Source organism: Deltaproteobacteria bacterium (assembly GCA_035063765.1).
Lineage (GTDB): Bacteria > Myxococcota_A > UBA9160 > UBA9160 > PR03 > CAADGG01.
In genome coordinates, this window is record JAPSFT010000006.1 from 1 (window position 1) to 57,671 (window position 57,671).

General features: G+C 73.6%; 43 protein-coding genes (1 of these 43 running past the window's edge). 13 read left to right on the forward strand and 30 right to left on the reverse strand.

From position 1 onward, the window contains the following. A partial coding sequence (locus OZ948_05300; GenBank protein ID MEB2344136.1) for an ABC transporter transmembrane domain-containing protein occupies positions 1 to 763 on the reverse strand: 763 nt, incomplete at its 3' end. A gap of 222 nt (positions 764 to 985) precedes the next feature. Here OZ948_05300 and asnB point away from each other — a divergent pair. The 3 genes from asnB to OZ948_05315 are packed head-to-tail and all read left to right on the forward strand — an operon-like array spanning position 986 to position 4,964. Continuing rightward, positions 986 to 2,986, forward strand: coding sequence for an asparagine synthase (glutamine-hydrolyzing) (gene asnB / locus OZ948_05305; protein ID MEB2344137.1), 2,001 nt, complete (start codon positions 986 to 988; stop codon positions 2,984 to 2,986). Further along, positions 2,962 to 4,227 carry a glycosyltransferase gene (locus tag OZ948_05310; GenBank protein MEB2344138.1) on the forward strand — a complete coding sequence of 422 codons (1,266 nt, stop codon included), beginning with the start codon at positions 2,962 to 2,964 and terminating at the stop codon, positions 4,225 to 4,227. The genes asnB and OZ948_05310 overlap by 25 nt, the downstream gene beginning before the upstream one ends. Continuing rightward, complete coding sequence (locus OZ948_05315) at positions 4,224 to 4,964, forward strand: class I SAM-dependent methyltransferase (protein ID MEB2344139.1); 741 nt, start codon at positions 4,224 to 4,226, stop codon at positions 4,962 to 4,964. Before OZ948_05310 ends, OZ948_05315 begins: the two co-directional genes overlap by 4 nt. A 5-nt stretch (positions 4,965 to 4,969) precedes the next feature. Here the strand turns inward: OZ948_05315 and OZ948_05320 are convergent, their stop codons facing one another. Further along, the gene (locus OZ948_05320; GenBank protein ID MEB2344140.1) at positions 4,970 to 5,752 is read right to left on the reverse strand and encodes a class I SAM-dependent methyltransferase; all 783 of its coding nucleotides are present in this window, start codon (positions 5,750 to 5,752) and stop codon (positions 4,970 to 4,972) included. Next, positions 5,749 to 6,663, reverse strand: a complete 915-nt coding sequence (locus OZ948_05325; protein ID MEB2344141.1) for a hypothetical protein — start codon at positions 6,661 to 6,663, stop codon at positions 5,749 to 5,751. The genes OZ948_05320 and OZ948_05325 overlap by 4 nt, the downstream gene beginning before the upstream one ends. A gap of 146 nt (positions 6,664 to 6,809) precedes the next feature. Here OZ948_05325 and OZ948_05330 point away from each other — a divergent pair, with 146 nt between their 5' ends. The 5 genes from OZ948_05330 (at position 6,810) to OZ948_05350 (ending at position 11,867) form a co-directional block, all read left to right on the forward strand. Next, complete coding sequence (locus tag OZ948_05330; GenBank protein ID MEB2344142.1) at positions 6,810 to 7,841, forward strand: ELM1/GtrOC1 family putative glycosyltransferase; 1,032 nt, start codon at positions 6,810 to 6,812, stop codon at positions 7,839 to 7,841. Positions 7,842 to 7,932: 91 nt separating this feature from the next. Next, positions 7,933 to 8,877, forward strand: coding sequence for a sulfotransferase domain-containing protein (locus tag OZ948_05335; GenBank protein ID MEB2344143.1), 945 nt, complete (start codon positions 7,933 to 7,935; stop codon positions 8,875 to 8,877). Next, the gene (locus OZ948_05340; GenBank protein ID MEB2344144.1) at positions 8,874 to 9,773 is read left to right on the forward strand and encodes a hypothetical protein; all 900 of its coding nucleotides are present in this window, start codon (positions 8,874 to 8,876) and stop codon (positions 9,771 to 9,773) included. Before OZ948_05335 ends, OZ948_05340 begins: the two co-directional genes overlap by 4 nt. Before the next feature lie 18 nt (positions 9,774 to 9,791). Then, on the forward strand, positions 9,792 to 11,024 hold the full coding sequence (locus OZ948_05345; protein MEB2344145.1) for a glycosyltransferase: 1,233 nt from the start codon (positions 9,792 to 9,794) through the stop codon (positions 11,022 to 11,024). Positions 11,025 to 11,135: 111 nt separating this feature from the next. Further along, positions 11,136 to 11,867, forward strand: coding sequence for a class I SAM-dependent methyltransferase (locus OZ948_05350; protein MEB2344146.1), 732 nt, complete (start codon positions 11,136 to 11,138; stop codon positions 11,865 to 11,867). A gap of 16 nt (positions 11,868 to 11,883) precedes the next feature. Here OZ948_05350 and OZ948_05355 read toward each other — a convergent pair whose 3' ends face one another. The 5 genes from OZ948_05355 to OZ948_05375 form a co-directional block, all read right to left on the reverse strand. Next, positions 11,884 to 13,083, reverse strand: coding sequence for a mitochondrial fission ELM1 family protein (locus OZ948_05355; protein ID MEB2344147.1), 1,200 nt, complete (start codon positions 13,081 to 13,083; stop codon positions 11,884 to 11,886). A gap of 120 nt (positions 13,084 to 13,203) precedes the next feature. Further along, on the reverse strand, positions 13,204 to 15,387 hold the full coding sequence (locus OZ948_05360) for an LptF/LptG family permease (protein MEB2344148.1): 2,184 nt from the start codon (positions 15,385 to 15,387) through the stop codon (positions 13,204 to 13,206). A 268-nt stretch (positions 15,388 to 15,655) separates the two neighbouring features. Further along, a complete protein-coding gene (locus OZ948_05365) occupies positions 15,656 to 16,621 on the reverse strand; it encodes a hypothetical protein (protein ID MEB2344149.1) in 966 nt (321 codons plus the stop codon). A 10-nt stretch (positions 16,622 to 16,631) separates the two neighbouring features. Then, positions 16,632 to 17,582 (reverse strand): diacylglycerol kinase family protein, encoded by a 951-nt coding sequence (locus tag OZ948_05370; GenBank protein ID MEB2344150.1) that lies wholly within the window; start codon positions 17,580 to 17,582, stop codon positions 16,632 to 16,634. Between the two features lie 2 nt (positions 17,583 to 17,584). Next, positions 17,585 to 18,652, reverse strand: a complete 1,068-nt coding sequence (locus OZ948_05375) for a hypothetical protein (GenBank protein ID MEB2344151.1) — start codon at positions 18,650 to 18,652, stop codon at positions 17,585 to 17,587. A 225-nt stretch (positions 18,653 to 18,877) separates the two neighbouring features. On the opposite strand from OZ948_05375, the gene OZ948_05380 reads away from it, so the two are divergent. Beyond that, a complete protein-coding gene (locus tag OZ948_05380) occupies positions 18,878 to 19,942 on the forward strand; it encodes a metallophosphoesterase (protein ID MEB2344152.1) in 1,065 nt (354 codons plus the stop codon). Between the two features lie 25 nt (positions 19,943 to 19,967). Here the strand turns inward: OZ948_05380 and OZ948_05385 are convergent, their stop codons facing one another. Beyond that, positions 19,968 to 20,768: a nucleotidyltransferase family protein gene (locus tag OZ948_05385; GenBank protein ID MEB2344153.1), complete on the reverse strand. Its 801-nt coding sequence runs from the start codon at positions 20,766 to 20,768 to the stop codon at positions 19,968 to 19,970. A 278-nt stretch (positions 20,769 to 21,046) separates the two neighbouring features. Between OZ948_05385 and OZ948_05390 the strand changes: the two genes are divergently transcribed. Continuing rightward, positions 21,047 to 24,205 (forward strand): error-prone DNA polymerase, encoded by a 3,159-nt coding sequence (locus tag OZ948_05390; GenBank protein MEB2344154.1) that lies wholly within the window; start codon positions 21,047 to 21,049, stop codon positions 24,203 to 24,205. Here the strand turns inward: OZ948_05390 and OZ948_05395 are convergent. Continuing rightward, complete coding sequence (locus OZ948_05395; protein ID MEB2344155.1) at positions 24,188 to 25,027, reverse strand: hypothetical protein; 840 nt, start codon at positions 25,025 to 25,027, stop codon at positions 24,188 to 24,190. The genes OZ948_05390 and OZ948_05395 overlap by 18 nt on opposite strands. Before the next feature lie 201 nt (positions 25,028 to 25,228). After that, a complete protein-coding gene (locus OZ948_05400) occupies positions 25,229 to 25,849 on the reverse strand; it encodes a hypothetical protein (GenBank protein MEB2344156.1) in 621 nt (206 codons plus the stop codon). Between the two features lie 866 nt (positions 25,850 to 26,715). On the opposite strand from OZ948_05400, the gene OZ948_05405 reads away from it, so the two are divergent. Further along, the gene (locus OZ948_05405; GenBank protein ID MEB2344157.1) at positions 26,716 to 27,210 is read left to right on the forward strand and encodes a hypothetical protein; all 495 of its coding nucleotides are present in this window, start codon (positions 26,716 to 26,718) and stop codon (positions 27,208 to 27,210) included. A 63-nt stretch (positions 27,211 to 27,273) separates the two neighbouring features. Here OZ948_05405 and OZ948_05410 read toward each other — a convergent pair whose 3' ends face one another. The 12 genes from OZ948_05410 to OZ948_05465 form a co-directional block, all read right to left on the reverse strand. Beyond that, complete coding sequence (locus OZ948_05410; protein ID MEB2344158.1) at positions 27,274 to 29,352, reverse strand: hypothetical protein; 2,079 nt, start codon at positions 29,350 to 29,352, stop codon at positions 27,274 to 27,276. Between the two features lie 173 nt (positions 29,353 to 29,525). Then, positions 29,526 to 30,686: a hypothetical protein gene (locus OZ948_05415; protein MEB2344159.1), complete on the reverse strand. Its 1,161-nt coding sequence runs from the start codon at positions 30,684 to 30,686 to the stop codon at positions 29,526 to 29,528. Between the two features lie 48 nt (positions 30,687 to 30,734). Next, the gene (locus OZ948_05420) at positions 30,735 to 31,604 is read right to left on the reverse strand and encodes a hypothetical protein (GenBank protein MEB2344160.1); all 870 of its coding nucleotides are present in this window, start codon (positions 31,602 to 31,604) and stop codon (positions 30,735 to 30,737) included. A gap of 66 nt (positions 31,605 to 31,670) precedes the next feature. Then, entirely contained in the window at positions 31,671 to 32,801 is a 1,131-nt protein-coding gene (locus tag OZ948_05425; protein MEB2344161.1) for a hypothetical protein, read from the reverse strand. 353 nt (positions 32,802 to 33,154) lie between these two features. Beyond that, positions 33,155 to 35,302: a hypothetical protein gene (locus OZ948_05430; protein ID MEB2344162.1), complete on the reverse strand. Its 2,148-nt coding sequence runs from the start codon at positions 35,300 to 35,302 to the stop codon at positions 33,155 to 33,157. Positions 35,303 to 35,340: 38 nt separating this feature from the next. Beyond that, positions 35,341 to 36,420 (reverse strand): thioredoxin domain-containing protein, encoded by a 1,080-nt coding sequence (locus OZ948_05435; GenBank protein MEB2344163.1) that lies wholly within the window; start codon positions 36,418 to 36,420, stop codon positions 35,341 to 35,343. A 34-nt stretch (positions 36,421 to 36,454) separates the two neighbouring features. Further along, positions 36,455 to 38,026, reverse strand: a complete 1,572-nt coding sequence (locus OZ948_05440) for a hypothetical protein (GenBank protein ID MEB2344164.1) — start codon at positions 38,024 to 38,026, stop codon at positions 36,455 to 36,457. A 44-nt stretch (positions 38,027 to 38,070) separates the two neighbouring features. Further along, complete coding sequence (locus tag OZ948_05445; GenBank protein ID MEB2344165.1) at positions 38,071 to 39,297, reverse strand: hypothetical protein; 1,227 nt, start codon at positions 39,295 to 39,297, stop codon at positions 38,071 to 38,073. Next, positions 39,294 to 40,508, reverse strand: a complete 1,215-nt coding sequence (locus tag OZ948_05450) for a hypothetical protein (GenBank protein MEB2344166.1) — start codon at positions 40,506 to 40,508, stop codon at positions 39,294 to 39,296. Before OZ948_05450 ends, OZ948_05445 begins: the two co-directional genes overlap by 4 nt. A 9-nt stretch (positions 40,509 to 40,517) precedes the next feature. Continuing rightward, complete coding sequence (locus OZ948_05455; protein MEB2344167.1) at positions 40,518 to 41,903, reverse strand: sigma-54 dependent transcriptional regulator; 1,386 nt, start codon at positions 41,901 to 41,903, stop codon at positions 40,518 to 40,520. After that, positions 41,900 to 43,159, reverse strand: coding sequence for an ATP-binding protein (locus OZ948_05460; protein ID MEB2344168.1), 1,260 nt, complete (start codon positions 43,157 to 43,159; stop codon positions 41,900 to 41,902). The genes OZ948_05455 and OZ948_05460 overlap by 4 nt, the downstream gene beginning before the upstream one ends. A 241-nt stretch (positions 43,160 to 43,400) precedes the next feature. Further along, a complete protein-coding gene (locus OZ948_05465; GenBank protein MEB2344169.1) occupies positions 43,401 to 46,886 on the reverse strand; it encodes a hypothetical protein in 3,486 nt (1,161 codons plus the stop codon). Between the two features lie 288 nt (positions 46,887 to 47,174). On the opposite strand from OZ948_05465, the gene OZ948_05470 reads away from it, so the two are divergent. After that, a complete protein-coding gene (locus OZ948_05470; protein ID MEB2344170.1) occupies positions 47,175 to 49,319 on the forward strand; it encodes a hypothetical protein in 2,145 nt (714 codons plus the stop codon). Between the two features lie 76 nt (positions 49,320 to 49,395). Here OZ948_05470 and OZ948_05475 read toward each other — a convergent pair whose 3' ends face one another. The 6 genes from OZ948_05475 to OZ948_05500 form a co-directional block, all read right to left on the reverse strand. Further along, positions 49,396 to 51,345, reverse strand: a complete 1,950-nt coding sequence (locus OZ948_05475) for a potassium transporter Kup (GenBank protein MEB2344171.1) — start codon at positions 51,343 to 51,345, stop codon at positions 49,396 to 49,398. A gap of 65 nt (positions 51,346 to 51,410) precedes the next feature. Then, complete coding sequence (locus OZ948_05480; protein MEB2344172.1) at positions 51,411 to 52,637, reverse strand: efflux RND transporter periplasmic adaptor subunit; 1,227 nt, start codon at positions 52,635 to 52,637, stop codon at positions 51,411 to 51,413. Further along, positions 52,634 to 53,812: an ABC transporter permease gene (locus tag OZ948_05485; GenBank protein ID MEB2344173.1), complete on the reverse strand. Its 1,179-nt coding sequence runs from the start codon at positions 53,810 to 53,812 to the stop codon at positions 52,634 to 52,636. Before OZ948_05485 ends, OZ948_05480 begins: the two co-directional genes overlap by 4 nt. A gap of 1 nt (position 53,813) precedes the next feature. Continuing rightward, entirely contained in the window at positions 53,814 to 54,983 is a 1,170-nt protein-coding gene (locus tag OZ948_05490) for an ABC transporter permease (GenBank protein MEB2344174.1), read from the reverse strand. After that, positions 54,980 to 55,687, reverse strand: coding sequence for an ABC transporter ATP-binding protein (locus OZ948_05495; GenBank protein MEB2344175.1), 708 nt, complete (start codon positions 55,685 to 55,687; stop codon positions 54,980 to 54,982). Before OZ948_05495 ends, OZ948_05490 begins: the two co-directional genes overlap by 4 nt. A 51-nt stretch (positions 55,688 to 55,738) precedes the next feature. Further along, on the reverse strand, positions 55,739 to 56,050 hold the full coding sequence (locus OZ948_05500; GenBank protein ID MEB2344176.1) for a hypothetical protein: 312 nt from the start codon (positions 56,048 to 56,050) through the stop codon (positions 55,739 to 55,741). A 125-nt stretch (positions 56,051 to 56,175) separates the two neighbouring features. Between OZ948_05500 and OZ948_05505 the strand changes: the two genes are divergently transcribed. Continuing rightward, entirely contained in the window at positions 56,176 to 57,549 is a 1,374-nt protein-coding gene (locus tag OZ948_05505) for an NAD(P)-dependent oxidoreductase (protein ID MEB2344177.1), read from the forward strand. A 44-nt stretch (positions 57,550 to 57,593) separates the two neighbouring features. On the opposite strand, the gene tkt is transcribed toward OZ948_05505, so the two are convergent. After that, positions 57,594 to 57,671: the end of a transketolase gene (tkt, locus tag OZ948_05510; GenBank protein ID MEB2344178.1), read on the reverse strand. 1,944 nt of this gene lie beyond the right edge of the window; only the last 78 of its 2,022 coding nucleotides appear in the window; its start codon lies off the right edge, out of view — the gene reads right to left on this strand; its stop codon occupies positions 57,594 to 57,596.

The window sequence follows — 57,671 nt, forward strand, 5'->3', positions numbered from 1 at the left end:
GCATCGCGGAGTGGAGCGCCAGCGTCTTGCGGGCCAGCACGGCGTCCGAGACGTCGGCGCGCGCCATCGCCTTGAGCGGCTTCACCGACTGGAGCGTGTCGGTGAGGGAGGTGAGCAGGGCACGCGAGATCTTGGTCTGCCGCTTGCCCGCGCGGCGGGCCACCCGCACCAGCCGCTGGAGCCCGAAGGAGAGCACGAGCGCGGCCACCAGGTAGACGAGGGTCGCCTTCCAGGCGACCAGCAGCGCCACCACGACGGCCACCAGGAACTGCAGGCCGGCGGCCACCAGCGTCGCCGCCTTCAGATAGGCCTGCGAGGCGCGCGCCGCCTCGCCCGCCACGGAGTTGATGAACTTGCCGACCGGCTGGCCCACGAAGTACTGCCAGCGCGCCAGCAAGAGCGCGCGCAGGAGCTCGAGGCGCAGGTCCGTCGCGACCTGGGCGACCGTGTAGCCGATGCCTCGCATCGCGACGAGCATCGCGCCGCTGCGCAGCAGGATGAACGCGACCACGAGCAGCAGCAGCGCCGAGAGCGTCGGCTCGATGCCGACCCGCTCGAGCGTCTCGAGGGCGGTCTTGCCGATGCCGTCGGAGATCCCGCCGAGCGCCGGGTCCGCGTGCCCCTCGCGCTGCGCCGCCAGGCTCAGGACGGGCAGCAGCGCGGTGAGGCTCATGCCCTCGAGCGCGCCGGCCGCGAACAGCGCGACGAGGACGCCGATGCTCTGCCAGGGATAGGCGCGGGCGAACGTCGCGAGGAGACGCATGGGCGTGACGGTGGGTCCGGGCGGGGGTGGAGTGGGGGGCGCGCAGGCGGGGCATGCGCAGCGTGCGCAGGCTAGCAGCCCGCGGGTCACGGGCAATCACCCGCGGGGTCGCAGCGCGGTACACCGCCGGCAGGCTGTTACCTTGCGCCACGCTCGCCGCTCGGACCCTCGCACCCGCCGCCGCGCGGGGCCCCGGGGCGTGCGCGGACAGGGGGTACGCGGATGTGTGGGATCGCCGGGCTCCTGTCGGCTCGCGCCGACACGCAGGCCGAGGTCCTCGAACGCAGCGTGCGCGCGATGGCGGACACGCTGGCCCATCGCGGCCCCGACGACGCAGGGACGTGGGTCGACGCCGAGGCGGGGGTCGCGCTCGGCCACCGGCGGCTCGCGATCCTCGACCTCTCGCCCGCGGGCTACCAGCCGATGGTGTCGGAGGACGGCCGGCTCGTCCTCTCCTACAACGGCGAGGTCTACAACTTCCGGGAGCTGCGCACCGAGCTCGAGGGCGGCGGCCACAAGTTCCGCGGCAGCGGCGACACGGAGGTGCTGCTCGCGGCGATCGGCGCCTGGGGGCTCGAGACCGCCCTGCAGCGCGCGTGGGGGATGTTCGCCTTCGCGCTCTGGGACCGCGCGCGGCGCGTGCTCTGGCTCGCGCGCGACCGCGCCGGCAAGAAGCCGCTCTACTACGGGTCCGCAGGCGGGCGGCTCCTGTTCGGCTCCGAGCTGAAGGCGCTGGCGGCGCATCCCGATTTCGCGGCCGGCATCGACCGCGACGCGCTCGGCCTCTACCTCCGCTACGGCTGGGTGCCGGGGCCCCATTCCATCTACCGCGGCGTGCGCAAGCTGCCGGCCGGGAGCTTCGTCGCGCTGGCTCCGGGCCAGGCGGCCGACGCCGTGAGCCCGCGGCCCTACTGGTCGGCCCGCGAGGTCGCCGAGCGCGGCGCGCGCGAGCCCTTCGCCGGCTCGCTCGAGGAGGCCGTCGAGGCGCTCGACGCGCTGCTCGGGGACGCGGTCGGGCGCCGGATGATCTCCGACGTGAGCCTCGGCGCCCTGCTCTCGGGCGGGATCGACTCGAGCACGGTGGTCGCGCTGATGCAGGCGCGCAGCGCGCGTCCGGTGCGCACCTTCTCGATCGGCTTCCGCGAGGCCGGCTTCGACGAGGCGGGCCACGCGCGGGCGGTCGCGGCGCACCTCGGCACGCAGCACACGGAGCTCTATCTCGAGCCCGCCGACGCCCTCGCGCTGATCCCGAGGCTCCCGGAGCTCTACGACGAGCCGTTCGCGGATGCCTCGCAGATCCCGACCTTCGCCGTGGCGAAGCTGGCGCGCGAGAGCGTGACGGTGGCGCTCTCCGGTGACGGCGGCGACGAGCTCTTCGCCGGCTACAACGTCTACACCGAGAGCCTGCGCCGCTGGCGCGAGCTCGAGGAGACGCCGCTCGCCGCGCGCCGCGTGCGCGCACGTGCCCTGCGCGCGGCCGGCCGCCTCGGCTGGCGACTCCAGGCGCGCTCCGCGCAGCCGCGCCGCGAGGACGAGCGCCGCCCGCTCTTCGCGCGGCTCGAGAAGCGCGCGCGCCTCCTGGACGCCGCCGACGCCGTGGACGTCTTCGCGAGGAAGAAGGCCCAGGACGGCCGCGGGCTCGCGCTCGGGGCCCGCCCGCTGCGCTCGCTCTTCGAAGCACGGGCGGCGCGGGCCGACCTCGGCGAGCCGGTCCGCCAGATGCTCTATCTCGACTTCGTGGCCTACCTGGGGGACGACATCCTGGTGAAGGTCGATCGCGCCAGCATGGGAACCAGCCTCGAGGTGCGCTGCCCCCTGCTCGACCATCGCGTGGTCGAGCTCGCCTGGTCGCTGCCGCTCGAGATGCAGCTCGGCGACGGCGGCAAGCGCGTGCTGCGCCGGCTCCTGGCCCGCTACGTGCCGCCCGCCCTGATCGACCGCCCCAAGGCCGGCTTCAGCGTGCCGGTCGAGCACTGGCTGCGCGGGCCGCTCCGGGAGTGGGGCGAGAGCCTGCTCGACGAAGGCCGGCTGCGGCGCGAGGGCTTCCTGGACCCGGCCGGCGTGCGCCGGATCTGGCGCCAGCACCAGCTCGGCTGGCTCTCGCGCGACCAGCTGCTGTGGAACGTGCTGATGTTCCAGGCCTGGCTGGACGCGCAGCGTGGCCCCGCCGGAGGGCGCACATCGAGCCAGGGAGGGGCATGGCCCACATCGCCCTGTTCATGAACAACCTGCCGACGGGCGGCGCCGAGCGCGTGATGCTCTCGCTCGCCCGGGCCTTCGCCGCGCGCGGCCATCGCGTGGACTTCGTGCTGGTCGTCCGCCACGGCGAGCTGGTCGCGCAGATCCCGAGCACAGCGAAGGTGGTCGAGCTCGGGGCGGTCCACCGCAACCGCGTGCTGCCGGGCCTGCTGCGCCTCGAGTCCGGCACCCGCCGCCTCGTGACCCGCGCGCTCTACCAGGCCAAGCCGCCCAAGGTGGTGCGCGGGCTCCCGCCGCTGGCCCGCTACCTGCGCCGGGCGCGCCCCGACGCGCTGCTCTCGACCCTGCCCGTCAACAACCTGGTGGCGCTGTGGGCGGCGTCGCTGGCGGGCGTGCCCACCCGGGTGGTCGTGCGCGAGGCCACCCACGAGTCCTCGGATCTCCCCGGCGAGGAGGGGCCCTTCCTGCGCCTCTTCCCGCAGCTCGCCCACCGCTGGTATCCGCGTGCCGCAGCCGTCGTCACGGTGTCGAACGGAGTGGCGGACGACCTCGCGAGCTTCGTCGGCATCGAGCGCGAGCGCCTGACGACGATCTACAACCCGGTCGACCTCGCGCGCATCGCAGCGGAGAGCCAGCTCGCGCCCGACGAGCCGTGGCTCGCGCCGGGAGGCCCGCCGACGCTGGTGGCGGCCGGCCGGCTCGTCCCGCAGAAGGACTTCGTGACCCTCCTGCACGCGCTCGCGCGGGTCCGGCGCGAGCGGCCCGTGCGTCTCGTCGTGCTCGGGCGCGGCCCGCTGCGCGAGCGCCTGGCGGAGCTGGCGGGCCAGCTCGGCATCGCCGAGGCGCTGCGCATGCCGGGCGTCGTCGCCAACCCCTTCGCCTACCTGGCCCGCGCGGCCGCCTTCGTGCTGTCGTCGGCGTGGGAGGGCCTGCCGAACGTGCTGCTCGAGGCGCTCGCCTGCGGCTGCCCGGTGGTGGCCACCGACTGCCCGAGCGGGCCGCGCGAGATCCTGGCGGACGGCCGCTACGGGCCACTCGTGCCGGTGGGAGACCCGGCGGCGCTGGCCGCGGCGATCCTGGCCACGCTCGACGCGCCGCCGGATCCCGCCCGACTGCGTGCACGCGCGGCCGACTTCGCGATCGAGCGCAGCGCCGGCCGCTACCTCGAGGTGCTGCTCGGGGGGCCGAGCCCGGATGCGGTCCCGGCGTGGGGCGCGGCGGCGGCACCCGCGGAAGCTCCGGCGAGCGCGGGGAGGACGGCATGAGCGATCCGCCGCCGCATCGCTGGACCCCGGAACGGTCGCGCGCGTTCTGGGACTGGGAATCCCGGCATCCCGAGCGCTTCTTCGCGACCACCTGCGCGCCCGAGCTGGTCCGCCGGGTACGCCGCCACCTCGCCGGGCGCGAGGCGATCCTCGACTACGGCAGTGGGGCCGGGGCACTCGTCGGCGTGCTCCTCGGCCGCGGCCATCGGGTGGCCGGCGCCGACTCCGCACGCGCCGCGGTGGAGGCGCTGCGCCGCCGGTTCGCGGGCCATCCGGGCTTCCTCGGCGCCTTCCATACCGACGAGCTGCTCACCTCGGGAGCCCCGCGCTTCGACCTGGTCTTCGCGACCGAGGTGGTCGAGCACCTCTACGACGAGTGGCTCGACGGCCTGCTCGAGAACCTGCGCCGGATCGTGCGTCCCGGCGGGCGGATCGTCTTCACCACGCCCAACGAGGAGGACCTCGACGAGGAGATGCTCGCCTGCCCGTGCTGCGGGACGCCCTTCCACCGCTGGCAGCACGTGCGGAGCTGGTCGTGCGAGAGCCTGAGCGCGCACCTCGAGGCTCGCGGCTTCCGGATCGTCGAGGCCTTCACCGCCGACTTCTCCCTCACCCTCTCCCGGCCGGGGAAGCGCTTCGACCACGCCCGCAAGCGCTTCAAGTACTGGCGCAAGCCCCACAAGAAGCGGCCCCAGCTCGCGGTCGTCTGCAGCGTGGAGCCGGCCGCGGGCACCTGAGCCGCTCAGCGCACGACCCCGATCGCCGAGAGCTCCACCTTGGTGAGCAGCACCACCCGCTGGTGTCGCGCCATCCACTCGTCGACCGCGCTGCGATTGCCGGCCCATTTGAAGTAGTCGTCCACGACGAGAACCCCGCCCGGCGACAGGCGTGGCATCAGGTGCTCCATCTCGTGGCGGGTCGACTCGTACCAGTCCGTGTCGAGCCGCAGGGCGGCGATCCGTTCCGGAGCGGCACGGGGGATCGTCTCCTCCACCCTGCCGGGAACCAGGACGAAGCGCTCCGCGGGGGTGTCGACCTGCGCGAGGTTGGCGCGCACGTCGGCCTCGCTGGCATCGCACCAGGCGCTCGAATCGTTGCCGGTGCGCCGCGCCGCGAAGATCGACGCGGGATCCTCCTTGCCGAGCAGGTCGACGTCCTGGTCCCCCGGTCGCGTCATGCCCGTGAACGTGTCGTAGAGCCAGATGCGGCGGCCCTCGGCACCGAGCTGGCGTAGGGTCAGGGCGGCGGCCATCACGGCCCCCCCGCGCCAGACCCCGCACTCCACGAGGTCTCCCGGGATTCCGGCGCGTGCGACGTATCGCACCGCCTCGATCCAGGCAAAGAGCGCGCCCGGACCGAGCATCGTGTAGGGGCGCACGCGCTCGATCGTGTCACGCGCCTCGGGGTCGAGCTCGCGCAGCTCGCGCGCGCGCTTGCCCTCCCGCCGCCGCGCGCGGCGCCGCTCCCGGAACCGCCGGGCGCCCTGCGCCAGGCGCCGGAGACGATTCCCGTCCCCGCCGCTCATGCCGCGAGGGGCGGGGTGCGCTCGAGCACCTCGAGGGCGTCGTGGCGCAGGTGGTCGAGGCGCATCTCCTCGCGCAGGAGCGCCTCGTTGACGGTGCCCTGCTCGACGCACTCGCGCAGCAGGCCGAAGAAGAAGCGCTCCTGCGCCGGGTCCGGGTGCGGGAGGTAGCGCTCGGGCGCGCGCTTCCGGGTCAGCGGGCGCAGCCAGGTGGCGGGGTTCAGCGCCTTCACCTTCTTGGTGGCCGGCGTGAAGTCGACCGGGAGCCCGGTCTTCCAGGGCTGGGTCTGGCGCTTGGTGTTGTGGATCAGCTTCGTACGCGGCGTCAGCCGGTCGAAGTCGTTCCACTCGTCCTCGAAGCGGCCGATCGTCCCGGACGGCTCGTCGCGAAGCAGGATCCAGTCCATGTAGTCGCGCTCGAAGGCGAAGAGCTCGGCGAACTGCTCCTCGCAGCGCCAGTGGTGGAGCTTCGCGCAGTCGAGGAGCATGACGCTGCTGGCCATGCCGCCCGCGAGGCCCTTGCTGCCGCTGCGCAGGCGACAGCACACGGCCTTGCCCTGCATGTCGCGCGCGAGCAGCTCCCACACGTCGCCGACCGCGAAGACGTCCGGGTCGATCACGAGCGCGCGCCCCCGGTAGCCCATCACCTCGGGCGGCCGGAAGCGCAGCGGCGTGAAGGACTGGAGGTTCTCGTAACGCCACGGAACGCGCTCGCCCTCGCGCAGGTAGAGCTGGCCTTCGCGGGCGCGCAGGAAGGGGTGGTCCCCGGTCGTCAGGAACTCGACCTCGAAGCGCTCGGCGTGGGCGCTGTTGCGCCGCAGCGAGTGGCGCGAGACCAGCGCGCCCAGCCACTGGCGCTCGTTGGTGTGGACGAAGACGCGCGGCTTCGGCTCGGGCTCGCTCGCCTCGCTCATGGTCGCCTCCCCTCGCCTCCCGGGGTCGTTTCGCTGGCAGCGGGAGCCGCCGGTGGCGGAAGGTAACGACCGCCCTTCCGGGCGGAAACCGTGCGCCCCGCGGGCCGCGCTGGTGTCGCCGGGCGCCGTGTGCTTCCGTCCGCACGATGTCCGCCGGCCCGCGCACCTGGCTGCTGCTCGGCGAGAAGCCCGGCGACAACGCGCAGGCCCGCGTGCTCGCCGACGCGCTCGGCTGGCCCTACGAGACGCGCACGCTGCGCATGCAGCCCGAGTGGGTGCTCGGCAAGCCGCGCGTGCGGCCCTCGCTCGCGCACCTCGACCTCGCGCGCTCGGATCGCCTCGAGCCGCCCTGGCCCGCGCTGCTGATCACGGTCGGGCGGCGGCTGTCGTCGGCGGCGCTCTGGGTGGAGCGCCAGTCGCGCGGGGCGACGAAGCTGGTCCTGATCGGCAAGCCGCGCCGCCGGCTCGGGCGCTTCGCGCTCGTCGTCGCGGGCGCGCAGTACCGGATCGGAGCGCGGCGCAACGTCGTGCGGATCGGGCTCCCGCTGCTCCGGATCGACCCGGACACGGTGGCTGCAGCGGCCAGCGCGTGGCGCGGCCGGCTCGCGCCGGCGCCGCGGCCGCTGCTCGCGCTCCTCGTCGGCGGACCCACCAAGGCGCTGCGCCTCGACGCCGCGGTGGCGCGCGCGATCGCCGTACGCGCAGCAGCCGACAGCGCGCGCGCGGGGGGATCCCTCCACGTCTGCACGAGCCGGCGCACGCCGCCCGCCGTCGTCGAGGCGCTCGCCGAAGCCCTGCCCGGCGGCACGCCGCTCTACCGCTGGCGGCCCGACGACCCCGACAACCCCTACCTGGCGCTCCTCGGCCTGGCCGATCGCTTTGCGGTGACGGCGGACAGCGTGACGATGATGGTCGAGGTCGCCCGCCTCGGCCGGCCGCTCGCGATCGCGCGCCTGCCCGCACGCCGCTCGCGCCTGCGCGCGCTCACCCGCTCGCGCGACCTCGATGCCGTGGCACGCCTCCTGCTCGCGCGCGGGCTCGCGCTCGAGCTCGGACAGGCTTGGCATCCACCCGCCCGCGCGCTCGACGACGACGTGTCGGTGGTGGCCGCACGCGTGCGCGAGCTCTTCCCGCCCCCCGCGGGAGCCGTACCCGAGGCGACCCCGCCGGCGAAGTGATACGTTGCGAGCCTGCCCGTCGCCGGCCACGTCCCTCCGCGACCGGGCCCGTCCCCCCGCAGACCGTCCGACCGTACAGGAAGCGATGCCCATGTTCGCGATCGTCCGGAGCGTCCTCCGCAACGCAGGGATGAAGGCCCAGCGCTTCGCCGTTCTCGCGCTGGCGTCACCTCTCCCGGCCGAGCGCCGCCGGAGCCTCGAGCGCCGGCTGCGCGGCCGCGAGCAGGTGCGCAAGCTCGAGGCCGCCGACGTCGTCATCGTGTCGTACGGCAAGGCCGGCCGCACCTGGCTACGGGTCCTGCTCTCGCGCCTCTACCAGCTCCTCTACGGCCTGCCGGAGGTGCTGCTCGGCTTCGACAACCTCCATGCCCGCGACCGCCGGGTCCCGAAGGTCTTCTTCACGCACGACAACTACGTGCAGGACTACACCGGCCACCGCGACAAGCGCGCGTTCCGCGGCAAGAAGGTGATCCTGCTGGTGCGCAACCCGCAGGACGTGGCCGTCTCCCAGTACTTCCAGTGGAAGTTCCGCATGCGCCGCGCGAAGAAGGCGCTCAACGACTACCCGGAGCACGGCCAGGACCTCTCGACCTACGACTTCGTGATGCGCCCCGCCTCGGGGATCGCGAAGATCATCGACTGGATGAACGGCTGGGCCGCCGAGGTGGGGCAGGTCCCCTCGCTGCTGCTCGTCCGCTACGAGGACCTGCGCGCCGACACCGTGGGCGAGCTGCGCCGGATCGCCACGTTCATGGGTGCGCCCGCCGACGAGGCGGCGCTCCAGGGGGCGGTCGAGTACGCCTCGATCGAGAACATGCGCAAGCTCGAGACGCAGCGGAAGTTCTGGCTCTCGGGCGGCCGCATGACCCCGCGCGACCGCGACGACCCGAACTCCTACAAGGTCCGCCGCGCCAAGGTCGGGGGCTACCGCGACTACTTCGACGACGAGCAGGTGGCCCGCATCGACGAGCAGGTGCGGGAGAAGCTCTCGCCGGTCTTCGGCTACGGCGCGGGGCGGGAGGGCGCCGGCGCTTGAAACCCACCGTCTTCATCCACACCAACGACCGCCAGATCGTGGGCGCGCTGGTGGCCGAGCACGCGCTGAAGCGGAACTCGGCCCATGCGGGCGCCTTCGACGTCCGCATCCTCCGCCGCGAGGACCATCCCTGGTTCGAAGCCCACGAGGGTCGCCCGTACCTGCGCGACGGCGCCTGGCGCGCGTGGCGCAACGACGACCTCCAGTCCTTCACGCCCCTGCGCTTCCTGCCGCCCGAGGCGATGGGCTTCGCGGGCCGGGCGCTCGTCATCGACCCCGACATCTTCGCGGTCGCCGACGTCTTCGAGCTGCTCGCTCGCGACATGCAGGGCAAGGCGATCCTGTGCCGGCGCCGCTCGGGCTGGAAGAAGAAGAGCTGCTTCGCCTCGAGCGCGATGCTGCTCGACTGCGCGCGGCTCCGGCACTGGCGCTGCCGCGAGGGCTTCGAGGAGCTCTTCACCGGCCAGCGCGACTACGCCGACTGGATCTGCCTGCGGCTCGAGGACGAGGCCACGATCGGCGCCTTCGAGGACGAGTGGAACGACTTCGACCGCCTGACCCCGGCGACGCGCCTGCTCCACAACACGCGCCGCTGGACCCAGCCCTGGAAGACCGGCCTGCCGGTGGACTTCGTGCCAGGTGAGAAGTTCACGGGCCTGCCGGGCGTGTCGTGGCTGATGCGCAAGCGCCGCGAGTGGTTCGGCGACCACGCCTTCCTCGGCCGCTATCTGCGCCATCCCGACGCCCGCCAGGAGCGCTTCTTCTTCGGCCTGCTGCGCGAGTGCCTCGAGCGCGGCGTCGTCAGCGAGGAGCTGCTGCGCCGCGAGATGAAGTGCAACCACGTCCGCCACGACGCCCTCGAGGTGCTCGAGCGCACGCCGCCGCTCGTCGCGTAGCCGGACCGCCCGATCCGCATGCCCAACGCCGAGCTCGCGTTCTATCTCGAGGATCTCGGGGGCGGCGGTGTCCAGGTCGTCTTCACCCGCCTCGCGCGCGCCCTCGCCGCGCGGGGCCGCCGCGTGGAGCTCTGGGCCGCCTCGACCGAGGGCCGGCTCGCCGCGACCCTGCCGGCCGGGATCCCGGTGGTCCCGATCGCGTGCGCGTCGCGCGTGCGGACGGCGCGCGAGGTGCTGCGGGCGGCGCCGCGCCTGGCCCCGGCGACGCTCGCTGCGATCCTGCTCGGGCGCGAGCCCGAGACGGCGCTGCGCGAGATCGACGGGCTCGCAAGCGCGCTCCAGCAGCGGCGCCCGTCGATCCTGCTGGCCGCCACTCCCTACCGCAACCTCGAGGCGCTGCTCGCCCGGGAGCGTGCAGGCGGCGGGACGCGGATCGTCGTGAGCGAGCACAACGACCTGCGCGCCGGTCACGGGCTGGGCCGCGGTCGCCATCGCATGCTGCTCGGACGCCTCCAGCGCGCCCTGTATCCGCGCGCCGATGCGATCGTCGCCGTCTCGCGCGGGGCGGCGGAGGACGTCGCCCGCCGCAGCGGCCTGCCGCTCGAGCGCGTCACGGTGATCCACAACCCGGCGGTGCCGTCCGACGTCGCGGCGCGGGGGGCGGAGCCGATCGAGCATCCCTGGCTCGCGCCCGGGGAGCCGCCGGTGGTCCTGGCCGTCGGCCGCCTGGGCGCCGCGAAGGACCTCGAGACGCTGCTGCGCGCCTTCGCCCGGCTGCGCCGGCAGCGGCCCGCGCGGCTCGTCGTGCTCGGCTCCGAGCGGCGGCCCGAGAAGACCACCCGGCGCATCGCGGCGCTGCGCGCGCTCGCGGCCGGACTCGGCTCGGCGGGCGACGTCGACTTCGTCGGCTACGCCGACAACCCCTTCGCGTGGATGGCGCGCGCCGCGGTGCTGGCCGTGAGCTCGCGCAACGAGGGCTTCTGCAACGTGATCGCCGAGGCCCTGGCCTGCGGCTGTCCGGTCGTCAGCACCGACTGCCCGAGCGGGCCGGCCGAGATCCTCGACGGCGGCCGCTACGGCCGGCTGGTCGCGGTGGGTGACGACCTCGCAATGGCCGGAGCCCTGGCCGCGACGCTCGCCGAGCCGCGCGACGCGGAGCGGCTGCGCGCGCGGGGGGCACGCTTCGGGATCGAGAACGCGGTGCACCGCTACGAAGGACTGCTCTGGCCCACCGGCACGCGGGAGGCCTGAGCGGAGCCGGGTGCAGCGCCCGGACGCGGGACGCTTCCTGGTTGCCACCCATCGGGGGGCCGCTCATACTGGCCGCAGCCCGCGATCGCCATCACGCGGAGAAGACCGGCCGTGCCGCTGATCCGACGCATCCGCAACCTCCTGCGCTACGGGCACGGCCCCGCGGCACGCGCGCGCAAGAAGGCCGACAAGCGCGAGGCCAAGCGCCGGCGCTTCGAGTCCGAGCGCTGGGAGCACGGCGGCGAGCTGTCCCGGCGCCGCTATGGCTCGTACGAGGAGTATCTCCGGCACCAGGCCAGCAAGCTCGACGGGATCGAGGAGCGGCTGCGCGAGAACCAGGACGCGGAGCTCGCCGAGTTCCGCGAGCGCTTCCGGGCCTGCCGCTCGCTCGCCGGGGCCCGGACGGTGCTGTGCCTGGGCGCGCGGCTGGGCACCGAGGTGCGCGCCCTGCTCGAGCTCGGCCACTTTGCGGTCGGGATCGACCTCAACCCGGGGCCCGAGAACCCGTTCGTGCTGCCCGGCGACTTCCACCACCTGGTGTTCCCGGACGGATCGGCCGACGCGGTCTACAGCAACGCCCTCGATCACGTCTTCGATCTCGACCGCCTGGTGGGAGAGGTGTCGCGCGTGCTGGCCCCCGGCGGCGTCTTCGTCGCAGAGATCGAGACGGGCTACGAGGAGGGCCACGTGCCCGGCGACTTCGAGGCGATCCACTGGCGCGACTCCGACGCGCTGGTCTCCCGGATCGCCGACGTCGGCAAGCTCGCGGTCGAGGAGGTCCTCGAGCTCGGCACGACGCGGCGCAACCAGCGGCGCCTGATCAGCTTCCGCAAGGCGGCCTGAGCCGGCGCGTGCCGCGTCAGCCCGCGTGGGCGGGCGGCGGCGGGAGCACGACGGGCTCGAAGAGCGCGCGCACGCGCGCCGCCGCGCGCTCGATGTCGCGCAGGGGCGGCGGCTGCTCGGCGGGAGCGCCCTCGCCGAGCCAGGCAGCGCGGCCGGAGGCAACGAGCAGCTTCTGCACGATCCGGATGTCGCGGGTCCAGCGCGTCGGCCCCCAGCGCATGCCGATCCGGTAGATCACGGCGTTCAGGTGGGCGCGGTCGAGGCAGTGCCACCAGGGAGGGCCCGCCTCGTCGCGCTCACGCATGGAGAAGCGACCTTCCCCGGTGTCGAAGAGGAACACCGGGCGGCCGGTCACGCAGGCCTCGGTCATCATCGAGACGCTGTCGCCGGTCACGACGAGCTGGTCGGCCAGGCCGAGGAAGCCGAAGTAGGGGTTGTCGGGATCGCCGGGTCGCCAGCGGTACAGGAACGAGGGGACCGACACGCCGCGGAACAGCGCGTCGATGGCCTCGCGCGGGGTCCGCGCGCTGGTGGTGACGAGCAGCGAGCCGCCCGCCCGCGCGGCCAGCGCGCTCGCGTCGCGCGCGAGCCGCGCGCCCGAGCGCGCGTCGAAGGGGTACGGGCCGCTCGGCCCCCCGGCGAGGACCACGACGCGCGGCCGCGGCAGGTGCGCGAGGCGCTCTTCCCACAGGGCGGCGGCCTCCTGCAAACGCTCGGGCGTCACGCGGTGGAGCGGCGTCTCGTTGTGCAGGACGTTGGCGAGGCGCGGGAGCCGGTACTGGGGCGTCGTCACCACCAGATCCCAGCTCTCCAGGGCGGCCCAGGGCCGTCCCACGTGCACGAGCCGCATCGGCGCATCGGAGCGGTTGCGGATCCAGCGCGCGATCGGCTCGTTGCGGCGCCCCGCCGAGATGACCAGATCCGGCCACGGCGGCCCGAGCGCGCTCGAACGCTCCTTCACCACACCCGCCAGTGTCGATGCGAAGGGCAGGTTCACGAGCCGCTCCCACGGCTGGTAGACGAAGCGCTTGATCTCGAAGGGCCAGCCGATCGCCTCGCCGAGCGCCTCGACCTGCGAGTTGTCGCCGGCGCGGTGGCCCATCAGGAGCCAGACACGGGGTGCCTGCCCCGGCCGGGAGCGGTCACCGGGCGAGCGCTCGCCGGGCGGGTGTTGCGCGGACGGCCGGCCCGTCCGGTGGACGGCGGGCTCAGGCACGGGTGGCCTCCCTCCGGCACGCGACCCGGCGGGGGGAAGGGGCGCGGCACACCGCGGCATCTTCCAAGCCCCTCCGCTCGCTGTCAAGAACGCTGGCACGCGGAGACAGGGCGGCGCGCCTCATGCTCCCCTCCCGAAGCCGCGGACCCGGGTGGCGAGCACCGCGGCCGCGCCCCCGAGCACACCGACCGGCCCGAAGCCGGCGAGCCACGGCGAGACGGCCCCGCCGTAGCCGAGCGAGGCACCCACCGCCGCGAGGAGCACCCAGCCCCCCCCGGCGAGCGCGCTGGCGACGAGGGTGTGGACCGGCTTCGGAAAGGGCGGGCCGCCGGCCGCGAAGAGCAACGCGAGCGCGGGCAGGAGCAGGCACGCGAGCGGGGAGGCCAGCTTGATCGCGAGGTCCACGCGGAAGGCGGTCGGGTCGAGCCCGCGCTCGCGCAGGACGCGGATCTCGCGGCGCAGGTCCGCGATCGAGAGGTGCTCGCCCTCGACCTCGACGACGGCGTCCTGGCCGAGCTGCACGATGGGCTCGGCGGCGATCGGGTGGATGCCCTCGGCGTCGATCGCGAAGCGGCGCGGCTCTTCGAGGCTCCAGTTGCCGCCGCCGACGTGGAGCGCGTGCGCGGCGTCGGTGCGATAGCGCGGCAGGCCGTCGGGGCCGAGCTCGTAGAGCACGACACCGCTCGCCGTACCCGCCATCGGGTCGAGGCGCTCGGCCTCGAGCAGGCGGTCGCCCGAGAGCGACCAGAGCTTCACCTGCACCGCCCCCTTGTCCTTGATCTCGGTCTGCTTGATGCGGCTCGCGCGTGCGTTCGCGCGCGGCACCAGGTCGTTGGCGAGCGGGTGGTAGGCCACCGCCGCGACGATGCAGGCCATCAGCACCGGCGCCACGATCCGCGAGGTGGGGATGCCACAGGCGCGCATGCCGACCAGCTCGCCGGTGGCGCCGAGCAGGCTCAGGGTGAGCGCCGACGCCACGAGCAGCGCCATCGGGACTACGCGCGAGGCGAGCAGCGGGAGGCGCGCGCCGTAGAAGCGAAGCACCTCGCCGGGCGTCGAGCCGTACTTGGTGAACCACTTCATGTTGTCGAGGAGATCGATCACGAAGTAGGCGGCGAGGAGCGCCCCGAAGCACAGGAGCAGGAGCTCGAGGAAGGTGACGAGCAGGTAGCGGTCGAGCACGAAGCGGTGCAGGCGGGGGGGCCGCGCGGCGGCCTCGCCGCCGCGCCGGGCCCACCCGTGCGGGCACACCGGTCCGCTGCGGCGGGCGGGCAGCGTCACGAGCAGCACCGCCGCCAGCGCACCCAGCACGAGGTTCGGCAGCCAGACCGCCAGCTCGACCGGGAAGGTCTCGGCGCGCGCGAGTCCGTTGCCGAGCTGGAGCAGCCCGTAGTAGACCACCGCCGCGGCGATCCCGAGCACCATGCCGCTCGAGCGCGACGGCCGTGCCCGCGCGATCGAGAGACCCACGCCGAGCAGCGCGAAGATCACGGTGCCGATCGGCAGGGCCACGCGCTGGTGCCATTCCTGGCGCGCCTCGCGCCGGCGCGAGGCGTCGGCGCCCGCTCCCATCGAGGCGAGCAGCTCCGCGACCGGCGCCGAGGCTGCCCAGCCTTCGAGCGAGTCGACCCTCTCCGGCGCCGCCAGGACCTGGCGCATGCTCTCGAAGCGCACCTGGGTGGGCTCGTTGCCCACGGTCGCCATCACCACGCCGTTCTCGATCGCGAGGGTGCGGTGGCCGTCCTCGTGGTCGAGGGTCGCGCGCTCGGCGAACACCGTGCCGCCCAGGCTCGGCGCGCGTACCGCCAGCGAGCGCAGCACGTCGCCGCGCGGCGAGACCTCGCGGGCCACGAGCCGCCAGTCGCCGAGGCGTTCGACCTGGCCGCTCCGGAAGGGCGTCCCGCGCTCCCCGGCGCTGAACGCGCGCAGCGTGGCGTCGAGGCTCCGGTTCGCCCACGGCACCGCTGCCAGCGCGAGCGCCACACCCGCCGCCGTGAAGAGCGCGGCGAAGGCCGCCACCGGCCCGGCCAGCGTGCGCGCCGAGATGCCCGCGGCCTCGAGCGCCACGATCTCGCGATCGGCGCCGAGCCGGCCGAGCCCGACGAGCACCCCGACCAGCACCGCGAAGGGGATCGCACGGCCGAGCATCGGCACCGAGCGGTAGAGCGCGATCCAGGCCACCTCCCCGACGCCGAAGCCGCGGTTCACGACGAGATCCGAGTAGCCGACCAGGTCCGCCGCGAGGACGACGAAGGTGATCCCCGCGAGCGCGAAGAGGCTCGGGAAGACGAGCTCGCGCAGCACCGCGCGCCGGAGCGTGCGGCCGAGCCGCCGGCGGTGCGGGGGCGGCGACCGCCGCGGGCGGGCGGGAGGGCCGACGGAGCTCGGAGAGCGCGAAACCGCCTGGGCTTGCTTCATCGGTGGCGTCGGCCTGGCGTGGCGATGGCGCGCGTCGCTCCCGGGGCCGTCGCTGCAGGTGAGAAGGACCGGAGGAGTAGAGCGCGGAGGAGGCGGCGGGACGGTACGAAACGGCCGGCGTGCATGCCAGGAAGACCCCGAGGGGCAAACCGGATCAGCGGAGCACGCCCTGGCGCAGCAGGCGGATCAGGATCGGCACGGCGTGGAGGACAGGGCGACGGCGCTGGCGCTCGCTCAGCTCGACGCGCACGCCGCTGTGCCGCTCGACCTTGAAGATCGCGTAGTCCACCCAGCCGTCGAAGGTGGCCGGCGCCTTCACGAGGCCGGCGACGGCAAAGGCCTTCGCGAGCGGCCGGCGCAGGCGCCAGCGGCGGCGCGCACGCGCGCGCCAGGCCGGCTCCGAGGCCACCGCGAGCTCGCGCCCGCCGGCGAGCAGCCGCAGCCGGCCGCGCGCCTCGAGCTCCCGCAGCGCCGCCACCGCGACCCGGTCGAAGCGCTCGCCCTGCGCCGCGTAGAGCGCGTCGATGGTCTCGGCCTTCTCGCCGCGCAGCTCCGCGCGATAGGTCTCGCGAAACGCGGTCGTCCACAGCTCGGCCGGCTCGAAGCGCTGCACCGGGCCGCCGCCCGGAAGCCAGGTGAGCATGCGGTCGACCGCGGTCAGGGTCGCGCTGCGCACGGCCGCGAGCGCCTCGCCGCGCGCGGCCTCGTCGCGCACCCACACGAGCCGCGAGGGCTGGCAGAAGCGCGACCAGATGCGCGCGTCCACCCGCCGCCCGCGCGCGGCGCGCAGGAAGTGCCGGCGCGAGATCAGCGCGTACTTCGCGCGCAGCCGCTCGCCCCCATGATCGATCTCGACGTAGAAGACGTTGGGCGGGAGGAGCCAGCCGAGCAGCGCCTGGAGCCGCGAGCGGTGCGCGGCGCGGTAGCCGTCCACCAGCACGTAGAAGTCGAGCACCCCCTCGGTCGTGCCCCGGCGCAGGCAGGAGCCGTAGAACAGGACGGCCGACACACCGTCATGTCGCTTGCGGACGGCGCCGGCCATCCGCGCGACCGGCTCGGGGACCGGAGCGTGGAGCTCGGCCGCCAGCAGCTCGTCGAGCGCGGCCGCCCCCGCTGCCACCACGCCTGCCTCAGGCACGCAGGAAGCGCACGCCCTCGACGGCGCCGACGCGGACCACCCGGTCCGGGATCGGGTCGTAGAGCTCGCCGTCGAGGATGATGCCGGCGTCGAGCTGGACGGCCAGCTCGTGCACGTTGCGGCTGTGGTAGCCGTGTTCGGGGCGCGCGTGGGCGGGCGGGCGGCCGCGCAGGATGCCGGGCGCGGCGCTGCCGAAGCGGTACGCGCCGCCCTCGATGAGCGTGACCCGCAGCGGCGCCGGCTCCCGGCCCCAGAACGGGCGCATGCGCAGGAACAGACGCTCGAGGGTGCTGGTCATCGCGAGCAGCTGCTCGCGCGGCTCGAGCGCCTCGCCGTCGAGCGAGATGCGCATCTTGTCGGGCGTGAGCAGGCCGCGCATGCCGCCCACGACGGTGCGCGCGATCAGCACGCCGGTCACGACGCCGGCGCCGAACACGCCGCGCGCCTTGCCCTCGGGAAAGACGTGGTGGACGAGGTCGACGGCCCGGTGCAGGACGCCGAAGCCCAGGAACATCCCGTAGTGGACGCCCTCGGCCGTCTCGACCCGCAGCACCGGCCGGGTCCGGACGTGCTCGCCGAGGCGGCCGGCACGGTCCGCCGCGATCAGCTCGGCGAGTCCGCGCACCGGATCCTTGCGGGCGCCCAGGTCCATCGCGGTCATGTTCGTGCGCCCACCCCGGATCGGAGCGATCCAGGGCCGCCAGTCGCTCGCGGGGTTGCCGAGCAGATGGGTGAGCGCGTGCTGGATCGTGCCGTCGCCCCCGTTCAGCACCAGGATCTCGACGCCGGCGCGAGCGAAGTCGCGCAGCACGAGCGGCACGGCCGCGTCGCTCCCGGTCTCGGCGTGCAGGACGTCGGGATGGCGCGCCAGGAAGCGCAGCACCTTGTCGACCTTCGAATCGCGCTGGCCGGCGCGCAGGTTGGAGAGGACGCCGATGCGCATCGTCAGTTCCCTCCCGAGCCGGGTTCCAAGGCGGCCGCCGCAGGCACCCCGGCGCCCCCTGGCGGTTGCGGATTGGTCCAGGCGAGCTTCGCGAGCGCGGGGCCGCGCAGTGAGCGCGAGCCGCTCCGGAGCTCGAAGGAGGGCGTGCTCCAGGCGAGGCGCGGGCGCGTGCGCAGCTCGAGGGCGGCGCGCAGCGGCGCCGGGAGCCGGGCGAAGGGCTCGAAGACCCCGAGCGGCTCCCCGAACTCCGCTCGGCCGGCCAGGCCCGGCGCCGTGAAGCGCAGCCACGCGAGGTCTGGATAGCCGGCGGCGCCTGCTCGCCAGCCGAGCTCGCTCCCGCTCGGGGCGCCCTGGAAGACCGTGCGCCCGTCGCGCCGGACGAGCAGCCAGGCTTCGCGCGCTCCACTCGGTGTCTCGCTCTCGCGGAAGTAGAGGCCGAGCCCGGGCTCCATCGCGAAGAGCTCGACGGCGCGGCGCAGGCAGTCCACCTCGAGCCCGGGCGTCCAGCGGTGGGTGAGCGCGGCGAGCCCGCGCAGCGCGACCGGAGCCGCCGCGCGCCCGGGACGGAAGCTTCCCGTGGCGGAGCCGGCCACCTCGAGCACGTCGAAGTCGCAGCCGGGGCTCACATCCCGCGCCGGCCAGGCCGGCGCGCCCGCGCCTTCGATCGCGAGATCGATCCCGAGCTCGTTCTTGTCGACGACGAAGCGGCGCGTGGGACCTGCCTGGTCGAGGACGATCGACTGGAGGTCGAGACGCCGGCCGTTGTCTTCGAGCCGCCAGCCGCCTTCGCGCTCGCTGCGGGAGAAGCGATGAACCTTGCCGCCCGGCTCGACGAGCTCCCCCAGCACGACCGCCGTGCGCCCACCGGGCCCCGTGTTGGCGAGCGCGGCCGTGGCCACGAGCAGGTGCCCCGATTCGAAGCGCGCCACGAGGTCCCAGTACTCGCCGGCCAGCGCCCCCGCCGGAAGCCGGGCCCCCGGATCGCCCCGCTCGACGCTCGCGTCGCTCCGGGCGCCGAACGCGAGCCCGCCGCCGATCGTCGCGAGCGACGCCGCCGCCACCACGGCCACCCGGCGGCGGAGCGCGGACGAGAGGGAGCGCGTGCGCAGCGGCGCTGCCGTCAGGGGACTTGCGCTCCTCTGGTCGAGGTCGGATCGGGCCTCCCGGACCGTCGGGGGTCGGGCATGGCCGGCGCCTCCTCGGATCGCCGCTGGAGGGAGCGGCTCTGGAACCGGCAGCGACCGGATCGGGGGCCGGGTGTTCCCGTGCCGGTGAGACCGTATCGTAACGCCTCCATGACCGACCGCTTCCAGTCCGGGGCTGCGCCCGGAGCTGCCTGTCCCGCCGGAGGCGGCTTCCTCACGCTCGCCCATCTCTCGGATCTCCACGCGACCGATGTCCGTCTTGGATCCCCGCGGGATCTGCTGAGCAAGCGCGCGCTCGGCTGGCTCTCATGGCGCCACAAGCGGCGCAAGGAGCACCTCCAGGCGGTGCTCGAAGCCCTGCTCGAGGATCTCCGCGCGCACCGCCCGGACCACGTCGCCGTGACGGGCGACCTGACGCACCTGGGCCTCCCGGGGGAGATCGAGGCGGCCGTCGCCTGGCTCGAGCGAATCGGGCCGCCCGAGCGTGTGGCGATCGTGCCCGGCAACCACGACGCCTACGCCGGGGCCGCCGGTGCCGAGCGCTGGGCACCCTGGCGCGCCTACCTGGGCGACGGCGCGGGGCGACAGGCGCCGCGTCCGGACCCGGCCGGCGACCCGGCCACGGCGGGCTTTCCCTGGGTGCGCCGGATCGGCTCCTCGCTCGCGCTCCTCGGGGTCTCCTCGGCGCGGCCCACCGCGCCGCTGCTTGCCACCGGAGTGATCGGCCAGGCGCAGCGCGCCCGCCTCGAGCAGCAGCTCGACGAGCTCGGGGCCGAAGGACGTACCCGCGTCGTGCTGATGCACCATCCGCCGATCCCGGCGGGCCAGTCGCGCCGCCGCCAGCTCGACGACGCGGAGGCGTTGCGGGCCCTGCTCGCGCGGGCGGGCGCCGAGCTGATCCTGCACGGCCACACCCACGAGAGTCATCTCGGCGAGCTGCCCGGGCCCCACGGCGCGATCCCCGTGATCGGCGTCCCTTCGTCGTCGTCGATCGGGAAGCGTCCGGCGCGGCGTGCGCGCTACCACCTCTATCGCATCGAGCCCCGGCGCGACCCGGCCGGGGCGCCGGCGTGCCGGCTCTCCTGGCAGGTGCGGGGCTACGACGCCGGGAGCGGGCGATTCGTCGCGGAGGACGGCCCGCGGGCCTGGACGCCGGGCGCTCGATCGCAGCCGGCCGGCGGGGAGCCGGCGAGCGGGCCGGCCGGTCCGCCCTGAGGTGGCGCGAAGCAGCGCCCTTCCGTCAGGACGCGGTCCGCCGGGCGGCCAGGACCCGGGCAGCGGCCTCGAGGTCGGCGGCGCCGTCGACGTCGATCGCGCACTCGGCAAAGGGCATGCGGATCGCGGCGGCCCGCACGCCCATCGCGGCCGAGACACGGGCCACCGCGGCGTCGAGCGGGAGGCGGCCGAGCGCGAAGCGCGCGAGAGTGACCGGGCCGAAGAGCGCGGCCATCCGCCACGGTCGCTTGCGGACGACCTCGGCGCGGACCCAGAAGCGCGCCGCCTCGGCGGCGCGGGGCGTCCGGAAGCAGAAGAGGTTCGCCCCCGTGACGGCGTCGTCGCCGAGCGGGATGAAGGTCCGGCGCACGCGCGGAAACCGGGCCCGGAACAGGGAGGCCTCGACCACCGCCACCGCGACGTCGGCGCCGGTGGCGTCGGCCGCCCCCAGGAAATGCCGCACCATGGCGGGCGTCAGCAGCGGGTGATCCGCGGTGGTGACGAGCACGGCACCGCCGCCGGACTCGCGCACGAGGAAGTCGTGGACGCTCGCGGCGGGCGAGCCCGCGCTCGCGTGGTGGCGCAGCCAGCCCTCCGCCACCCAGGCGCGCAGCACCGGCGTCGCCTCGAGCAGGGCCGCATCGCCGGCGCTCACGAAGGTGGGGCGCGTGCCGACCGCCTCGCGCAGGCACGCGAGCACGCGCTCGATCATCGGCGTGCCGTCGACCTCGACGAGCGCCTTGGTGGCGGTGGGCAGGCCCATCTCGCCCTCGCCCGCGCGCCGGCCGGCGAGCACCAGGACGCGCGCGATGCCCGGATCGGTCATGGGTGGCCCTACCTGCCCCCGGCGCCAAGCCGGATCTGGGCAGGACCCCGGGGGCTCCGGCACCGGCCGGAACGGGGCTCCCACCCGCTGGAACGATGCAGCGTGCGGACCCGGCCCGATCACCGGCCCTCGCGACGCACCGTGCGGCGCAGGATACCGCCCGCGGGGCCCGCCGGACCGCTCCCGGTCCTCGTTCCTCCTCCACCGCGACCGCTTCCCATCCTCGCTGTCTTCCCCTCCGGCTTGCTCCAAGGCGAATGGAAGGCGAAGATCGGGAGGTGCCCCACCCCTCGGACTACGTCGAGCTGCGCTGCGCCAGCGCCTTCTCGTTCCTGGCCGGCGCCTCGAACCCCGAGGATCTGGTCGACCGCGCCGCCGGGACGGGGCATCACGCGCTCGCGCTCGCCGACCGCGACGGGCTCTACGGGATCCCGCGCTTCCACCAGGCCGCGCAGGCCGCCGGCCTCGCGGCGATCGTCGGCGCGCGCGTGCGGGTTCTCGGCGGTCCCGAGCTGCTCCTGCTGGTCGAGACGGCGCGCGGCCATCGCCACCTCGCGCGGCTGCTCACCGCCGCGCACGCGAAGGGCGGCAAGCACGCGCCCCGCTTCGTGACCTGGGACGAGCTCGAGGCGCACGCGGGCGAGCTCGTCGCGCTCGTGCGCGGCGACGCCGCGCTCTCGGCGGCGGCGCTCGACCGCGTGCGCGCGACGGCCGGCGCCGGGCGCACCTGGGTCGACGTCTCGCGCCACCTCGACCGCCGGCTCGAGGCGGCGGCACGCCGGGCAGCGGCGCTCGCCGAGGCCTGCGGCGTGCCGGTGGTGGCCAGCAACGACGTCCGCCACGCACGCGCGGCCGACCGCGTGGTGCTCGACGTGCTCACCTGCCTGCGCGAGAAGACCTCCCTCGACGGCGCCGGGCGGCGGCTCGCGCCGAACGCCGAGCGGCACCTGAAGCCGCCCGCCGAGATGGCGCGCCTGTTCGCCGACCGCCCCGACTGGCTGCGCGCGACGCGCGCCGTGGCCGAGCGCTGCGCCTTCCGGCTCGACGCGCTCGGCTACCACTTCCCCGCCTTTCCGACACCGGACGGCGTCTCGCAGCAGGAGTGGCTGCGCCGGCTCACCTTCGCAGGCGCCCGGCGTCGCTACGGGAGCCCCCTCCCCGATCGCGCACGCCGCCAGCTCGAGCACGAGCTCGCGGTGATCGCCAAGCTCGATCTCGCCGGCTACTTCCTGATCGTCGAGGACCTGGCGCGCTTCGCGCGGGAGCGCGGGATGCTGGCCCAGGGCCGGGGCTCCGCCGCCAACAGCGCGGTCTGCTACGCGCTCGGCATCACCGCGGTCGACCCGGTCGGGATGGAGCTGCTCTTCGAGCGCTTCCTGTCCGAGGAGCGCGGCGAGTGGCCCGACATCGACATCGACCTGCCCTCGGGCGAGCCGCGCGAGGCGGTGATCCAGTACGTCTTCGCGCGCTACGGAGCGCGCGAGCCCGCGGGAACCACCGGGACGGGCGCGGCGATGACCGCCAACGTGATCACCTGGCGCACGCGGCTCGCGGTGCGCGAGGTCGGCAAGGTGCTGGGGCTCGACCCGGGCGCGATCGACCGGCTCGCGAAGCTGCTCTCGACGCTCGCGCTGCGCGAGGACCTCGACGAGACGCGCGCGCTGCTGCGCCAGGGCGGCGTGGACCCGGGCGCGCCCCAGGTGCGCGCGCTGCTCGGGCTGGTCGGGCGGATGACCGGGCTCCCGCGCCACCTCGGCCAGCACCCGGGCGGGATCGTGATCGCCGCCGGGCGCCTCGACGAGGTGGTGCCGATCGAGCCCGCCGCGATGCCCGGCCGCCGCGTGATCCAGTGGGACAAGGACGACTGCGCCGATCTCGGCATCATCAAGATCGACCTGCTCGGGCTCGGCATGCTGAACGCGCTCGAGCGCACGATCACGCTGGTGCGCGAGCACGAGGGCGTCGCGATCGACCTGGCGCGGCTGCCCGCCGACGACGCTGCCACCTGGGCCATGATCCAGCGCGCCGACACGATGGGCACCTTCCAGATCGAGAGCCGCGCGCAGATGGCGACGCTCCCGCGCATGAAGCCGGCCTCGTTCTACGACCTGGTCGTGGAGGTGGCGATCATCCGCCCGGGCCCGATCGTGGGCCGCCTCGTGCACCCCTACCTGAACCGGCGTGCCGGCCGCGAGCCCGTCACCTATCCGCACCCCTCGCTCGAGCCGATCCTGCGCCGCACGCTCGGCGTGCCGCTGTTCCAGGAGCAGCTCCTGCGCATCGCGATGACCGCGGCCGGCTTCGGCGGCGGCGAGGCCGAGGAGCTGCGCCGCGCGATGGGCTTCAAGCGCTCGCGCGAGCGCATGGAGCGGCTCGAGGCGCGCCTGCGCGCCGGCATGACCGCCCGCGGGATCACCGGCCCGGCCCAGGACGACGTGGTGCGCGGCATCACCTCCTTCGCCCTCTACGGCTTCCCCGAGTCCCATGCCGCCAGCTTCGCCCTGATCGCCTGGGCCTCCGCCTGGCTCAAGCAACACCATCCAGCGGCCTTCCTCGCCGGCCTCCTCGACGCCTGGCCCATGGGCTTCTACTCCCCGGCGACACTGGTCCAGGACGCCCGACGCCACGGCGTCGCCGTCCTGCCGATCGACGTCGCCCACTCTTCGTGGCAATGCACCTTGGAAGCAACCACGCGTGCTCCCGCGAACCCCGAACCCCCCGCCGTCCGCCTTCCCTTCCGCTTCGTCCGCGGCCTGCGCGAACGAAGCGCCCGCCGCATCGAAGCGGCCCGCGCCGAACGCCCCTTCTCCCACGCCGCCGACCTCGCCCGCCGCGCCGCCCTCGCCCGCGAGGAGCTCCTCGCCCTCGCCGAGCTCGGCGCGCTCGCCTCGATCGACCCCGCCGCGCGCACCCGGCGCGCCGCGCTCTGGCAGGTCGCCGGCCTCGAGCGCGACCCGCGCTCGCTCTTCGCCGGCGCCGCGCCCGCGAGCACCGATTCGCCGCTCCCCGAGATGTCCCCGCTCGAGGCGACGCTCGCCGACTACCGCACGAGCGGCCTCTCGACGGGCCCCCACGTGATGGCGCACCTGCGCGAGGCCCTCCAGGCGCGCGGCGTCCTCCCCGCCGCGGCGCTGCGCGCCGTCCCCGACGGCCGCCGCGTCCGCACCGCGGGCCACGTGGTCGTGCGCCAGCGCCCGGGCTCGGCGCAGGGCATGTGCTTCCTCACGCTCGAGGACGAGACCGGCACCTCGAACGCGGTCCTGACCCCGCCCCGCTACCGGCGCTTCCGCGCACCGCTCCACACCGCGCCGCTCGTCGAGATCGAGGGCCCGGTCCAGAACGTCGACGGCGTCGTCCACGTGCGCGTCGAGCGGCTGGCCCCGCTCGCACTCCCCGCGGACCTCGACGCCCTGCCGGCTTCACACGACTACCGCTGAGGTGCTTCCTCGGATCCCGACCGCCTGCGGGCCACCGCTCGCCCGCGCGACCGACGTCGAGGGCCAGCGCCCCGGGCGCCTCGGCCTCCGGCCCCGGGTCTGGACCGCCGGGAGCGCGAGCAACCCGAGGGCGAGCAGGCCAAGCGTCCCGGGCTCCGGCGCGAGGGCTGGCGTCGGCCTTCCCGGCGAGAGGTTCACGACGGCGTCGAGCTCGAAGGAATCGAGACCCGGCGTGAAGCCGTCGTCGTGGACGAGAACGCTCACCAGCTCGAGTGGACCGAGGTCGAGGCGGTCGAGATCGATCGCGATCAGCGTGTCCCGGGCATCCGGGCCGAACCCCGGCGTGTCCGCCGAGAAGATGATGAGCTCGTCCAGGCTCCCGAGCAGCAGCAGCGCTCCCGACGCGAGCCGGCCCCGGAAGCTCGCACCGTCGAGCCCACCGTCCTCGAAGAAGAAGAGCTCGGCGCCCTCCAGCGAGGGCCCTGCGCTGCGGATCCCGTCGCTCGTCACCGTGCGCTCGAAGGCGAGCTCGATCCCCCCACCCGTGCCGAGTGCCACCGCGAGCTGGCTGTCCGGCTCGACGCCGAAGCCGATGTCGTCGGGATCGAAGAGCGCGGCACTGCCGTCGAGGCCGAGATCGCCGTCGGACGCCGGCGCATAGTGGACGACGACGCTTGCCGGAAGCCCACCGGGGACACCGAAGAGGAAGGGCGAGGGGTCGGCGAGTCGGATCGACGAGGCCTGGACCGGAGAGGCGGGGAGTCCGGCGGCGATCAGGAGCAGCAGAAGGGACGAGGACGGCGTGAGGAGCCAGCGGTACATCGGCGGCATCTCCACTGCACAGTGTCGGATGAGCAGCGATCCACACCGTGGAAGTGGGCTACGCGCCGAGGGAGTGGCAGGCGGCGGGCGGCGGGCGATGATGCATCCTGGCGGAGAAGGTGTGCGGATCCACCGAGTTGCGCGCCTTCCCTGCCGGCTCGCTGCCGATCGGCGCGGCCCGGAGACGCGATCGGACGGGTTCTAGTCGCGCTCGCCCTCGAGGACCGCTCCCAGGTAGCAGACGTTCGCGGCATCCGCGGAAGCACGGACACGGACCCGGGTCGATGCCGGCACGAGCACCTCGAGGGTGAGGAAGTCCCGCGCGGCGATCCGGCGCGAGACGTCGTCGATGGTGATCGAGAGGCAGTCCGATCCCACGAAGGCCACGCTGAAGTCGATCTCGCCGGCCCGATCGGGATCGGGCAGTGGCTCCCAAGGGGGCGGCGGAACGACGCGTCTCAGGGTCGGTCGTTGGATCCAGCCAAGGGTCTCGTCCTCGCAGGCGCAGCGCGAGGATCCGAGGCTCGTTCCATCCCAGAGCGTCCCGCGATGATGGATCACCCGCAACGCGATCGGCCGCTCGATCCCGAAGGCGTCGCTGAACTCGCGCAAGGCGGCGGAGGCACCGGGGCCGAGGGCGTCGTCCTCTTGCGAGCAGCGGCGGACGTCCAGGCAGATCTGGAAGGCCGGGTCGGAGAGCACCGGGCGTGAGACGGCGAAGGTCCAGCGGAAGCGGGCCGGCAGCCCCCCGGCGCCGGTCTCGGGGCAATGCGGGACGTTCTGGTACAGCGGCCGCCCATGGACGGAACGCTCCGCGGACACGCCGAGCGCACCCTCGGCCACGAAGGCCTCCCCGAGGCTTCCCGCCCGGGAGTACGGGTCGGGTGCGCCACTCGAGCTGCACGAGCAGCCGGCGGCCGTCGCGAAGCCTCGGCGGGGAATCGCGCTGCCCGGGTCGTCGAAGCCGCCACTGCCAGCGGGAGGCCCCTCGGTGGTCCACCGGGTGGCTCCGGCGAAGCGGCTTCGGGTCGGCCGGGGAAGCCGCTCGTCACCGCCCCCCCGGCCCGGCAGGTTCTCGCGATCCCCGACGTACTCGCATTCGAGGGTCGAGGGCGAGGAGGCGGCTGCGGTCTCCGGATCGGGTAGGAGCCCGATCGGGAGCAGCAGCAGGAGGAGGAGCGCCCGGCGCAGCCGGGCCGGCCTGCGAACCGGGGTGGCGCAGCGCCGCCCCTGGCCCCTCGAACGGAGCCCGGCCGAGACGCGTCGGCGTGTCTTCCGCATCCTCGCTCCGAAACCGCAGGATCCCCGGTCCAGCAGCAGCGCCGCCCAGCATACCCACGGAAGTGGATCCGACACAAGCCTCATCGGAGTTGCGGAAGTCCCACGAGAAGGCTGGACGGGAGCGGCGGATCTGTGGTCCAATCCCTCGCCGTTGCACGACGAGGGAGTTGCCGAAGATGACGCTCCGATCCGGTTGCGATCAGCGGAGCGCCCGCCCCCGGCGCATCCGGAAGCAGCAAGAGCACGCGGAACGGTCCGGTGTCGGCCCGGATCTCGACGTCGGGGTCCGTCCCGCTGCGAGGCCCGGCGGGCGTGGCGGCCGCCGAGCCCACCTCGCAAGCTGGCTCCTGGGCCTACCCGCCGCCCTCCTGCCTTCCTCGCCCGCGGGGGCAGCGACTGCCTGGGCGGTGGTCTCCTTCGAGAGTCCGCCTCCGGTCGCGATCGGTTCGCTCGACCTCTCGCTGACCTTCGACCCCGCGATCCTGCAACCCGTCCTGGCCGGGAACCCCACCTTCCCGACCCTCGTCGACCCGATCGTCTGTGCGTTCGACCCGCCGTCCGCACCGTGCGCGTCCGCGGCGGGCGCCGCGGTGGATCTTCCCAGCGCGAACGCCAGCGCGCCGGGGAACGTCGACGTCGCGCTCCTCTCGGTCGCCGGCCTCGGCGCGAGCGGCGACGTCTTCGCCATCGAGTTCGATGCGATCGGAGCGGGTCCGCCCGACCTCGCGCTGGTCGTGGAATCGATCACCGACCCCGCGACGCTACCGATCCCTCCGGGCCAGCGTCCCGTGATCGCCGTCCGCCTCGTCCCGGAGCCCGAGGCCGGCGTTCTCGGCGCGGCCGTGGCCCTCGGCGCGCTCGCGCGGCGCCGCCGGCTTGCGCGCCGACACCGGTCGAGGTAGCGAAGCGGCCGCCCGCAGCAGCACCGCGGGCGGCCGGCATCGCTCCTCGGAGGCGAAACCCGCTCAGGGCGCCAGGGGATCCGCCGTCAGGTAGGCCGCCTCGCAGGACGACACGTCGGCGAAGACCCGTGCCCGCTCGCTGCCCGGCACCAGGATCCGGACCTCGATCAGGTCGCCCGGCAGGAGCAGACTGTTCTGCCGTCCTCCGAAGGGCTCGAGGAGGATCGTCTTGGGCTTGCAGCCCAGGAACTCCATGTAGTTGTACGGCCGCATGTCGGTCGGAACCCGCTCGAGGCCGGGCGTCGTGATCGCGTCCATCGGCCCTCCACACGGTGACTCGGTGTGGAGAGGTCCGCAGAAATGGACCACCTCCATCAGCGCCGGCTCGTTCGCCACCAGGTAGGAGGTCAGTCCCGGATCCACGCCCCCGCGCGGCGTGAAGGTCTGGGCCGGGCTGTGGTCGTCGCGCCAGGCGCGCTCGGCGCACAGGGAGCAGCTCACGTCCATCACGTCCTGCATCGGGAGATTGGAGACCAGCATGCGCCAGCTGAACAGGGCGGGTAGGCCGGGTTGGGGGTGCACGCCGGCCTTGCCAGGCGGAATCCGTGGAATGTTCGACCACACGCCCGGTCGCCCGATGACCTCGAGCGCGCCCTGGGTCGTGAAGGTCTCGCGCGAATCCACGTCCGGCTCCCCGTCCGGGAAGACGCCGCTGCCGAACTGGGTCCCGTTGCCGAGCGGCAGGGTGGGTACGAGCGAGAGCTGATCGTCGAAGCCGACCCCTTCGTGCTCCTTGCGCGTGCCCCCGCCGTCGTCGGGCGGCTTCGGGCACTGGTTCTTGTCGGCCCTCGCGCCGGCCTCGGCACGATCGCTCGCGCGGGTGGTCGAGCCCTCCAGGCCGAAGACCTCGGCGACGTTCTCGAAGGTCAGCGACTCGTTCGGCTCGAAGGGCTCGGCCGAGATGCCCGGCCACTCGCAGCGCACGACGACGCGGCCGCAGCTCGGATCGAGGATCCCGTCGAGACCGCAGTCGATGTCACCGGTAGAGGGGAAGGGGCTGGCCGGATTGGCGCGGAAGTCCGCCGGCGGCAGGGCGCCGGCGATCGAGGCCGTGAAGCCGCCGCCGCCGGTCGGTGTCACCGCGAGCGGGCCCGTCGGGATCGAGTCGGGCTCGCCCTCGGTGACCGCGCAGGTCGGGGTTCCGAGCGGGACCTCCGAGGACGGCGCGTCCTCGAGGCGCAGCGAATCGAACTCGAGCGAGCCGTCGTTGACGATCGTGTACTCGGAGCTGAAGACGAACGAGCCCGGAGCCGGAGGCTGGCAGGTGCCCCGCGCCTGCTTCTCGAGGGAGATGCCGGCCCGTGCCACCGTGAAGATGGTCTGGTCCTCCAGGCAGGTATCGTCCTGGGACCCGCTCTGCAGCCGCAGGACGAAGCGATCCACGTCGAAGGGACGCGGCAGATCGGCCGTCGCGACCTCCAGGAGGATCTCCCGGCTGACGCTGCCCGGCCCGGGAAGCGCCACGCCGCGCGTTCCGGCCGCGAAGCTGCCCACCAGGGCTCCCGCCAGCACGTCGCAGGGCTCCACCCGAACCGGGTCTCCCACCAGGAGCGGTCCGGCGCACAGGCCACCCTCCGATCCGGCGAGGCCGCTGAGCGCGAAGCCACCGACGTTCGTCTGGGTCACCGCCAGGCGGAAGTCCGCCAGGCCATCGGGCGGCACGTTGGTGTCGATCTCGACGGCATAGCCCTCCCGCTCGCCGATGCCGGCCTTGTCGAACTGGAAGGTGCCGGCGTTCGGATCGCCGTCACCGTCCCCGTCGCCGGCCCTGCCGCCCTGCAGGAATCCGACGCTCAGGACGCCGTCCTGATCGAGCGTGAAGCAGGCTTCGTTGATGTCCCAGCCCGAGCCGGTGATCGGGGAGTTGCCCTCGAGACAGGCAAGAGCGTCCTCGGGATCGGTCTGACAGGCGGCTACGGCGATGTCGGGGCGCGTTCCGTTCCCGGCGTCGATTACGGCCTGCTCGAGCGCCTGGAAGGAAGCCGGCTGCGCCGAGGCCGCGAGAGGCCATGCGAGCACGAGCAGGAGCGGCACGCGGAGGAGCGAACCGGCCTCTCCCCAACAGCGAGTCCGGAGGTTCATGTGCGATCTTCTCCTCGGGCCGCCACCGTTCTGGAGCCGACCCGCTTCCAGTTGTCCGTATCACGCCTCGCATCCGCTCCGGATCCTCCGCGCTGCATCCACTGCGAGCCTCAGCTCGCCCTCGACCTCGCCCACGGCCCTGCCACGACGCCAGCGGCGGCGGCAGGATCCGCTCAATCGTTCTCACCGAACACGACCACCTGCCCACTCGCAGGCGCGCGCGGTCCACGCCCGCCTCCGTTCGAGGGCGGTGCTCCGCCGTGTAGAGCCGGGTCGAAATTCGGTCCCGGATCGAGGGCCGGCCCTCCGGTCCTCGCGTAGCGCAGCCCGATGGCGGCGCCCTCCCGTGCGCTCCTGCTGCGGTGGTTCGCGGCGACCCACTCGAGCGCCGATACGACGCGGCCGGGGTCGAGGCCGTCGGCGAGGCGGCCCATGTCCATCGCGGCCGTCCGGACGATGTCGCTCGAGGGGTCCTGGAGCGCCGCGAGGTAGAAATCGGTGAGGCCCTGCCAGTCCGTGCTGTTCGCCGCGGCCTGGAGCTTCCGGTAGCGGACCCGCGTGTCGTCCGTCGCCTGGAAGTCCGCGATCAGCGGGGTCATGTCGTAGGCCGCGCGCGCGCGGAACAGGTCGACGGGGGCGACCTGATCGGATCGGGAGATCTCGCCCAGGGCCTCCGCCGCCGCTGCCTCCGCCTCCGTTCCCGCGAATCGACCGAGACCCAGGACGGCCATCCGTCCCAGGTCGGTTCCCGACTCCGCGGCCGCCAGGCCACGAAGCGCGTCGACGGCGGCGGTCGCTCCGGAGGCGGCGAGCGCTGCGACGGCGCGTTGCCGCTCGTCCGGGGAGGCCCCGGCGTCCTTCGCCAGCGCGACCGCGTCCGCGAGGCTCATCGCCGGCGCCGGCTCTGCCGTGGCCGGCGGTTCGCTCGCAGGCCCGCGGGCTGCCGCCAGGCTCGCGCGGATCGCGCCGAGCTCGGACGCGGAGCCCTCGCTGCGAGCGACGGCAACCACCCGCAGCAGGTCGTCGCCGCGGAACACCTCGATGCGGCCGAAGGAGCGGCCGAGGAGGCGGTCGAGCGCGCCGGGCTCCGCGAGCTGCTCCGCGGCGCCCGCCGGCAGCGCCAGGCCCTGTTCTCCGTCGAGGAAGTCGATGTGGGGCTCCGCCTGGCCGCCCCGGGCGGCAGGGGATACGAGGAGCCAGGAAAGGAGGACGGCCCATCCGGTTCGCGGCGTCGAGCGCGCTGTCCAGATGGGCCGGAGAGCCCGGAGGGAAGGGGACGCCGGGCGCAGGTGCCGTACCGGCCTGCACAGCGCCCCCTTCACCATCCTGTACATGGCTCTCGTCTCCTGCTCCTGCCCATCGAGGCGATGGTGTCTCGCCTTTCAGGGCTCACCCAGGCAGATGTCCTTGAAGGCACCTTCCCCGGGAAGGCAGCCACGGATGTAGGAGACCTCGCAGGACGTCACGTCCAGGTTGGCGTGGAGGTCGGCGGTCGCCGGAACGTCGATCGTGACGTTCAGCAGGTCGCCGCGGAAGAACGTGCCATCGTTCTCCACCACCACGACTTTGGGCTTGCAGCCCAGCCACTCGACGTAGGACGAGGGCTCCCCCCGGGCCGAGGTGTACTGGAGCAGCCCGGGAATGGTGCGGACCTTGAGAGGCTGGGTTCCGCTGCAGGTCGGGTTGCCGCTGCTGCAGGTATGCCGCACCGAGAGGCGCCAGGGCTCCTGGGCCTTGTTCAGCTTGGCGAGCAGCTCGCTGTCTCCCTCGAAGTAGTCCTGCTCGTACCCGTTCTCGTACGGAATGTAGGTCTGCCCCGGACCCATGCTCTGCGGGCGCTGAGCGCAGACCGAGCAGGTGACCTCCAGGTTCGAGAGGATGGAGCTGCTCTTGATCCCGATTCGCCACTCGGCGCTCGCCGGGAAGCCCGCCTGGCGGAACCCCGGCTCCTTGATCGTCGGGATCGACTGGTAGTTCCCGGAAGGCACCGGGATGACCTCGAGCATGCCGCTGCGGGAGAAGCTTTCGCCCGCGAACTCGTCCACATCCTCCGTGCCGTACTTGTTTCCCGGCCCGCCCGGAGGCGCGATCGGGGATCCGATCGGCGTGCAGCCGCCGTCGTCACCGCGCTTGTCGAGCACGGTGTCGCGGCCGACGCATTCGTGTTCCTTCACCATCGCCCCCGCGAAAGCCTGGGCGGGCAGCAGGGCCATCGCCGCCAGCGCCGCGAGGAACGTCGTTGCGCGCTTCATGATTCTCTTCTCCTTGCTGAGTGCGATCCTCTGGAACTCGTGCCGCTTCATCGCTGCACCCGCCGATCAGAGGCCGGTCTCGCCCGGAAGGGGCGTCCCGATGTAGCCGAGGGCCGCAGAGTCCTGCGACGCACGGACGCGATGTCGCGTCGTCGACGGAATCTTGAGCTGTACGGTGATGAAGTCACGAGCGGCGATGAAGCCGTCGTTCTTGACCGTCTTCACGATGCAGTCCTTGCCGATGAAGGCCACGCTCTCGTCGAGGATCTCCTCCGAAACCTCGACGAAGCCCGGATCGGGGAGCTGGTCCTCCGGATACACCGGATGATGGACGTGCTGCAGGGTCGGATTCAGGATGTCCACCAGCGAGCGGTCCTCGCAAGGGCAGCGCGACGGGCCGTTGCCCTGGGGAGCCGGGAGCTGGAGGTTGCCGCGATGATGGACCACGCGGATCAGCACCGGATGCTCCGGGCCGTGATGGTCCCAGAACTCGCGCAGCGCGATCGTGGCGTCCTGGCCCAGCGCGTCGTCCTCTTCCTGCGGCCGGCGCACGTCGAGGCAGATCTGGACCTGGATGTCCGACACCACCGGCCGCTCGAGCCCCATCGTCCACTGGTAGTCGGCCGCAAAGCCGCGCTGGCCGGTGACGATGTCGGTCGGGACGTTCTGGTACACGGGGAAGCCGTTCACCGAGCTCGCGCCGGGCACCAGGAGCGCGCCAGCCGTCTTGAACGCCTCCTTCACCTGGCTCCCGGTCTTGTAGAAGTCGGTGCCGCCGGCACCCGTGCAGCCCACCCGGATCGCATCGGTCCCGCCGTCCTGGAGCAGCTCCGGGACCTCGTCCTGGAGGCAACGCCTCGGGTCGAACTGGATGCGGTTCACGGGATCCCCGGCGAAGTCCTCGAAGCACTTGGGGTCGTTGGCCGCGTTGGTGGCCGAGGGATCGCAAGCGCTCGAGTCGGAGCGGCCCGGGGGCGGACCCTCGGCGATCGAGTTGGCCGAGTTCGCGATCCGCGCCACGACCCCGTTGATCCCCTCTTCGAAGGGCGATTCGCCTACGTCGAAGCCCACCTTGTTGCGATTCTCGACGGCACCCACGAACTCCTCTTCGAGGACCGTCTTGCCCGCCAACGCCGTCCCCGCGCCGAGCGTGACGCCGAGCGCCACCGCCAGCAGGGATGCGAAATGCGTCCTCATCACGATCTACCTCCATCCAATCGCCGCCGCAGCGACCTTGCCACCCGGAGGCCCCCGCTGCGCGGACCCTCGCCGCGCTCGAGCTTCCTCCGGCGCCCGGCCTCGAACGCGGCACCACCGTGGCGCGTCGGGCGGACGGAGGAGTTCCTTCGCAAAGCCCGTGCCGGTTTCGCCAGGCATCCGAGTGGATTCCCCTTCGAGTGAGCAGCTCTGCGAATCCAGGGAGTTACGGGCTGCGGCGGCCACCTCGGAGCCAGGCGCGCCCCTGCTTCGAGCCGGCGCGTCCGACGATTCGTGCCGGCCGCTCGGAACGAATCGTCGAAGCAGCCGCTGGCGCGTGCGCTCGCCTCCCGTCACGGCGCCAGGTCCACGTTCATGGTGTCGGCCGCGACGAAGCCCGAAGCACCGCAGTCGCGCGCCTCGAGCCGGAGCGTGTAGCGCCCCGGAAGGTCCGCCCGGAACGTGGTGTCGAGGACGGTCGGGTTGCCGAGAAGGGGCTTGCTGCCCGCCGGCTGGCTCGTGACGCTCCAGAGGATCGCGAGGGGTTGGCTGCCCGCCGGCACGTCGTTCGGATCGGAGGCGCTCGCGTCGATCGCCAGGTTCACATTCACGGCTCCGGCCCGATCCGGGCCCGCGGAGACCACGGGGGGCGCGTTGAGCATCGGGACCGTGACCGCGTTGTTGCCGGGGCTCAGGTCCGGCGGGGCCGCCGGCAGGGGTGGCAGCGCGGGGGTCGGAGCGAGGGAGAGCTGCAGGGTCGATGCGCCGAGGTTCTGCGTCACGCGCCCCCGTAGCGGAGCCTGGAGGGCTCCGACCGGCACGCAGTCGAACTCGAAGCCGTCGAGCGCGGTCGAAGGCGCCGCGAGCGCATAGCGGAAGTTCTCGAAGCCCTTCGAGATGCCGAGGTCCTTGGCCCCGGCCAGATCGGCGAGGTTCTGGAACTCGACCTGGACGTCGACCACGTCCCCCACCTCGCGATGGCACGCTTCCTCGGAGCTCCCGGGCTCGAAGAACCGTACGCGCGTGATGGCGAGATCGGGGCTCCCGAGGCCGCGGCCGCTGCCGACGCAGAACCGTCCCTCCGCGGTGCTGGCGCCCTGCGGGAAGAGGTTGTTGCCCTCGTCGAGCTCGTGGATCGCGCCGCCGGTGCCGGGCGGGTTGCCGGGCTGACTGCCGGTGCTGTCCACGAGCGCCCGGAAGTCGTGCAGTCCCGGCGGCAGCAGGAGCGGCCCTCCACCCGCCACGCAGTCGCCACCCTCCGCAACGAACTGCGAGAACGCGAGGGCCACGGACTCGCCGGGGTCGAAGCGCTCGCCGGGCGGAATCACGACCTCGGCACAGGAGCGGCTGGTCGGCGGAAAGGGCCCGAAGGGGCCGGGGACGGGCGGGAAGACGCCCGCGTAGTCGATGAAGACGTCGCTCCAGAAGCTGGCGACGGCCGACGCATCGCCGACGTTCGCGACCTCGAAATGGAAGGAGATCGGGTCGAACTGCGAAGGGGCGGCCGGCTGGATGATCGGCACCGCGCTCGGACGCGGCACGAGATCCGCGGCGACCGGTGGGCACTGCGCCACGTACAGGGCCGGCGCCTGGCCCGGCACGTTGTCGGCAAAGGTCTCGTCGGCGAGGCGGTGGAAGGGGTCGACGACGGCCGACCACTCCTGGATCGTCTCGACGGGCTCGGTCGCGAAGACGGGGCCGACCTCGACGATCAACGCATGGCCGCCGGCGGACTCGGTCGTCGCGCAGGTGATCCCGGGCGCCGAGAAGCCCTCGGGGCAGACGACCGAGCAGGCATCCGCGGGACGGGGCGGCGGGTTGGCGAAGAGGCCGTCCCCGTCTCCGTCGACGTCCTCGGGTCCCGGGAAGGAGCCGCCGAAGGGCGGCGCATCGAAGTCCCAGGCGGTGGCGTCCTCTCGCATCCAGAGACAGACCTCGAAGGGAACCGTGGGGGGCTGCGCGAGACCGACGACCGTGCGCAGGCGGACCTCGGCCGGACCGTCGAAGGCACCGTTCAGGTTGCAGTCCACGTCGCCGGCAAACTCGTCTGGGAAGGGATCGCCGGGGAAGACGTCGCGGTCCCCGAGCGCCGGCTGCGCGGGCAGCGTGCCGAGATCGGTCCGGTAGTCCGCGTTCGCCGGCTCGAGCCGGATCAGGCCGACCGCCGCCCGCAGGAGCACGAGGGCGTCGGCGGCGTTCACGAGCCCGTCGGGGGTCGGCTTCCACTGCGCGAGACCGCCGCCGGGTGCGGGCAAGGGAACACCCGGCGCCACGTCGATCGACCAGTCCCCCAGGCCGCAGCCGATGGAGCTCACCAGGGAAAGCGCCCGGCGCAGGGCGATCAACGCATCGGCGACCGTGACGCGTCCGTCCCGCTGCGCGGGACACCAGGCCGACCCTGCGGCGGTCCCCGGTGCCACGTCTCCGGGCTGGGCACGCGCGACGGAGGCGACTCCACCGAGCAGCAGGGACAGCAGCAGCCACGAGAGCAAACGCTTCATCTCGATTTCCTCACGGACCCGTCACCGACGGGGTCCCTTCAGCCCCGCTTCCCTCCGAGCTCGCTCTCGATCAGACGACGGAACACGTCGATCGGCTCCGCACCGAACACCGGCTTGCCGTTGACGAAGTAGGCCGGCGTGCCCTGCACGCCAGCGTCGCGACCGGCCGCCAGGTCCGCCTCGACGAGGGCGCGATACCGCTCCGAGGCCAGGCAGGTCTCGAAGGCGGCGAGATCGAGACCGACCGCGCCGGCCAGCTCCCGGAGCTTCTCGTCGCTCAGCGCGTCCTGGTGCTCGAAGAGCAGATCGTGGTAGGGCCAGAAGCGACCCTGCTCGTTGGCGCACATCGACGCCTGGGCGGCGGGCATCGCCTCGGCGTGGGAGCTCAGCGGGAAGTGGCGATAGACGAGGCGGAGCTTGCCGGGGTACTCCTCGAACAGCGCCTCCATCGGCTCGCGCATGCTCCGGCAGTAGGGGCACTGGAAGTCGGAGAACTCGACGATCGTCACCGGTGCCTGCGCGTCTCCGCGCGCCGGCGCCTGCTCTCCCCCCGCCACCGCGACCACGGGGAGCACCGGCTGGGGCAGATCGATCTCGACGCCGGCCTCGTTGCGCAGCCGCGCGAGCAAGGCGTTCTTCAGCTCCTCGCGCTTCTGTCCGACCCGCACCTTCCGGAGCTCGTCGTGGACCTCGTCGAAGGGCCGGCCGATCCGTTCCTCGTACTGCTGGTAGAGCGCCCGGAGGTCCTCCTCGCTCACGAGCTCGGCGGGCTCGCCGACCTCCTTGCGCATGAGCTCGGTCGGCGTGATCCCCTGCCGCTTCGCCTCTTCCGTGATCACACGCGCGTCGACCAGGAAGCTCAGGCGCCGTTCCTTGGCGGCGTGCATCTGGTTGGCATGATCGATCTCGGCCTTGAACAGCTCGCTGTGCATCTCCTCCTCGAGCTCTGCCTCGGTGAGCTGCCAGCCCTCCATGCGCGCCACGACCCGGTCCCCCTTCCCGTCGTGGATGCCGTGCTGGCAACCGGTGGCGAGCAGGCCGGTGGCGAGGATCGCCACGAGACACGCGGGAGCGAGGCAATGCGCGAGGGGGCTTCGGGAACGGTTGGGTCGGTCCATGGCAACGGGCTCCTCCACGATGGGACGGGTTCGTTCAGCAGGGGTCGATCGACCGATCCAGGTTCACCTGGATGCAGCGTCGGTTGTTGGTGTCGTCGAGCTCGGGAATCTGGTGATCGGGATCGAGATCGAGCTCGATCCGCGCGGGCATCGCGAGCAGCGGCAGGAGGTCGCTCTCCAGGAACCCCTGCGCGCCCACCACGAAGCAGGGCAGGTCCGACGAGAGCTCCTGGGGCTGGGCGCCGAAGACCGAGATCCGGAGCCGGGCGAAGGCGGCCGGCTGGGGGAAGCCGCCGGCGAAGGGCACCACGTCGCGGGTGCCGGCGTTCGAGAACCCCGCGCTCACGCGGAAGCTGCTGCCGGCAAAGCTCGGGACGATGGCGTCGGCGCGCAGGTCGACGAGATCGCCGGGCTCGGCCGGGCCGCTCCCGATGCACAGCGGGAGCGGTGGGCTCACGTTGTTCGACTCGTTGATCTCGGCGACGTCGCCGATCGCCACGGGCGGCCCGCAGGTCTCGAGCCCCCCATCGACCGTGGCCCAGAGCACGTGGGGGCCGGGAGCGACGCCACTGCCGAGACCGGTCGGCAGCGAGACGACGATTTCGCCGCCACCCGGCACCGGCGTCTCCACCTGCGAGAACAACGGCGCGCAGGCGCCGGGCTCCGGGGGGACGGGGGGATCGAAGAACACGTCGAGCGCGAAGGGCACCTGGACGGGTGCCGTTCCCTGGTTCCGGATCGTCACCTCGAGCGTGAACGGCTCGCCGGGGAGGGGGACCGGAGGTCTGACACCGATCGCTCCGAAGGTCGGGAAGACGAGATCGGGCTGGGGCGGCGGCGGCGGCGCCACGAGCAGGGAGCCCGCGAGGACGTTGTTGCCCTCGTCGGATTCCGGGATCTGGTCGCCGTCGTCGAGCACCAGCCAGAAGGATCGGAATCCCGTGTCGGCGGGTACCGTCAGGTCGACGCCCACCTGCCGCGACTCGCCGGCCGCGAAGCCCTCGAGCGGGGAACAGGCGAGCGGCGCCGGCGCCGGCACCGCGAGGGGATCCGTCGGGTAGGCGCAGAGCAGAGCCGGGCCGCTGGCGGCGTTGCGCGAGACCGCCTGCGCGAGCAGCGTGCTGCCGATGCCGGCCAGGAGCGGGAAGTCGGCGGCGAAGAGCCCGCCCTCGAAGTGGAGATCGGGCGCTGCGGTGATGCGCACGAGTCCGAGCGAGGCGCGCAGCAGCACCAGCGCGTCGCTCGCGTCGACGACGCCCTCGCCACCGGCCACGAACAGCGGCGGATCGGCGCTCGCGTCGAAGGCCGCTGGCGGAGCCACGTCCACACCCTCGTCGCCGATCGTGACGCCATCGCACGCGAAGCCGCTCACGAGGCCGACAGCGCGGCGCAGGACCAGCAGCGCGTCGGCGACGTCCGTACCGTTGCCTCCCCCCGGACACACGAGCGGCGGCTGGGCAGCGTCCGGCACCACGGGTGCCACGTCCCAGGGCTCCACGGCGCCGGCTTCCAGCGCCCGCGCCACGAGGCCCGCGGCGAGGAACAGGCCGACCAGGAGCCGAGCGGCTCCGCGCCCTCCCGACCACAGCCCAGCCTGTCCCTGCACCCTGTGCAATCGCACTCCATCCCCGCCCCTGCCCGGGCGGCGGATCAAGGCCGCGGGACCACCCGCACCTCGATGCTCTTCTCGTTGTTGTCCTCTCCTCCGTCGCTGCCCTCGTCGATCTCGTGGTACGGGTCGGCCACGGCCCGCACCGTCCAGCCTCCCCCGACGTTGAAGGACAGCGGAATGCCGGGCAGCACGAACGACGCGCCCGCGGCCAGGAAGCGCAGATCGAGGGAGCGGCGCTCCGGCTCGGCGGTATTCGCGAAACCCGGCAGCGGCGCGTCCGGCCCGAAGCTCAGGTCGACCGAGAAGGGGACGGCCGTGTCCGCGGTCCCGCGGTTGGCGACCCGCACGCGGATCACCGCCCGATCGCCCAGGGTCGCCGACGGGGGATCGAGCTCGAGCGACTCGATGACCAGATCCGCACGACCCGACTGCTCGGCGCTGCCGACCGCCACGATCGCCGGGCCGGTCACGTTGTTGGAGCGGTCGAGGTCGTTCGTCTCTTCGTCCGTATCGACCTGCGCGTGCACGCCGACCAGGCGCGGCTTGTCGAAGAGCAGCCGCATGGGAACCTCGAAGCGTTCGCCCGGGCCCAGGGGCGGCACGCGCACCCGATGCTGTCCGGGCAGGCGCGGCTGGGGCCCGATCTCGTCGTTCACGTAGAAGTCGAGCGCAACCGGCCCGGTGGTCGCGGCCGTCCCGCGGTTCTCGACCGAGGCCACCACGCGGAAGTCGCGCCCGGCGCCGGGCGAGGCCGGATCGAAACGCAGCTCGCCGAGCGCCAGATCGGGTTGCGGCGGCCGGGGCGCCGCGACGGTCAGCGCCGAGAGGATGACGTTGTTGTCGCGGGTCTCCTCCTCGACCTGGTCGTCGGGATCGAGCACGAAGTACCACTGGAGCTCGCCGGGCTGCTCGGGAGCCTGCCAGGGGAGGGAGGAGGTGTGTGTCGCACCGGCAGCGATCGGATCCTCGAGCCGCCCCGCGAAGATCGGAGCCTCGGGCTCGGCAACGCGGGGATCGGAGGCATAGGCGACCACGTCGACGCCGCCCGGAAAGTCGCCGGCCCCGGCATTCGCGACGACGAACAGCAGGTGCGCCGAGGCGCCCGGCGCCGGGAACATCGGGTCCGCGGACACGAAGCTCGCGAAGCGGAGATCCGGGCGCGGCGCTCCGACCTTGCGACCCGTCTCCCGCAGGCCGACGAAGAGCAGCAGGGCCAGGACCGCCGTCGTCGCCGCCCCCAGGATCGCCCACCGGGTTCCGCTCATGGTGCCTCCGCTCGTCCTGCCACAGGGTTCTGCGTCTTCTCTTGCGCCGACTGCCGGAGCTGCTCGAGCCTCCGGACCCGCTCGCTCTCGACGAGGTTCGCGCGGAAGGCCTCGAGGTCGATCGCATCGATCACGCCGTTGCGTACCAGATCGAAGGTGTCGTCGTAGCCTTCGCGGCCCGCGCGCAATCCGAGCCGCTCGATCAGGGCCTGGCGATCGCGTGCGCCCTGCGTGCCGTCACCGTCGAGGTCGACGTCGACACGCGGGTACACCGGCAGCGGATGGCGCTCGAGCAGCCCGAAGGCCGCGAGCTCGACCGACGCCGGCAGGGAGCGTCGCTCGACGACCAGGCGAACGGAGAGGCCGTTCCCATCGGGCTCGATCCCTTCGACGCGTACGCCCGCGCCGGCCACCTGGAGCGTGGCGGGCGCGAGCGACAGCGCCTCGATGGAACGCCAGGCCCGGACGCGGAGCCGGATCCGCGGCGAGGGTCCGTCCGCCAGCACGGCGCGGGGCTCGAACTGGACCTGCAGGCGATGGCCCGCGGCGCGTGCGGCGAGGTCCTCCGCGCGGCGCTCCGGATCGAGCGGTCGCCCATCGGCATCGAAGCGCGGGGCGCCCTCGCCGGAGGCCGATGCCTCCGCGTCGGCCTCCGGCGCCTTCTCGCCCTCCGGGTCCTCGCGCGGGGCCGCGGCGCGCTCGTCCTCCGCCGGGACCTCGGTCGGCTCGGGTGCGGCCTCCGGGTCCGCCCCGAGCGCCACCCGCGCAGAGGCGGTCTGGACATCGATCGGGGTGCCCGTGAGATCGGTCACGCGCGCCTCCAGCTCGAGATCGACGGAGCCGGATGCCGCCTGGACGGGGAAGCGAAGCCGCGCGAGCTGTCCTTCCCCCGACACCCCGCTCGGCACGAGCACGGCCAGCCGATACGAGCCTGGCTCCGCCGTGTGGTCGAGGGCCATCCCGTGTCGGGCGAGGACGCCGCGCTCGCGCGTCGGCGCGGCGAGCCGCTCCGGATCGAAGCGCACGATCAGGTCGAAGCTTCCGGCGTCGTGCAGATCACTCGCGAGTACGTCGACGACGATCGCCGACGACTCGACGGTCACCGCCTCGAGGCGCAGCTCGCTGGCCCGCGCGGAGGGCGCGCTCCACCCCGCCAGGACCAGCAGCGTCGAGAGGACCCATCCGGGACGGTGACGAAGCCATGCGCGCACGCTTTCCCCCTACGGCCACACGCGCTCGGCGCACAGGCCGTGGCGCTGGATCTTGTAACGGAGTGCGCGCTCGCTGATCCCGAGCCGCTCCGCGGCTCGCGTCCGGTTGGCCCCGGTGAGCGCCAGCGCCCGGGTGATCAGCTCGCGCTCGAGGGCCGTCACGCGCGGCTGCAGGCGGAGATCGTCCTCGCCCGCAGGGGTCGCCGGGGCGCTCGGCTCGGGGGGCACCACGCGCAGCTCGTCCGGGAGATCCTCGAGCCGCAGGGTCGGGCCGGCGCCCATCACCACGGCCCGCTCGACCACGTTCTCGAGCTCGCGGACGTTGCCGGGCCAGGACCAGGCCCGAAGCCGCGCCAGGGCCTCGTGCTCGATGTCGTCGATCGGGCGGTCGTTGGCCGGGCCGTAGCGGTCGACGAAGCGCCGCACGAGCGGCTCCAGGTCTCCGGTCCGCTCGCGCAGCGGCGGCAGATCGATGCGCACCACGTTGAGGCGGTAGTAGAGATCCTCGCGAAAGCGGCCCTGGTCGACGAGCTCGCGCAGATCCTCGTTGCAGGTCGCCACCACCCGGGCGTGGGTCCGGATCAGCTCCGAGCCGCCGATGCGCGTGAACTCGCGCTCCTGCAGGACCCGCAGCAGATCCACCTGGGTCCGCTCGTCGAGTGTCGCCACCTCGTCGAGCAACACGGTCCCACGGTCCGCGATCTCGAACTTGCCCTTCTGGGTCCGGCTGGCGCCCGTGAAGGATCCCTTCTCGTGGCCGAAGAGCTCGCTCTCGAGCAGGGAGCCGGGGAGCGCCGAGCAGTGGATCGCGACGAAGGGGAACGCCCGGCGCCGGCCACAGCGATGGATCGCTCGCGCCACGAGCTCCTTGCCCGTGCCGCTCTCGCCCTGGATCAGCACGGTCGCCGCGGCGGACGCGATGCGCCGCACCGTCTCGAAGACGGCCTGCATCCCCTTGCCGGTGCCGACGATGCCGGCGAACCCGTCCTCCTGCTCCATCTCGCTGCCGGCGTCGCGCTCGCCCAGGCGAGCGAGCGCCCGGTCGAGGACCGTCAGCAGGTCCTCGCTCCGCACGGGTTTGGCCAGGTAGTCGAAGGCGCCACAGCGCATCGTCTCGACGGCCACCTGCACGCTCGGGTAGCCGCTCGTCACGATGAGGAGCGCGCGCGGCGCCACCTGCCCGAGCGACTCGAGCAGGGCGAGCCCGGAGACTCCGGGGAGATCCGGATCGACGAGCACGATCTCCGGGGGGTCGCTCGCCGCCAGGCGCAGGGCCTCCTCGCTGGTCGCCGCACACACGGGAACCACACCGTGACGCTGCAGGAGGGAGAGCAGCCCGAGGCGAACCCCCTCCTCGTGGTCGACGACGAGGACGCGACAGCTCTCCCGGGTCACGGCGCGGCCTCCGCGGCCGGGATCTCGAGGGTCACCTCGGTTCCCGCCCCGGGCGCGCTGGCGGTCGCAACCTCGCCGCCGTGACGCCGCAGCATCCGGCGTGCGAGCACGAGGCCGAGCTCGGCGGCCGGCGTTCCCGCGGCGCCGGGTTCCTGGGGGCGAGCGGAGTGGCCCGCCGCGACGCTGCCACCGCTATCCCTCACCACCAGGTGGATGCGTCCGCTCGCGGCCCGACTCGACACCAGCAGCTCGCCCCCCTGCCCCATCGCCTCGACGCTGCCCAGGATCACGTTGAGGAGCGCCTGGCGGAGCACGACGCTGCCGATCGCGGCAGGCGGAAGGGCCGGCTGCAGATCCCACGACAGCTTCACGTTCGCCGTCTCGAGCTGTCGCTCCAGGAAGCGAAGGACCTCCCCCACGGTCGCGTTGAGGTCGCAGGGGCCCGGGGCCTCGTCGACCCGGCGGAAGTCCGAGAGCTGCTCGACGTAGAGGCCGATGCGCTCGACGGCGCCACGCAGCAGCAGGATCTGCTCGCGACGCGGGTCGGGGGCGGGCGTGTCCTCGAGCAGGACGTGGACCAGATGGTGCATGGCCTGCAGCGGATTGGTGACCTCGTGGGCCACGTTCGCGACCAGGCGCCCCGAGGTGGCCAGGGGCTCCCACTGGGTCAACTGCTCGACGAGGCGATCGCGATCGGCGGAGAGACGCTCGAGCTCGCGAACCCGCACCGGGTCACGGGAGCCGAAGCCCCAGGCCACTGCGACGACGACACCGTTCAGGAGCAGCAGAGCGCCCGCGAGCGTGAACACGACCGCCTGGGGAGCAACCGGCAGCTCGCTCTCGAAGCCGAGCCATCCGCCCGCCGCGAGACCGGCCAGCAGCGCCCAGACCAGCACGAGCCCGTCGGCGATCAGGAAGGCGGTCGTCAGGCCGAGCGTGCCGGCGGCAACGACCAGGAGGGGCGCGTAGGCAGCGAGCTGGAGGCCGGGACGCGGGCCGGCCAGCCAGACGAGGCCGGCCGTCACGGCGGCGAACGCGAGGCCACACGCGAGCGGCACCCCGGCGTGTGAGCGCGTGCGAGCGATCCACCCGATCGCGACGGCAGCGATCCCCGACGAGAGGGAGGCAGCGGCGAGCTCCGGCACCGGTGCGCCGCGCGCCGTTGCGGTCGCGATCGTCGCCAGGAGCACGAGCACGCCGAGCCCCGCGAGCTGTCTTCCCGCCTCGTGCCCGGCGGCGTCGAGCGAACCATCCATCGAAGTCCGACCTCGGCGTCCTCGCGCCGCCCCTCAGAACCCGCCCCGCTGCTCGACCAACCCGAAGCCCCGTCTTCGAAGCCTTCCCCTCGGTCCCCGAAGCCCCCTCTTTGGTTCCAGACCCCCCTCTTCGGTCCGCTCCTCATCCCTCCGAGAACAGGATCGGAACCGCTCTTGTAACACAGTTCGACGAGAGCGCGTGGACTTTCGAACCTCCTCCCGTCGGTGACGCCTTCAACGCTCAGGGGGAGGGATCGACGACGATGGAATCGCAGGCGAGTGTCAGCGCGGGGACCGGTACCGCCATCGGATCGGTCCCGGAGGCGACGATCCGACCCGAGAAAGCGTCACAGGTCGCCACCAGTCCGGGCTCGAGGGTGAGCGGAAGCCGTAACACGCGGCCCGGACCGTGGAATCCGACCGCGCTGATCAAGGCGATCTGGACCGATCCTCCGGGGAAGGACGCGAATGCGAATCCGTTTCCGACACCACCCTGCGGGGGGCCAAGGATCTCGATCGCGACGCCGTCGGCAACGGCGACCGGGCTCATGCCCTCGGGCAGGTCGATCGAGACCGTGAGCGAGCCGATCGGACCGACGTCGCCGATCGCGAGGAGCAGCGACACCTGACCGGGACGGGCCGCGGTCGCGACGGCGCGGCTGGCGAACGCGCTCCCGGCGATCCGCGCGGAGACGTCGAAGGGACCACCGTGCAGGGGACCCTCGAGAGCCACCTCGGCGCGCCCGGCGAGCGTGCTCGCCCACGCCGCGGACGGAACGCCCGCGCTCGCTTCGAAGAAGACGCGGGTGCCATCGGCTGCGGCATCTCCGTCCGCCTCCCGCACCGTCGCCACGAGCCGTGCGGCGCCGGCGGTCGCGACCGGAAGGAGTCGCGGTTCGATCGACAAATCGATCGCCACCGGCGTGTCGGTCGCGGGCGCCACCGCAAGCGGGAGATCGGTGACGGCGGCGCCCGCCCGGATCCGGAGCCACGCGGGGGCGGCCAGGTCGACGGAACCCGGGGGCTGCCACGCGAAGCTGGCGAGGCCCCCGATGGTGCCGACACCTGCGGGGATCACGGCCCCGTCGCTCGCGCGGGCCGACACCGGAACCCCATCCGGGACGGGATCACCCGAGGGGTCGCTGATCCTCGCGGTGACCCCGGCGGGCGCAAGGCCCGGGACCAGCGCGAGCACTCCGGTCGCGAGCTCCGCGCGGGCCGGCTCCGCGTCGCTCGCGAGGACGGGGATGGCCAGCGCTGCCGCTCCGAAGCGTACGAGCGCGACCCCCGGCGTCGCTGCGGTCAGCACGGTCGCCACCTCCCGGGCTCCCCCGCCATCGAAGGCGCCGTCGCCGTCACGATCGAGATCGCCCGGCCCCGGGAAATCGCCGAAGGGCGCGAGGTTCAGATCGGGCGCGGCGCTCGTCGGCTCGCGCTCGACGAGCGTCTGGCCGTCGAGCAGGCCTCCCGTGACCGTGATGGAGACGGGCCCGGGGGCCAGCGACATGCCTGCGACGAGGGGCTCGAAGCGCGCGAGCACCGGGACGCCGGGGCCGCCGGCGACGACGGCCGGGGCGGCCGCGCGCAGGCTCGCGCGGCCGGCAGCGCTGCCGGCCGCGACGATCTCGAGCACGGCCGCCGCTTCCATCCCACCGGCACTCGCCGTGAGGACCACGAGACCGGGCTCGAGCGGCGCCGCGAAGGGAACGACGGCGATCCCCGCCACGGCCGTCGCGTCGGAGCCCTCCGGGAAGCCGCCCGCGCCGGCTTCGAAGGACACGGGCGTCCCGTCCGCGATCCGGCCGACACGCTCGTCCGCCGGGGCGAGGATCGCGACGACTCGCACGGGGGTCGGTGTCCCCGCTGCGACGACGGCCGGATCGGCGTGGAGCGCGATGCGCCCGACCTCGTCCGCTCCGTTCCGCACTGCGACCCGGGTCTGCGTCGCGGCGCTCGTGCCGGGTACGCTGGCCCGCACGGTGGCGACCCCCGGCTCGGGACCGGGCGTGAAGAGCGTGCGGAGGCGGCCGAGTCGGGTCGTCCCCGCCACCGCCCGAAGCATCCCGAGATCGGTGGAGAGTGCCACGGGCGTGCCGTCCGCAATCTCCGCGCCCGGCGCGCGAGGCAGGACCTCGATCTCGACGAGGCCCTCCGGCTCGCTTCCGCGCGCGAAGGCTCCCGGCGTCACGGTGATCCGCAGCGCTGCCGGCCACGCTGGATCCGGGTCGACACGGACCGCCACCACAGTGGTGTCGCCGGATGCCGCGGGATCCGTCACGCGGAGCTCGAAGCGCAGGGTCAGCGCAGCGCCCGTCTCGGGCGCCACGAAACGGGCGACCGGACCCGCCGGATCGTCGAGTGTCACGGAGGGTCCGGCGAGCTGCCGCCAGGCGAAGCGCAGCGGGTCGCCGTCGGGGTCGCTCGACGCCAACCCGTCGAGGACGACCGTTCGGCCCTCGAGCACCGTGCCGGGAGCGCTCGCACCGGCGACGGGCGCCTCGTTGATCGGCAGGGCCGTGAACTCGATCGTGGCCGATCCACCCGCCCCTTCGTCGTCGCGCGCCGCCAGCGCGAAGCGGAACACGGTGGGTGCCTGCAGCGAGGGCACCGTGAAGCCGACGCCGCCTTCGCCGGCGGCGAGGAGCGAAATCGCCGGTCCGGCCTCCTGCGACCAGGCCAGCACGACGGGATCCAGGTTCGGATCCTGCACCACGCCCGAGAGCCGGACGAACACCCCTTCGCTGGGGCTGGCCGGCTCGACCCGCAGGCCGCTCACGACGGGCGGATCGTTGAGCGGTTCGATGCGGATGCGGACCGAATCGGTCGCGCTCGTGAGCCCGTCGGGATCCTGGACCCGCAGCTCGAAGACCAGCTCGGTCTCCACCGCCACGTCGGGCGCCTGGAAGCTGGGCACGGCCCCGCCGCCGGCGAGGGCGACCTCGGGCCCTGCCGTCTGCTCCCAGAGGAAGAGCAGGGGATCGTCGTTCGGGTCCGTCCCCGCGCCCGCCAGGGAAGCGCCCGTGCCCTCGAGGAGGATCTGGTCCGGGCCCGCATCCGACACGGGTGGACCGTTCACGACGATCGGCAGTCGGGCGACATCGTCGTCCGGCGCGAGATCGACTCCCGTTGGCTGCACCTGCACCTGCAGGAGCGCCGGGCCTGCCGCCGATCCGCCCGCGAACGCGACGTCGACGGTCACGGCGGCGCCCGGAGCCAACGAGGTCGCGACCTGCGCCTCGCCAGCGAGCACGGGCGACCCGGTTCCCGAGGCCGCGAGCCGGCTCACGACGATGCGCGCGCCGGGCTCGCTCGGTGCATCCCCGTCGTTCTCGAGCCGGACGCGGATGGAGGCCTCCGCATCCACGACCGGCCGCGCCGGGGTGACCGTCTCGACGGCGAGGCGGAGATTGGGGGGGATCCGTACCAGGCCGAACGCCAGCCGCAGGCACAGGAGCGCGTCGACGGCGTCGATGCTGCCATCGCCGAGCGGCCGGACGAAGAGCTCGTCGATCCGCTCGATCGGTGCCATGTCGACGGCCGCCCGGGTCGGCTCCGCGAGCTCGATGAGCCCGACGGCGGCGCGCAGCACCACGAGTGCATCGCCCGCGTCGACCCGGCCGTCCCCGACCGCCGGGGCGACGTCGCAACGGCCCAGGGCGCGCGCCTCGATCGGAGCCAGCCATCCCGCGGCCAGGACCACACCGAGCACGAGCGCGCGAGGCATCACGAGGCAGCGACCTCCCGGGCGGGAGCGGGCGGCGGTGCGAGGAGCAACGGGAACCGCAGCGCAGGGCCGGCAGGTCGGCGAGGAGCGGGGTCGGCGAGCGTCGGAGGATGCTGTCACCGACCTCCGTCGCCTGTCAACCGGAATCCGGCGCGTCACGCGCCCGTGCCTCGGACGACGGCCCTGCGCGGCTCGGCACCACCAGCAGGCGGCGCTGCCGATCGAGGTCTAGTGTCCCGGCCCAGGAATTCGCCGACATCCGGTCCCCGCTCCGGGCCGCTGGAGACCTCGATGCGCGCGCTCGCTCCCGCCGGTCGTCGATGGGGCTGCCACCTCGCCGCGACCCTGGCATGGCTTGCCTTGCTCGGCCTGCCCCTGCCGGGGGCCGCGGCGACCGAGCCCGAGCTGCGCTTCGCCCTCCACTTCGACGATGCCGAGCTCGCGCAAGTCGTGGCCGCGATTGCAGAAGCGACCGGTTCGTCGTTCCTCTTCGACGAGCGGCTCCGGGGTCGCGTCACCCTGCACGTCCCCCGGCGGGTGGACGCCGAAGAGGCGATCGAGATCCTGAACGTGGCGCTCGAGCTTCGCGGGTTCGTTGCCGTCCCCACCCCGGCCGGCCCGCTGCGCATCGCCCCGCTCGAGGACTCGAAGTCGCTCGCACCGTTGCAGGAGGCGCCGAAGCGAACGGGGGCGTTGGCGATGACGATCCACGATCTCGAGTACGTAGAGCCGGACGCCCTCGTGCCGATCCTGTCTCCGCTGCTGGGCAAGGACGGCCTGGTGGTGCCGCTCCCTTCGCGACCGACGCTGGTGCTCGCGGGGACCGGCGCCGAGCTCCAGCGCCTGCTCCAGATCGTCTCCGCCCTCGATGTGCGGGAGCGGGAGAAGCTGGCGCTCTTCCGCCCGCACCGCCGCAGCGCCGCCGAGCTGCAGCCCGTCCTCGAGGCTGCCCTGGAGCCGCCGCGCGGCGCGCGAGCACCGCGGGTGCTGGCGGTCGATCCTGGCAATGCGCTGCTGGTGATCGGACCGCCGGCGTCCGTCGTGCGGGCCCGTGAGCTGATCGGACGGCTCGATCAGCTGCCGCCCGCGCTCGGCAGCATCGAGGTCGTGCAGCTCGCCTATGCCGACGCCGAGGATCTGGCCGAGACGCTGGCGCAGCTCGAGAGCGGGAATCCGCTCGCCCGTCCCGAGCGGGACGCGGCAACGACCATCCTGCAGGAGCAGTCGTGGTCGGCCGTTCCCTACCCGGCAGGAAATGCCCTGCTCCTCCGTGCCGGCCCCGAGGCCATGCGCGAGCTGATGCGGCTGATCGATCTCCTCGATCGTCCCCCGACCCTGATCCGTGTCGACGCCCAGGTCATCGAGCTGCTGGCCGCGGAGGGACGCGATCTGGCGATCGACGCCCTCTTCACGGGGGGAATCGGATCGGGCAACGACGGCAGCTACGCGATCCAGTCGATCACCAGCGGCTCGGGTGATCTGCTCGCCGGGACGGCGCCCGGACGTGTCTTCGACCTCACCAACGGCGTCTCGCTGGTGCCCGGGCCGGACGGCCAGCCGATCGCCGTCCCCGACCAGCAGGTCGCCGTCCTCGCCGAGGCGCAGGGGATCCATGCCCGGATCCTGCTCGAGCCCCGCTTGACGCTGCTGAACGGGGACGAGGGGGAGATCTCGGTCGGCGACAACCTGCCGATCCCGGTATCGGCGGCTCCTGCCGAAGGCGTCGTCACCGATCCGTTGCAGACCAACGTCCAGATCGAACGCCAGGACGTCGCCACCGTGTTGCGGGTCCGGGCGACGACCAGCCAGGACACGAAGGCCCCGATCCGCCTCGAGCTCAGCGTCGAATCGAACTTCCTGGGCCCATCGCTCGCCGGGGACGTCGACCTGGTCGGCCCGACGATCCGCACGCGGCGCCTCGAGGCCGTGCTGGCCCTCGCGGACGGCGAGCTGCTGCTGGTGGGCGGACGCTCGCTGCCGCTCCGGACACGTCAGGGAACCGGCATCCCCTTCCTGCGGAGCATTCCCGTCCTCGGCTGGGCGGTACGCTCGGAACGGAGTCGCCGCGTCGAGTCGACGCTCGCGATCCTCGTGCGCGCGCAGACGCTGCGCGATCCCGCGCTCGTCGAGGCCGACACGATCCGTTCGCGGTGGGCCTTCCAACGGCATCTCGAACGCCTCGCCCCGCTGCAGGGACGGACGGACGCTCCTTGGGCGGTGCACCTCGGCTCCGGCGGAGCCGGGGAGTGCAACCCGTTGTCGCGTACGATCTCCGCGACGAGCGGACGCCTCCTCGTGGTGCCCCGGGCCGAGCCCGAGGATGCGGTCTGCGACCTCGTGCTGGTCGACTTCGAGACGCTCGGCCAGGCGGCCCGTGCGGCCGAGCGTCTCTCTCGCGAAGGCTGGCACCCGCGCCTCGTCGCCCTCCCGCCCTGATCGCCTCCCGGGCGCGGGGTCCCGAGCGCCGCGCGCGAATCCCCCCGGCCGCCCGCCGGCACGCTCCGCTGGCGCTTCAGATCTCGATCTGCGCGCCGAGCTCGACCACGCGGTTCGGCGGCAGGCCGAAGAACTGCGTCGCCGGGCGCGAGTTGCGCGAGAGATAGGCGAACAGCGCCTTGCGCCAGCGCGCCATCCTCGACGGGCCGCCGGTCAGCAGGGTTTCGCGGCCGAGGAAGTAGGAGGTGTCGTCGAGGTCGACCGCCAGGCCCTCGGCGAGGCACACGGCGAGCAGCCGCGGTACGTGCGGGGTCTGCATGAAGCCGTAGCGCGCCTGGACCCGCCAGAAGCCGTCGCCGACCTCCTCGACCTCGAAGTTGCGGCCGAAGGGAACCGCCGGAACCTGCTCGGTCGTGATCGAGAGCAGCACGACCTGTTCGTGGAGCATCTTGTTGTGCTTCACGTGGTGGAGCAGCACGGGCGGGATGCCGTGGGGGTTGGACGTCATGAAGACGGCGGTCCCCGGGACCCGCGGCAGCCCGTGCGAGCGCACGTCGGCGAGGAACACGTCGACCGGCATCGTGCCGGCGATGAAGTAGCGCGCCAGGTCCTCGCGCCCCTGCCGCCAGGTCGTCATCACGACGACGAGCACGGCGCCGAGCACCAGCGGCACCCAGCCGCCGTGCTCGACCTTGGTCAGGTTCGCGCCCAGGAACGCCGCGTCGACCAGCAGGAAGCCGCTCGCGAGGCTCGCGGCGGCCGGCAGGCTCCAGCCCCAGACGCCGCGCGCCAGCCCGAAGAACAGGATCGAGGTCATCGTCATCGTGCCGGTCACGGCGATCCCGTAGGCGGCCGCGAGCCGGCTCGAGGAGCCGAAGCCCAGCACCAGCGCAAGGCACACGAGCAGGAGGAACCAGTTGATCTCCGGCACGTAGATCTGGCCCTCGGTCTCCCCGGAGGTGTGCACGATCCGCATGCGCGGGAAGAAGCCGAGCTGGATGGCGCTGCGCGTCAGCGAGTAGGCGCCCGAGATCAGCGCCTGGGAGGCGATGATCGCCGCGAGCGTCGCGAGCACGAGCATCGGGTAGAGCCAGAGGCCCGGCGCCAGCGCGTAGAAGGGGTTCGTCACCGCAACGCCGCCCTCGAGCAGGACGGCGCCCTGACCCAGGTAGTTGAGTACCAGCGCCGGCATGACGACGGCGTACCAGGCGGTCCGGATCGGCCGTGCGCCGAAGTGACCCATGTCGGTGTAGAGTGCTTCACTGCCGGTCACCACCAGCACCACCGAGGCGAGCAGCAGGAAGGCGGTGACGCCGTGCTCGGCGAGGAAGCGGATCGCGTGCAGGGGGCTCACCGCCGCGAGCACGCCCGGCTGGCGCAGCGCGGCGATCGCGCCGGCCGTGCCGATCGCCACGAACCACGCGAGCATCACCCAGCCGAACACCGAGCCGATCCGGCCGGTGCCGAAGCGCTGGACCGAGAACAGCCCGATCAGGAGCACGACCGTGATCGGCACGACGGCGTCGCGCAGGGCGGGCGTCGCAATCTCGATGCCCTCGATCGCGCTCAGGATCGAGATCGCCGGCGTGATCGCGCCGTCGCCGTAGAGGAGGCCCGCGCCGATCAGGGCGAGCAGCGGCGCGATGCGCCGCCAGCGGGCACTCTGCGAGTCGCGCTGGAGCGCCAGCAGGGCGAGGATCCCGCCCTCGCCCTCGTTGTCCGCGCGCATGATGAAGGTCAGGTACTTGACGCACACCACCAGCACGAGCGCCCACACCACCAGCGAGAGGACGCCCAGCACGTTGGCCTCGCTGAGCGCGACCCCGTGCGAGCCGTGGAAGCACTCGCGGAGCGCGTAGAGCGGCGAGGTGCCGATGTCGCCGTAGACGACCCCGATCGCGCCGAGCGCGAGCGCCGGGAGGCCGACCTCCGGGGCCGCCGGCGCGCCGGGAGCCGCGGCAACGGCGCGCGGTGGCCCGGCCCCGGTCGGGAGCTCGCGGGTTCCGGAGGACGGATCGGACGCCATCGGAGCGGGAACCGTGACCGGGAACGGGGCGGCTCGCAAGCTCGGGGCTCCCGGGCCGGAGCCCGTCAGTCCGCCGCCATCTCGACCGCCTGGCCCTCGCGCAGCCCCTCGGCCTCGCCCACCACCAGCGCCTCGCCGCCCGAGAGGCCCTTCGCGACCACCACCCGATCGGCGCCCGAGGGGCCGGCCAGCGCGAGGGGCTGGCGCCGCAGCCGGCCCTCCGTCACCACCCAGGCGAAGGGATCGCCTTCGCCCCCGCGCACCGCCGCCCGCGGCGCCAGGACGGCACCCTCCCCCCCGGCGCCCTCACCCGCAGCGGCCGGCTCCGCCTCGGCCAGGAAGGCGACGCGCACGCTCATGTCGGGCCGCAGCCATCCGTCGGGGTCCAGGATCCCGACCTCGACCTTGAGCGTGCCCTTCTGGCGGTTGATCTGGGGATACATCTTCACGACCCGCGCCGCGTAGCGGCGGTCGGGATAGGCGTCGGGCACCACCTCGGCGGCCTGGCCCATCGCGACGCGCGCGAGGTCCGCCTCGTTCACGTCGAGCTCGGCGCGCAGGTCGTCGAGGTTCGCCATCCGGACGAGCTCGCCCGAGCCCTCGAAGCCGCCCGGCACCGCGATCTCGCCCACCTCCTTGAACTTCTCGAGGATCACGCCCGCCGTGGGCGCACGCACGACGGTGTCCTCGAGATCGACCTCGCGGCGCGCGATCTCGGCCTCGAGCCGCGCCGCCTCGGCCTCGGCCACCCGCAGCGCGTTCACGCGCAGGTCGAGGTCGGAGCGCGAGGCGACGTCGCGCTCGACGAGCTCGCGGGTACGCGCGAGCTCCTTGCGCTGGAGCTCGACGTCGGCGCGCGCGCGCAGCAGGCTCGCGCGCGCCTCGCGCAGGGCGGCCTCGTAGGAGCGCGCATCCAGGCGCACCAGCGCCTGCCCCGCCTCGACCCGCTCGCCCTCCTCGACCAGGTACTCCTCGATCCGGCTCGGCACGCGCACGCCGAGCGAGATGTAGCGCTCGCCCGTCACCACGTAGCCCGAGCCGGTGAGCACCTGCGCGGCCGGCGCCGCGCCGCCCTCGCTGCGCTCGGCGTAGGCGACGCGCACGACGGGGGTCCCGCCGAGCACGAGCCGCAGCCCGATGCCGGCCGCGGCGAGGAGCGCGATCCCAAGCGCGGCCCACCGGAGCCGGCGCCCGCGCGGCGGCCGCGCGCGCACCGCGGCCCCGCGATCGATGCGCAGCGACTCGAGCTCCTCGCGCGCGCTCCTCCGCTCCGCCTCCATCGTCTCCCTCACGCCTTGCGCAGCGCCTCGACCGGGCGCAGCCGGGCCGCCCGCGAGGCGGGAAAGAAGCCCCCCACCAGCCCGATCGCCAGCGCCAGCCCGAGCGCCGTCACGAGGTCCCCGGCCCCGACCCGGAGCTGGACGACGTTGGTCGTGAAGGTGGCGGCGCCGAAACCGATCCCGCCGAGGAGCTGCGAGACCACCCGGCCGAGCAGCGCCGCCACCGCCGCGCCCACCGCAAAGCCGGCCAGCGCCACCGCCAGCGCCTCGACGAGGAACGACGTCAGGATCGCGAGGCGCGAGAAGCCGAGCGCGCGCAGGGTCCCGATCTCGGCGCGCCGCGCCTGCACCGCGGCGTAGAGCGTGTTGGTGGCGCCGAAGGCCGCGCCGACGCCGGCCAGCACCGCGAGCCCGATCACGATCAGGTAGAAGACGTTCGCCGACTCCGCCTGCTCGGCGTAGTACTCGCTCTCGGGCCGGGCCTCGAGCGCCCAGCGCGGGTCGTCGTCCACCCGGCGCACGAGCGCGTCGCGGTCGGCGCCGTCGGCCAGGCGCAGGCGCACGCCCGAGTAGGGGACGGGACGCTTGGCGTCGTTGGCGAGCTCGCGCACGTCCACCCAGACCTCGCTCTCGAACGAGGAGCCGCCGGCGTCGAAGCGGCCCACCACCTTCCAGGTGCCGCGCCCGAAGCGGAGCTCGTCGCCCACCCGGGTGCCGACGTAGCGGCCCGCCACCCCGCTGCCGACGATCGCCTCGCCGCTCGAGGGCTCGAACATGCGCCCCTCGACGAGCTCCACCTCGTCGTGCACGCGCAGCGCCACCGGCTCGACGCCGCGCACCAGCACGTTCTCGCGCCCGCCGCCCTCGCGGTGGAAGAAGGGCTGCACGACCAGCTCCGGCGAGGCCAGGGGCTCGTCCTCGGGCCCGCGCGCGACGCCGTCGAAGTAGCGCAGCGCCTGGAAGGCCTCGAGCGGCAGCAGGCTCGAGCCGTCGTTGGTCGAGCCCTTGCGCAGCACGATCAGGTTGCGCGGGTGGCCGGTGCTCACGAGGGTCCGCTTCAGGCTCGAGACGAGCCCCGAGAAGAGCGTCGTGGCCACCACGACCAGCGCCACCACGGCGACCGTGAGCAGCGTGCGCGTGCGGCGCGCCGCCAGGTTCGCGAGCGGGTAGCGGAGCGGGAGGAACACCCTAGAAGACCTCGCGCAGGGTCTGGGCGACCGGCCGCCGGGCTGCCCCGAAGGAGGGCACGACGCCCGCGAGCATGCCGACGAAGAAGGCGAGGAACACGCCCTGGACCAGGATCGTGTTGGTGACGACGAAGCTCCCGAGCGGACCCAGCGCCGGGCTCCAGCCCGACACGCTCTCGTGCAGGAAGGCGGTGATGCCGAGCGCCGCCAGCGCGCCGAGCACACCGCCCAGCGTCGAGAGCAGCGTCGCCTCCGCAAACAGGGTCGTGAACACGAGGCGGCGCGAGAAGCCGAGCGCCTTCAGCACCGCGATCTCGCCCATCCGCTCGCGGACCGCCATGCTGGCGGTGTTGGCGGCGATGAACACGATGCACAGCGCCACGAGCCCGGTCACGATCAGGATCACGGTCACGAAGCCCTCGAGCATGCCGAAGAAGTTCGCGAAGTAGCTCTTCTCGGTCTCGGTGACGGTCTCGGCCTCGCTGTTGCGGAAGGTGCCGTCGATCTGCGCCATCAGCGGGCTCACCTGGTCCGGGTCGTCCACGCGCACCCAGATCGTGCCCAGGAAGTCGAGGCTCCTGCGCCCGGCGGCGCGCAGCGCCTGGTCCAGGTACTCGCGCTGGAACCACAGGTGCGGAGCCTGCGCGTCGGGGATCTCGCCGACGATCTGGAACTCGAGGTCCACCGGGAAGATGGTGCCCCGGAGCGTGATCCGGTCGCCGATCTTCCAGCCCTGTTTCTCGAGCGTGCCGCGCCCGACGATCGCCGCGTCGCGGTAGCGGCGGAATGCGTCGAGCTGTGCGGGCGCGATGCCCCAGTCCTCCCACACCACCGCGACCGCATCCGGCTCGACCGCGAAGTTCGGGAACTCGACGCCCTTCTCGATCCGGAAGGCGCCGCCGTACCAGGTCCAGCTCGCGGCGTCCACGACGCCCGGCATCGCGCGCACCTTCTGGAGGTAGGAGTAGGGCAGCGGGTAGACGAGCCCCGCCTTGTTCAGCACCACCAGGCGGGTGTTGGAGGCGAGCTCGTTCAGGATGCGGTCGAGGCCGCCCGGCATGGTGAGCAGCAGGCAGACCAGCGCCACCGCGAGCGCGATGGCGCCGGCCGTGAGCGCGCTGCGCAGCTTGTTGCGCGCGAGATTGGCCCAGATCAGGGGCAGGAACTTCACGGCCGGGCGCCGCCGGCGGCGGGCCGGCCGCCCGGCACCGAGTCGCGCAGCACGCCCTTGTCGAGGTGGTGGATCTCGTCGACGAAGGCCTCGCCGCGCGGATCGTGGGTCACCATCACCACGGTCTTGCCGAACTCGCGGGCGAGATCGCGCAACAGGCCCAGGATCTCGACGGCGTTCTTGGCGTCGAGATCGCCGGTGGGCTCGTCGGCGACGATGATCTCGGGATCGCTCACGACGGCGCGGGCGATTGCCACGCGCTGCTGCTCACCACCCGAGAGCTCGGCGGGCCTGTGGCCGGCGCGCTCGGCGAGCCCCACCACGCGCAGCGCCGTGAGCGCCCGCGCGCGCCGCTCCTCGCGCCCGAGGTGGGTCAGCAGCAGCGGCAGCTCGACGTTGCGCTGCGCGTCGAGCACCGGGATCAGGTTGAAGAACTGGAACACGAAGCCCACGTGGCGCGCGCGGAAACCCGCGAGCTCGTCCTCGCTGAGGTCGTCGAGGCGCTGCCCCGCGACGACCACCTCGCCGCTGCTCGGGCGGTCGAGGCCCGCGAGCAGGTTCAGGAGCGTGCTCTTGCCCGAGCCCGAGGGCCCCATCAGCGCCACGAAGCGGCCACGCCCGATCGAGAGCGACACGCCCTCGAGCGCGTGCACCTCGTCGGCGCCGCGGTGGTAGATCCGCGAGACGTCTCGGATTTCGATCATCGGGGCCCGGTCCACGGGGGCGCGCGAGCGACCAGCGTAGCCCGCTTCGCCCTAGTGGGTCGCACCGGCGTCCGCGGCGCCGGCGGCGGACCGGCGTGCGGCGCCCAGGGTCTTGAAGAGCGCCACGATCCAGCCGATCGCGAAGAGCGCGGCCAGCAGCCCGAAGCCGATCGCGGCGCGCGACCCGGAGGCCAGCGCGCCGCGCGTCCAGTCGCCGAACATCCCGGCCAGGACGGTGTAGAACCCCACCACGCCGGCCCAGGCCGTCACGTCGCGCGCGCGGCCGGGCCCCTGCGCGGCGACCGCGATCGAGCCGGCCAGCGCCACCGCGATCAGTGCTGCGAGCCAGTGCCACCAGAGCAAAGGCGATCTCTCGTTCGAGGGGCCTGAGGAATATCGCGCTTCCGCGCAGCGCTCAAGTGCCGCGCACGGGGGGCTCCCGCCCCGCGCATTGCCTATGTTGCGACCTTCGCCAGCCGGGGAACCACGTGGCCGATCTGCTCCGCACGCTGCGTTGCCGCAACGAGCACCGCCCGGGCGTCTTCGGGCGCCTCGCGACCGCGATCGGCACGGCCGGCGCGAACCTCGGCGACATCCGCACCGTGTGGGTGGGGCCCGACCACATCGTCCGCGACCTCGACATCCTGGTCGACGGCGGCGAGCAGCTCGAGCGCGCGGTCGAGGCGGTGCGGCGGGTCGAGGGCGTCGACCTGCTCGAGGTCATCGACGACGTCCACGAGCTCCACATCGACGGCAAGCTCGAGATCCGGCCGACCCATCCGGTGCGCTCGCTGCACGACCTGCGGCGCGTCTACACGCCGGGGGTCGCCGAGGTGGCCCGCACGATCGCGCGCAACCCCGACGACTCGTACCTCTACACGATCCGGGGCAAGACCGTCGCGATCGTCACCAACGGGACGCGCGTGCTCGGACTCGGCAACGTCGGGCCGCTGGCGGCGCTGCCGGTGATGGAGGGCAAGGCGGCCCTGCTGCACCAGTTCGCGGGCCTCTCCGCGATTCCCCTGGTGCTCGACACGCGCGACGCCGACGAGATCGTCCGCACCACGCTGCACGTCGCGAAGGGCTTCGGCGCGATCCAGCTCGAGGACATCGAGTCGCCGATCTGCTTCGAGGTGGAGCGCCGGCTCGTCGAGTCGCTCGAGATGCCGGTGCTGCACGACGACCAGCACGGCACCGCGGTCGCGACCCTGGCGGCCGCCACGGTCGCGATGCAGCGTGCCGGTCTCGACCTCGCGCGGGCCCGGATCGGCGTGATCGGGCTCGGCGCCGCCGGCACCGCGATCGCACGCATGCTGGGCGCGGCCACCGAGCAGCCGGTCCTCGGCTTCGACCCGGGCCCCGACGCGATCGCGCGGCTCGTCGAGGGCGGCGGCGAGGCCGCCGCGAGCCTCGCCGACCTGATGGCGCGCGCCGACCTGGTCGTCGCGGTCACCGGCCGCGCGGGCCTGATCCCGCCCGCGAGCGTGCGCCGCGGCCAGGGCATCCTCGCGCTCACCAACCCCGACCCCGAGATCAAGCCCGAGGACGCGCTCGCCGCCGGCGCTTCCTTCGCCGCCGACGGCCGCTCGGTCAACAACCTGCTCGGCTTCCCGGGCATCCTGCGCGCCGCGATCGACACCCGCGCGCGCCGCATCGACGCCTCGATGTACGTGGCTGCCGCCCGCGCGATCGCCGAGAAGGCCGGTGCCAACGAGCTGGTCCCGAACCCGCTGCGTCTCGAAGTCCACCGCGCGGTCGCGCGCGCCGTCGCCGAGGCCGCCATGAAGTCGGGCGTCGCGCGCGTGCGCGTGCCGAGCGACTACCAGCTCGACCTGCCGCGGCGGGCGCCGGTGGCGGAGTAGCGGGCGCCGCGCCCTGCCCGAGCGGGCGCCCGCGCACCCGCTCCCTACCCGCGCAGGTGCTGGCGCACCCGCTCCGCGAGCTGGTCGGGCGTGAGACCGAAGGTCTCCGCGAGCGGCCCGAT

What these genes read in the sequence shown, in the direction of transcription:
- OZ948_05335 (MEB2344143.1), top strand. Translation starts at nt 7,933, where the DNA reads ATGTTCGCGATCGTCCGGAGCGTCCTCCGCAACGCAGGGATGAAGGCC.
- OZ948_05420 (MEB2344160.1), bottom strand. Translation starts at nt 31,604, where the DNA reads ATGAAGCGCGCAACGACGTTCCTCGCGGCGCTGGCGGCGATGGCCCTG.
- OZ948_05380 (MEB2344152.1), top strand. Translation starts at nt 18,878, where the DNA reads ATGACCGACCGCTTCCAGTCCGGGGCTGCGCCCGGAGCTGCCTGTCCC.
- OZ948_05495 (MEB2344175.1), bottom strand. Translation starts at nt 55,687, where the DNA reads ATGATCGAAATCCGAGACGTCTCGCGGATCTACCACCGCGGCGCCGAC.
- OZ948_05415 (MEB2344159.1), bottom strand. Translation starts at nt 30,686, where the DNA reads ATGTACAGGATGGTGAAGGGGGCGCTGTGCAGGCCGGTACGGCACCTG.
- asnB (MEB2344137.1), top strand. Translation starts at nt 986, where the DNA reads ATGTGTGGGATCGCCGGGCTCCTGTCGGCTCGCGCCGACACGCAGGCC.
- OZ948_05370 (MEB2344150.1), bottom strand. Translation starts at nt 17,582, where the DNA reads ATGCGCATCGGCGTCCTCTCCAACCTGCGCGCCGGCCAGCGCGATTCG.
- OZ948_05330 (MEB2344142.1), top strand. Translation starts at nt 6,810, where the DNA reads ATGTCCGCCGGCCCGCGCACCTGGCTGCTGCTCGGCGAGAAGCCCGGC.
- OZ948_05325 (MEB2344141.1), bottom strand. Translation starts at nt 6,663, where the DNA reads ATGAGCGAGGCGAGCGAGCCCGAGCCGAAGCCGCGCGTCTTCGTCCAC.
- OZ948_05310 (MEB2344138.1), top strand. Translation starts at nt 2,962, where the DNA reads ATGGCCCACATCGCCCTGTTCATGAACAACCTGCCGACGGGCGGCGCC.
- OZ948_05320 (MEB2344140.1), bottom strand. Translation starts at nt 5,752, where the DNA reads ATGAGCGGCGGGGACGGGAATCGTCTCCGGCGCCTGGCGCAGGGCGCC.
- OZ948_05410 (MEB2344158.1), bottom strand. Translation starts at nt 29,352, where the DNA reads ATGAACCTCCGGACTCGCTGTTGGGGAGAGGCCGGTTCGCTCCTCCGC.
- OZ948_05475 (MEB2344171.1), bottom strand. Translation starts at nt 51,345, where the DNA reads ATGGCGTCCGATCCGTCCTCCGGAACCCGCGAGCTCCCGACCGGGGCC.
- OZ948_05435 (MEB2344163.1), bottom strand. Translation starts at nt 36,420, where the DNA reads ATGGACCGACCCAACCGTTCCCGAAGCCCCCTCGCGCATTGCCTCGCT.
- OZ948_05345 (MEB2344145.1), top strand. Translation starts at nt 9,792, where the DNA reads ATGCCCAACGCCGAGCTCGCGTTCTATCTCGAGGATCTCGGGGGCGGC.
- OZ948_05315 (MEB2344139.1), top strand. Translation starts at nt 4,224, where the DNA reads ATGAGCGATCCGCCGCCGCATCGCTGGACCCCGGAACGGTCGCGCGCG.
- OZ948_05430 (MEB2344162.1), bottom strand. Translation starts at nt 35,302, where the DNA reads ATGAAGCGTTTGCTCTCGTGGCTGCTGCTGTCCCTGCTGCTCGGTGGA.
- OZ948_05425 (MEB2344161.1), bottom strand. Translation starts at nt 32,801, where the DNA reads ATGAGGACGCATTTCGCATCCCTGCTGGCGGTGGCGCTCGGCGTCACG.
- OZ948_05470 (MEB2344170.1), top strand. Translation starts at nt 47,175, where the DNA reads ATGCGCGCGCTCGCTCCCGCCGGTCGTCGATGGGGCTGCCACCTCGCC.
- OZ948_05395 (MEB2344155.1), bottom strand. Translation starts at nt 25,027, where the DNA reads ATGTACCGCTGGCTCCTCACGCCGTCCTCGTCCCTTCTGCTGCTCCTG.
- OZ948_05445 (MEB2344165.1), bottom strand. Translation starts at nt 39,297, where the DNA reads ATGAGCGGAACCCGGTGGGCGATCCTGGGGGCGGCGACGACGGCGGTC.
- OZ948_05460 (MEB2344168.1), bottom strand. Translation starts at nt 43,159, where the DNA reads ATGGATGGTTCGCTCGACGCCGCCGGGCACGAGGCGGGAAGACAGCTC.
- OZ948_05385 (MEB2344153.1), bottom strand. Translation starts at nt 20,768, where the DNA reads ATGACCGATCCGGGCATCGCGCGCGTCCTGGTGCTCGCCGGCCGGCGC.